This is a genomic window from Flexivirga oryzae, from assembly GCF_014190805.1.
Lineage (GTDB): Bacteria > Actinomycetota > Actinomycetes > Actinomycetales > Dermatophilaceae > Flexivirga > Flexivirga oryzae.
Genome location: NZ_JACHVQ010000001.1, coordinates 629,684 through 687,354, shown reverse-complemented (window position 1 = coordinate 687,354; position 57,671 = coordinate 629,684). Strand labels below are relative to the sequence as shown.

Here is a 57,671-nt window from a genome sequence, read left to right as displayed (position 1 = left end):
GCGTTGCCTCACTCGCCGGCGACACCGCCCCAGCGGAGACGCTCGGTGGGTCCTGGCACCACGAGGAGATCCGCCTACCACGGCACACCGGCTCGGAGCCTGGCTCTCGCACTGACCGCTCCGAGGTCCGCGCCGTGCCGTTCCGAGACGCCCGCAGCGACGAGGTGATACTCGACGGTGCGTTGGACCGACTCGATGACGCCGAGACGCGGGCTCAGGTGCGCATGAGACTCGAGGAACTAGTCGCTGCAGAAGGTCCCATCGAGGCGCAGCTGCTGGCGATGCTGGTCGGGCGGAGCTTCGGTCTCATGCGCGTGCGACAGGCACGCACTGATGAACTGCTCGCCATGGTTCCCGACAGTCGTCGTCACCGGGATGGTGACCACGAGTTCATCTGGCCGGACGGAGTTACTCCCGACGGCTACCAGCTTGTCCGTGTGAGCGAGGATGTGGCTCCTCGGTCCATCGATCAGATCTCGCGAGTCGAACTCCGCAACGCGGTCCGCCACGCGCTCGACGAACCACGAGGCATGCGACGGGACGAGTTGCGCCACGAGGTCATGGGCCTTTTCGGCTTCCGCCGCGAAGGTGGGCACATCCGCGCCAGGCTCGACGAGGCGATCGACACTCTTGCCGCCAACGGCGAGCTGCACGCGACCGGAGGCTTTGTCCTGCTCAACGACTAAGTCGACGCACTCGTGGAGCAAACTCGGGCCGTCGTCGCCACCCAGACAAACATCGCTCTCACCATGCTGTACCGGGAGATTGGGCGACTGATCGACATCGAAGTGCTCAAGCAGGAGCGAGCGGAGTACGCGCGAGAGATTGTGGGGTCACTGGCCCCACAATCGAGCTGGAACCTTCACCATCGCTTTTACCAGTGCGAACCCATAAGGTTCGATCCTTCTACATCGAGCAGGCCATTGCCGGACGTTTGAGCGCGAAGGCACTGCGGCAACTCATTGGCCGCCAGGGCTTTGAACGCAAGGAGGTCGCCAACGCGCAGCCATCGTCGAGAGCTGAGTTGCAAACGCGCATCCAGACCATCTACCGGGCGGCCGCGGAACGTATGGCGAGGCGTGAACTGCCTTCAGCTCACGACGTGTGAGGGTTCGCCAGCCTGCTTCTCGCAACGATCGGGTCAGCGTGTCAAGGGCGGATTCAGGGACTGCGCAGACCCGGCGGTGAAGAGTGCCGCCGGCCGACCACGGCCACGGCGCATCTCCCCCGTCGCCTCGACGAAGCCTGGGGTACCGGTGACCTTGCGGTGGAAGTTCGCGGCGTCGAGCCGCGCGCCCCAGACTGCCTCGTAGACCGCGCGCAGCTCCGATATGGTGAACTCACCGTCCAGGAAGCTCGTTGCGATCGTTGAGTATTCGAGCTTCGCTCGTGCGCGCTCCACGCCGTCGCGCAGGATCTGCGGGTGGTCGAACGCCAGCCGACGCTTCACCGCTTTGTCGACCGGCACCCACGAGGCCTCGCCGGCATCGGTGCCCGCGACCGTCTCCGGAAGATTCGCAGCAAGCGCCAGGTAGGCGACCGAGATGACTCGCCGCGAGTGCTCCGTGTCGCGCTTCGGCGCCGAGTAGGTGCCGAGCTGCTCCAAGCGGACCTCGGCCCGCCCGAGGCCGACCTCCTCCTCCAGCTCGCGTGCCGCAGCCACCTCCGCCGACTCCCCCTGCAGCAGAAATCCGCCCGGCAACGCCCACTGTCCCCTGGCAGCTGCGGCCTTGCGTTTCACCAACGCCACGTGCAGCGCGCCACCGCGCAACGTCAGTGCCACGATGTCCGCCGCCACCCAGGCAATCAGCCGGTCCGGAGTCGTCATACTCAGCATCTTACGGTCAAGTTGACAAATATCACCAGGAGACATATTATCGTCATATCGATGAAAACTATGGAGGTCGTCATGAAACTGAGCGCAGCCCAGAAGGATCGCTCGGCCGGAGTGCTGCTCGGGCAAGCCATCGGCGACGCACTCGGCGTGCCCTACGAGTTCAAGGAGCCGATCACCGCGGGCGATGCGTTCATGGCCGGCGGTGGCCTCGGCCCCTACTCCCCCGGCGAGTGGTCGGACGACACCCAGATGGCGGTCTGCATCGCCCAGGTCAGCGCGAGCGGTGCCGACCTGACCAACGGTGACGCGCTCGCCGACATCGCCAAAGCCTTCGACAAGTGGCGGTACAACGGCGCCTCCGACATCGGAAACCAGACGAGCGCCGTGATCGCACGGGCCGACTCCTACGTCATGGGCGCGGCGATGCGGGCTTCGATGAGCAAGCGGGAGCTCGACACTGAGTGGTTCTCGGCGTTCCAGGCCGCTGCCGCCGAGTACGCGGCCGACCACCCGCAGTCGGCCGGCAACGGCGCGCTGATGCGCAACGGCGTCGTGGGTCTGACCCGATTGACTGACCGCGACGCGACCGCAGCAGCGGCGCGTGCCGTCGCCGCGCTGACCCACGCCGATCCACTCGTCGCCGCCTCGTGCGTGCTGCACGGGGAAGCCGTCCGGGTGGCGGTCACCGAGGGGCGACTCGACATACGAGCCGGACTCGATCTGCTCAGCGATGACGAACGTGCTCAGTGGAGCGCCTGGATCGACGAGGCCGAGGCGGAGGATCCGAAGTCGTTCAGTAGCAACGGGTTCACCGTCACCGCCCTGCAGGCTGCATGGTCGGCGATCCATCACACGATGCCCGTGCGCCCGACACCTGACCACGTGAACGATGCCCTCCAGCTGGCGATCTCGATCGGGCACGACACCGACACGGTCGCCGCGATCGCGGGTGCGTTGCTCGGGGCTCGGTATGGCGTCAGCGGGCTGCGCCACGACTTGCGGCAGCGTGTGCACGGCTGGCCCGGCATGAACGGACGGGACCTCATCAAGCTGGCTCTGATGACCGCGACGGCCGAAGCTGAAGCAATCGTTGCCCGCCCGCTCCCGGGATCGTGCCCGACGAGGACAGAGGTCCTGGCGGTCGCGAGTCAGGGTTTGCGTCATACGAATGTCAGTGCACAGCGATAGAACTGCTGCCAGAGCGCGGAGGGCCGGGGTCTGATGGTCTCCTAGCCGTGGGACGACGCCCGCAGTTGCTTTGACCCTTTCCCGGACACCGGGTGCGGCAGTCCCAGACCCGCGGCGGTCGAGCTGGCCGTCTCCGACCGGCGCTACATCCGGTCACGCCGGGTCTTTCGGCGCGGCGCGCAAGAGATCTGCCTGCCGCCCCTTGCGTTCTCGGCGGCAGCGTTCGATGAGCTGGTGCGAACGTTCGCGGCAGGCCCGTCACCTGCCTCGACCGGCTGACAAGGCAGAGTCAGCGCGCAGCAGTCGTGCTTCTGGGTCACGGGAATGATTGCGTTCATTTGATGGTGCGCGGGGCACGGGGCCGTATCTCAAACCGTTATAGTCACGCCGGAACTCGGCACGACACCCCCGCCGTCCAATCTCATATTCTCGCAGACAAGGGGCGACAGGTGATAGAGCGTCTCAGGAGCCACCCAACGATCGGCTGGCTCATCGCCGCAGGCCTGTCGATCATCGTGTTCCTCAATAATGTCGGCGGTGCCGTCGGTGGTATCCAGACATTGCTGAACGGCTACAACAAGGTCCAATCAGCGCTGCATCCGAAGAAGCCGGGAACGGTCCATGTTGCCGCCATCCCAGATACGAACACGGCGAGTAATGCGCGGGCCAAACCAAAGTCGACAACTGCTTCCGGGCCGTCCTCTCTGCAGGTCGTCGAATGGCCGGGAGGTTGGGGCCCGGAGCGAAAGACCTACACGTTAGAAAAGCCAGCAGGCAAGCCGGTGTTGAACTCGATTGACGCGACAAAGCAAAATGGGCTGGACGAGCGCCACTTCGTCTACGGCAAACGGTCGAACCAAGGCAACGACTCGATGACGTACAACCTGCAGGCCTGCCCCGGAGACAAGGTCGATTTATGGGCAGCCGTTGCCAACGACGCTGCTTCCAACATCAAGGCGGGCGACGTGGAAGGCCTTACCGCACGAATCGTAACCGGGACAGCAGGTAACAAGCCAGGTCTGAACGTTGGGGTCGTCTTGTCGTCCTACAACGCGGGATCGGTCTGGTCCAGCATGTCAGTCGACTGCGGCAAGACTCCCCTGAAGGCGAGCCTTCTCGCTGGGACGGCGCACCTGGTCACGAAAGACACCCCCAAGGGTGGCTTGCCGATCGCTCTGAGCAACAAGGTCGACACCGCGCTTCTCGGCTCCGGGCTGGTGGCTAACGGACAGTTCTCCAACTCCGACTCCCAGTGGTATGGCACGCTCCGACTTACGCTTGAAATCCAGCGCCGATGATCGATCTGTGAGGTACCCGCTGATGGCCTCTGCTCCGCACATGACGCCCAGATCGCGGGGACGATGTCGTCACGAGGCATGCGTCAGGACGCAGGGGCGGCGGGCACGACGTAGTGCGTGCCGAGCGCGGTGTTGATGTCATCGAGGATCGGCTGCGTCTGCTCACGCGCCGACAAGTAGCTCGCGTGCGCATCCGCCGCATCGGTCGGCGCGGAAGCCGCGGCGTCCGATGCCAGACCGATCATCGCTTCCAGCCCACCGAGGTAGGCGTTGCCGTCCGCGCCCCGTGGGAGACCCGCCTGCTCGAGGAAGCCGTAGGCGTTGCTGAGGTTGGTGTAGTCCTGCCCGAGCGCACCGTCCTGCGGGGCGAGGCCGTCGATCGTCTTGAGGTCGCCGAGGACCATCGACACGGCCTGTTTCGCCCACGCTGCGTCGAACTCACCACCTGGAGTCGGCGTCGGCCCGTGAGGTGTGGACGGCGTGGCGACCGAGGACTGCGACGGTGCAGTGCTCGACGGAGTCGGGGCAATGCTCGTCGAATGCTGAATCGGTGCAACAGGTTCCGACGATGTGGCCGGCGTCGTGGGCGCACCGGTTGCCGACGGGGCCACCGTGACCATCACCGTCTTCGTGCGTCGATGGGCACTCGGCTGACTCGATGACGAGCACGCCGACACCCCGGCCACCAGAAGCGCTGACAGCACAACCACCCCCAATTGCGGGGCCCGAGACCTTCACCATCAAGTTGCACCTTTCGGCAGACGTCAGTGCAGCCTAGCGACGACGCTGTTCACTCCTTCGACGCGTCCCGCTACCAAGCGAACAGCCCATGAGCCGCCTCCCCCCGAGCCGAGCAATCGTCCAGGCGAGAGCAGAATCCATCCTGATATCATCTGCCCAGAGTGATATCAATGGAAGTGAGGCGTCATGTCTGCCATAACGATCCGAAACCTGTCCGGGGAAACTCACCGAGCCCTGAAAGCACGAGCCGCAGCGCATGGCCGAAGCACCGAGGCGGAAGTGCGCGCGATCCTCGACGAAGCCACCGCCGGGGGCGAGCGGCTCGGAACGCTACTCGCCTCGATCGGCGCTGAGAGCGGCGGAGTGGACTTCCCGGTCGAACGGGACAGGACACCACGCGAGCCGCTGGACCTGACGTGATCATTCTCGACACCAACGTTCTGTCTGAGCCGTTGCGTCGAGAGCCGTCGCCATCGGTGGTGGCCTGGCTCGACGCCCAGGCGATCGAAACCCTGTACCTGACCACGATCTGCCTGGCCGAAATCCGCTGCGGCATCGCTGCATTGCCGGCGGGGAGGCGGAGATCGACCCTGGCGCGCAGGTTCGACCGCGAAGTCCTCCCGCGGTTCCGCGACCGCGTGCTGGCCTTCGACGAGCCAGCAGCATCCGCCTACGGGATGCTCCGCGCGAAGGCGCGAGCCGATGGCCGCGCGATCGGCGATTTCGACGCACTCGTCGCAGCCATTGCCGATTGGCGAAAGTTCACCGTCGCCACCCGTGACGTCAGCCCGTTCGAAGCTGCCGGCATCACCGTCATCAATCCGTTCGACCTGGAGCCTCATGCCCACAACCCCACGTAATCTGTTGGTTCGACTCCTCGCCGGAGCGCACGACACGCCCACAGACAGCGCCCTGGCCCGTTTGCGCAGCGACGCACTCCGTGTGGACGTCGGCGAGGTCGGCGAACTCACCTTCCCGATCCGCGCTGCGCAGGCCAAGAAGTTGATCGCTGTCGCACGGCCGGCGGCGTTCGGCCAGGGCGAGGAAACGCTGCACGACAGCGCGATCCGCGACACCTGGGAGTTGACGCCCGATCAGGTGCGCCTCGGCGGAGACCAGTGGGAACGCCAGCTCGGGCGGGTCCTCGACGTCTTCCGTGACGAGCTCGGCCTGACGCCGGGCGCTCAGCTGCGCGCCGAACTCCACTCGATGCTCGTCTACGGCAAGGGCCAGTTCTTCCTGCCGCACCAGGACTCCGAGAAGCACGACGAGATGGTCGCGACCCTCGTCGTGTCGCTCCCCTCCATCCACACCGGCGGAGAGCTGGTTGTCGACGACCGCGGCAAGGAGCGGATCTACCGGTCATCCCGCGACGAGTTGACCCTGGTCGCTTTCTACGCCGACCGCCGGCACGAAGTGCGGCGAGTGCGGTCCGGCCACCGCATCAGCCTCACCTTCAACCTGCTTGCGACGCTGCCCACCGAACCCTCATCGAGCGAGCCGGTCTCGCGAGCCGCGAATCTGCTCACCGACCACTTCACCACCCCGGTCCGCCGCCCGTACGACGACCGCGACCTCGGCACGCCCACCAGGCTGGCGTTCCTGCTCGACCACGAGTACACCCAGCGAGGTCTGGCCGCCGGCCGCTTCAAGGGCGCCGACGCGGAGCAGGTGAAGTTGTTGCGCGCAGCCGCGTCCCAGGCTGGATGCGAGTGCCTGTTCGCGCAGGCGGATGTTCACGAGACGCGCGATGCCGTCCCGGACACTGGATGGCAAAGCAATTGGTACGACGGGGAATTCGACGAAGACGGGGAGGATGAGGGTGCGGACGTTACCGTCGGCGACGTCATCGACGAAGAGGTCTTCCTCGGCTGGTGGATCACACCCGGTGCGTCCCGCGGAGAGAAGATCCAGCTCGCCCTGTACGGTGACCAGGTCTGCGCGGCAACACCGTCGGCCGCGCTGACGCCATACGAGTCCGAGTACGAGGGCTACATGGGCAATTACGGCAACACCGTCGACCGCTGGTATCACCGCGCAGCCGTTGTCGTCTGGCCGAAGGACAAGGCGTTCGCCAACCGCGCAGAGGCAGACCCGACGTGGGCGCTGCGCGCCGTGCAACGCAAGATCAAGACCGGCGATCTCGTCGGCGCTCGCGCCGATGCTTTGTCGATGGAGCACTTCTGGTCCCGGGCCGGCCTCGCGGATCTGCGAGCGGCGCTGAAGTTGGCGTCCCAGATCCGCGACCCGGGCGCGGCAACCGTGATCCTCGCGTCGTATGAGCTGGAAGCTCTCTCCGAGAGAGATGTAGAACTGCTCACGTCCGTCGTCACGCAGTATGGCGAGACGTGGTGGGCAGCGCTGCTCGACCGCTGGGATCCTCCGTCCTCCTATGGTGGCCGCGACCGCCTGGAGTGGATCACCGGCGACTTCACGCCAGTCTGCCGGGCGCTCACCGACGCCAGTGCAGCGCCGATCGCAGAGCAACTCGCCGAGCGCATGTGGCAGTGGCTCTGGCAGCGCATCCCACCCACGATGGGGCAACGACACCCTGGACAGCGGGGCAGCGCACTCGCCGGCCTCGGCCCGTCGGTGGCATGCACGCTCGAAGTATTTCCGGCACAGGAAGTGAGCTACATCCTCGATCTCCTACGCGGGCTCGACGAACGTGCCGATCCGTTGCTGCTGACGGCGATTCGCTCTTGTGCGGACACTCCATCGGCGGTGACCGATGCCCTTGCGAAGGAGTGCTGGGAGCGCACCGTGCGACGCCTGGCACAGCCGACGCGAGCAGCGGACGACTGGTCGATCGCGTGGTCCGGATGTGGCTGCGCCGACTGTGCGGACTTCGCGAAATTCTTGGGATCACGCACGGATCGCGCCCTGAGATGGCCGATGGCAGAACGGCGTCGGCAGCACATCGAGTCGCACATCACCAGCCTTGGCCTACCGGTCTCGCACACCACCGAACGGACGGGCCGGCCCTACAGCCTGCTGCTGACCAAGACCGAAGAGTTGTTCACCCATGAAGCACGCGAGCGGCACGACGCCGAGACCGACCTGCGCTGGCTGGTCGCGACGTTCGGCTGACTTCTCTCTGCAGTCTGGCCAGCGCCAAGTACTCGGCGTCGTAGATCGAGTCCCAACCCTGCTCCTGCGCGATGGACCACGCAGTTGCGCGTGAGACCACACGTATCACGGCGACCAGTCGCTTCCTCCTTCTGTTCATCGCCCGAAACGAGCCTTGGAGGCAGCGATGGCCGGACCGGACACCCGACTGCAGGCGACCAACCTCGCAGGCGTGCACGCGCTCGTCGCGACGCAGGCCCATCTCACCCAACACGACCACGCGACAACGATTTTGGATCAGCTGGCGCTGCCGACCGACACACCGGCCGCGCGCGCACTGCGCGAGCGCATCACGACAACACGATGGCCGGCCGACGCACTGATCGTTCCCCACCTCTCCCCGCAGCCCGGCCTCACGCACCTGCTGACGCCGACCGTCGAACGTGCGGACATGGCATACACCTCGAACAACTGGGCCGGCAGCACCATCTCGGGCACCTGGGCCGACGCCGTCGGCATCTGGCGGGTGCCGACGGTGAGCATCCCCGAAACCCCGGCAGGCACCGACGGCGGCTGGGACTCCTCCTCATGGGTCGGCATCGACGGCACCTACGGCTCGAACGACGTGCTCCAGGCCGGCGTGCAACAGTCCGTGGCTCGGAACGGATCCACCACGTACGTCGCGTGGTACGAGTGGTACGCACCGAAGGTGCAAGGATCGCCCGGATACATCTACCAGACGAACATCGACAACATGGAGGTTCAGCCCGGCGACGAGGTGTTCGCCGGCGCCCACTACCGGGACGGCAAGGGCTTCATCATGTTCGGCAACGTCACCCGTGGGCACTACTTCAACATCACGCTCGATCCCCCACCCGGAGCGACCATGTCCGGCAACAGCGTCGAGTGGATCATGGAAGCCCCCAACTCCGGCGAGCCCGACACCTCGCTGCCCGCCTTCACCCCAGTCGACTTCTCCAGCGCCATCGCAAGCCCCACGAATCCCGGTGGCCCCGCTGGTGATCCGGCGAAAGGCGACACCACCGACATCTGGGTGGACGGCCGCAGCCTCACCAGCGTCGACCTCGAGACCTACTCGGTGACCATCACCCGCAACGCACCACCGTGGCGGGGCTTCGCCCTCTCCCCGGCCGGCAGCGCGGCCGCGCACGGCATCGCCGCCGTGTCCCGGATCCCGGGCAGCATGGAGCTGTGGTGGGTCGCCCCGAACGGCTCGATACAGGACCGGTATTGGTACGACAACGCCACCTGGCAGGGGTTCGAACTCGCGCCCGCCGGGAGCGCGGCGACCACCAGCCGGATCGCCGCCGTCTCCCGCATCCCCGGCAGCATGGAGCTGTGGTGGGTCGCCCCGAACGGGTCCGTACAGGGCGCCTATTGGTATGACGGCGCCACGTGGGGTCGCTACGAACTCGCGCCGCCCGGCTCCGCGGCCACGTCCGGGGGCATCGCGGCGGTGTCCCGCATTCCCGGCAGCATGGAGGTCTGGTACGTCGGCGCCAACGGGTCGATCCAAGACCGGTATTGGTACGACACCGGCACCTGGCAGGGCTTCGAACTCGCGCCGGGCGGCAGCGCCTCACTGACCGGCGGCATCACCGCCGTCTCCCGCATTCCCGGCAGCATGGAGGTCTGGTACGTCGGCGCCAACGGGTCGATCCAAGACCGGTATTGGTACGACACCGGCACCTGGCAGGGCTTCGAACTCGCGCCGGGCGGCAGCGCCTCACTGACCGGCGGCATCACCGCTGTCTCCCGCATCCCCGGCAGCATGGAGGTCTGGTACGTCGGCGCCAACGGGTCGATACAAGACCGGTACTGGTACGACACCGGCACCTGGCAGGGCTTCGAACTCGCGCCGGGCGGGAGCGCGTCCCTCTCCACCGGTGTGGCTGCGACGTCACGGATCGACGGCAGCATGGAGCTCTGGTACGTCGCACCGAACGGCGCTGTGCGGGACCACTTCTGGTACGACACCGCGACCTGGCAGAGCTTCGAGCTCGCGCCCGCGGGGAGCGCGTCACCGGGCAGTGGTGTCGCTGCGGTCTCACGAATCCCGACCAGCATGGAGGTGTGGTTCACCGGTGGTGACGGGTCCGTGCAGGATCGCTACTGGTACGGGTGAGGGGCGCTCGGGTTTCGATACGGTCTCCTCCGCTGCGCTCCCCCGACCTACTCAACCATCGCGGGGGGAGGCGCGCGGGTTTCGATACGGTCTCCTCCGCTGCGCTCCCCCGACCTACTCAACCATCGCGGGGGGAGTGCGCTCCCCCGACCTACTCAACCATCGCGGGGGGAGTGCGCTCCCCCGACCTACTCAACCATCGCGCGGGGAATGCGCTCCCCCGACCTACTCAACCACCGCGGGGGAAGTTCGCTCGCCCGACCTACTCAACCATCGCGGGGGGTGTGCGCTCGCCCGACCTACTACTCAACCATCGCGGGGGGTGTGCGCTCCCCCGACCTACTCAACCATCGCGTGGGCTACTTGATGAAGCCTTCCTTCTTCAGCCAGTCGTAGGCGACGTCGGCGGGCTCCTTGCCGTCGACGTCGACCGCGGCGTTCAGCTTCAGCAGCACAGGGTTGGTGAGCTTCTTGCTCACGGGCGCAAAGAGTTTCGCGATCTGCGGGTACTTCTTCATCATGCTGTCCTGCACGACGAACGACACGTTGTACTTCGGGAAGAAGTTCCGGTCGTCGGCCAGCACCTTCAGGTGCAGCGCCACGATGCGGCCGTCGGTGGTGAACACCTCACCGAAGTTACACTTGCCGTGCGCGGTCGCGTCGTAGATCGCACCCGTCTGGTAGACCCGCAGGTTGCTGCGCGGGACCCCGCTGCCCAGCGGCACGTCATACTTCTTCAACATGCCCTTCAGCCCGTCCGGCCGGTTGATCAGCTCGGACTCGACGCAGAAGGTGCGCTGCGACTTCGGCACTTTCGACAGCTGGGACAGCTTGGTGATGTTGAACTTCTTCGCGACCTTCTGGGTGATCGCGAAGCCGTAGGTGTTGTTCATCGGCGCCGGCGGCAGCCAGACGAGGTGGTTCTTCTTCTCGTCCTCGTCGCGGACGGCGACATACTGCTTGTGCGAGTTGGGGATCGGGTTCTCGTGCCCGAGGTAGGTGATCCAGCCGGTGCCGGTGTATTCCCACATCGCGTCGATCTGCCCGTCCAGCATCGCCTGCCGCGCGGACGCCGAGCCGGGGATGTTGGTCAGGTCCTTCACCTTCGCGCCATCGGACTTCAGCAGGATGATCGCCATCTTGCCGAGCAGGATGTTCTCGGTGAAGTTCTTCGAACCGATCGAGATCGACGCACCATCAAGGGGTTTCGTCTGGGACAGGGCACCGGCCAACTCGGCGGACGGCACGTACCCACCCGCGGTGCCCAACCCCAGGCACCCGGTCGTGGTGAACGCGACCGCGGCAGCACCAGCGAGCGCCACGAGCGCGCGGCGTCGCCGGGGCCGTGTCGTGCTACGTGTGACCTCGTGGAGCTCGGCCACCTCTGCGGTATGACGGGAGGCGAGTCGCATCAGATTCCCTTCGGACGGACCAGCAGCTCCAGGACGCGGCCGACCCACTCCACGAGCAGGGCGAGCAGCGCGATCAGCACGGCGCCGGCCACCATCACCGGGTAGCGGTAGAGCGTGATCCCGGCGGTGAGCATGCCGCCCATGCCGCCGGCGTTGATGAACGTGGCCAGGGCCGCCGTGCCGACGACCAGCACCAGAGAGGTGCGCACGCCGGCCATGATCACCGGCAGCGCCAGCGGCAGCTCGACCCGCAGCAGGACCGTGGCGTTGGACCAGCCGAGCCCGCGGCCGGCCTCCACCAGCGTCGGGTCGACGCCCTGGATGCCGGTGATGGTGTTGCGCAGCACCGGCAGGATCCCGTAGAGCGCGAGCGCGAGGATCGCCACCCAGAAACCGGACCAGCCGGACAGCCACATGAACAGCAGCACGATCAACCCGATCGACGGCGCGGCCTGCCCGGCGTTGGCGACACCCACCACGGCCGGTGCCAGCACCTTGATCCGCGGGCGGGTCAGCGCGATGCCGAGCGGCACCGCGATCAGCACCACGATCACCGACGCGACGACGGTGAGTTTGATGTGCTGCCAGACCTCCAGGCGCACCTCGGTCCAGTTCAGCGAGCTGGCCTCGATCGAGTCGAGCGTGGCGGTCTGCCGCCACCACACGTAGAGCAGGAAGCCGACGATCACCAGCACCGGGATGCCGAACAGCTCGATCGCGCTGCTGCCGCTCAGCCGGCCGCGCTTCTTGCCGGTCGCCTCCTTGGCTGCCAGTTGTTCGGTCAGCCCGGGATCGACATCAAGACTCATGACTCTCTCCTCCTCCGTCGGATCGCGTCCTTCCCCTGAGCCCTTTGTCGCTCGCTGCGCTCACTCATGACTCGCTCGCCTTCTCGAGCTCCTCGTCGGTCGGCGCGATCGAGATCCGCGCCGCCGGATTCTCATCGCTGTCCGCCGAGGGTGCCGAGGAGGTCTCGGCCTCCGCCTCCCGCTGCATCTCCTCGATGAAGTCGGTGACGGTCTTGAAGTCCACCACGCCGAGGTAGGCGTCGCGGTCACCGGTGACGACGGCGCCGCCGTGGCCGCTGACCAGCATCGTGTCGAGCGCGTCGTTGAGGGTCGCGCGCGAGTCGAGGTTGACCAGGTCCTGCTGCGGGTCGACGATCGTCGAACCCTTCAGCTGGCGCAGCCACGGCCAGCCCAGCGGACGCTTCCGCTCGTCGAGCACGATCACCGAACGGTCCTTGTTCGCCTCCGCACGCTTCTTCACCTCGGCGGCGTCCTCGCCGAGCACCGCCGTGGTCGCCGACTTCAGCTCGAGGTCGCCGATCCGCGCCAGGCTCAGCCGTTTCAGCGACGACCCGGCACCGACGAAGTCCTGCGCGAACTCGTTCGCCGGGCTGCTCAGCACCACCTCCGGGGTGTCGTACTGCGCGACGTGTGCACCCTCCTGCAGGATCAGCACCCGGTCGCCCATCTTGATGGCCTCGTCGATGTCGTGCGTGACGCAGACGATCGTCTTGCGCAGCTCGCGCTGGATCGACAGCATCTCGTCCTGCAACCGCTGCCGGGTGATCGGGTCGACCGCACCGAACGGCTCGTCCATCAGGATCACCGGCGGGTCCGCCGCCAGCCCGCGCGCGACGCCGACACGCTGCTGCTGCCCACCGGACAGCTCCCGCGGGTAGCGACTGCGGTACTTCGCCGGGTCGAGCCCGACCAGGTCGAGCAGCTCGTCGACGCGGTCCTTGATCCGCGAGGAGTCCCAGCCGAGCAGCTTGGGCACGATCGAGATGTTCTTCGCGACCGACATGTGCGGGAAAAGACTGCCGCCCTGTATGACGTAACCGATCGTCCGGCGCAGCTCGTCCACCTTCTTGCCCCGGATGTCCTCGCCGCCGATGCTGATCGTGCCCGACGAGGGCTCGATCAACCGGTTGATCATCTTCAGCGTGGTCGTCTTGCCACACCCGGACGGCCCGACGAACATCACGATCTCACCGGCCGGCACCGTCAGGCTGATGTTGTCGACCGCCGGGGCCTTCTGCCCCGGGTAGACCTTGCTGACACCGTCCAAGCAGATCTCGGCACCGCTGACGGACTCGTCGCTCTTGGCCGCGGACTCCAAAGTTGTCATCAGACACGCACTCCCTTTGAGGTGGTCAGCCGCCCGAGCAGGAGCAGCAAGAGGTCGAGGATGAGCGCCAGCACGACGATGCCGATCGTCGCAGTGAGCGCGTAGTTGACGGCGTTCTTGCCACCGACCTGGGCCAGCCCCTGGAAGATCCAGGCACCGAGACCGGGTCCGAGCACGTATGCCGCGATCGCCGCGATCCCCATCGACATCTGCAGCGACACCCGTATGCCGCTGAGGATGACCGGCCAGGCCAACGGGACCTTGATCCGGATGAGCGTCATCGGCTCGCTCATGCCCATGCCGCGCGCCGACTCGATCAGGGTGGCGTCGACGCCCTGCAACCCCACGATCGCGTTACGCAGGATCGGCAGCACCGCATAGAAGGTGACGGCGACCAGCGCGGTCACGTCACCGAGGCCGGTCAGCGGCAGCAGCAGCCCGATCAGCGCGAACGACGGGATGGTCAACCCGATCGCGCTCACCGCGTTGGCCAGCGGCTCCAGCTTCGGCAATCGCGTCACGATCACCGCCAGCACGACGGCGATCACGGTCGCGAAGATCACCGCGAGGATCACCAGGTAGGCGTGATTCCAGCCGTTGATCAGCAGCTGATCACGGCGGTCGACAATGAAGTCCCACACTGGGTGCCTCCCGAGACGGCCTTGACGGGTGTGTGTTGCTCAGTCCGGACCAACAACACCCAAGCACACAGCTCAGCGATGTCCGTGTGATGAAAGTCGTTCCGGGTGAACTCTTTTCGCATCCACGACATTACCCTCAATCGCAGGTGTTGACACAAATCGAGTTGAAAACGTTGCCGCACAACGCTTTTCGATCACTTCGCATCGAAACTCTTTGAAACAGAATCTCACCCGTGAAACCCGTGACTGGACTGCGCGTGTCGCCCATGTAATGATCGGGACGTGGGCCACCGTGGGTCGACGCCGGGTCGGCCCTACCCGATCGCCCGTCGAGCGGTCGCTCAGGCGGTGCCGACCTCGTACGTCGCGAGGTCCTCCCCGACGCTCACCGGCCCGTCATACTCCGACGCGACCCGCGCACACCATTGCTCCGGCGTGACCTCGCCCGGATCCCCCGGCAACAGGTGGCTGAGCACCACCGACCGCGCCCCCGACGCCGCGACCCGGCCGACTCCCTCGGGTGTCGTGTGCGACCGGCGCATGAAATCGATCACCGACGCTGACCCGCCCGAGGTGCGCGCGTAGTGGTCCACGTCGACCACCTCGTGCACCAGCAGGTCGGTGCCACGCGCCAGCTCGACGAGGTTGGCGCTCTCCCCCGTGTCACCGGAGAAGGTCACCGACCCACCCGGGGTGTCGAACCGGAACGCGAATGACGGGAAGACCGGCGCGTGCGCGACGAGGGTGGCGCTGACCGTCACCTCCTCGTCATCCAGAACCACGAACGGCGACATCCGCGGAGCAGGATTCGTGGGGCTCGCACGGCAGGCCGGAGGCACCCGGATCTCGCGCACGTCGAACAGCGCCGGATAGTCCACTGCTGTCGGCGACTGCTCGACGTTGCGCACGTTGATGTCGTAGCGGAACGCCTGCTGCTGCAACTCCAGGAACTCCGCGATCCCCGGCGCGGGCCGCTCCCGGTTGATGATCGGCACCCGTTTGCCGTCATACGTTGTAGGAAGCTCCTCCGACGGTCCCGGCCCGAAAATCGGCACGGGCGTGGTGAATTCACCCATCGTCCCTCCCGGATTGCTCAGCAGGAACATCGCGAACAGGTCGGCGATGTGATCGGAGTGCGCATGGGTCACGAAGACACCGGCGAGCCGGTCCACCGATACCCCGGCCTGCCCGAGGCGGCGCACGGTGCCCGGGCCGGCGTCGACCAGGAAGGTTCGCTTCCCGACCGTGACCAGGCTCGCCGGTCCGCTGCGGCCGGGGACGTACCGTGCTCCGGCGGACAGCGGACCGCCGCCGGTGCCGAGCAGGACCAGCGTGGTGCCTGCGCGCTCAGCCGACGGCACCGTTGACCTCGGCCTTCGTGACGGCGCCGCTGGTCAGGCCGTACTTGGCCAGGATGCGCCGGTAGGTGCCGTTGTCGATGATCGCCTGCAGGCCGGCCCGGAACGCCGAGCTCAGCCCGGTGGCGTCCTTGGGGAAGGCGATCCCGCTCGGCTCGGCCTCCGTGCCGTCCGACACCGACACGAACTGCCCGTTGCTCTTCTCGGCCTGGGTAGCGGCGGAGACGCTGTCGGTCCACACGTACCCGATCCGCTGCGCGCTCAGTCCCAGGACGGCCGCGGACACCGACGGGTAGTTCTTCAGCTCGATCGCCTGCTTGCCGTCCGCCTGGCACTGCGCCGACGCCTTCTTGCTCAACGTCGCGATGATCGTGCCCACGCCGACCGCGACCTTCCGGCCGCACAGCGTCTGGGTCATCGGTTGTTTCGCGGCCGGGTCCCCTTGGCCATCAGGATGCCGCCGCCGACCAGGAAGTAGTCCACGAACTGCACCTGCTTCTCCCGTTGCGTCGTGTCGGTCATGCCGGACATCGCCATGTCGTAGCGTCCCGCCTGCAGCCCGGGGATGATCGAGTCGAACCCGGCCTGCTGGAACTTCGCCGTGATGCCCAGCTGGTGCGCAATCGCCTGCAGGATATCTGGATCCAGCCCGACGATGGTGTGCTGATCCGAGCTCAGCGTCTCGAACGGCGGGTAGCCCGGGTTGGTCGCCACCGTCACGTAGCCCTTCTTCCGGATCGCTGCCGGCAACCGGTGGGCGAGCGGCGCCGATGCGTCCTGCACCGCTACCGCATTCGTCGCGGCCGACGCGGGGCCTGCTGCCGCGGACGAGTCGCCCGGTCGCGAGATCGCTCCGCACGCCGTGCAGCTCGTGGCGAGAACCGCTGCACTGGTTGCGATCAGGGCTGTTCGGATCGAGTGTTTACGGAGGTTCATCTGCTGGCCTTTCCCGAAGTGTGTGAGGTGTGCATGAGGCGGTGACGCTGCGCCGGGTCCTGTGCCAGGCGCGCGCCGACGAGTGCGAGGCCGCGTGCCCCGTCGAGCACCGCCCGGTCCGCCGACGCAGAGACGCCGTGCTGCGCGAACTGCGGTGTGTGATGTATGGCGCCGGCCACGTCATACCCGATCATCGGCTGGATGCTCGGGACCACGTGCGACACGTTGCCCATGTCGGTGGACGCGCATGGCTTACCGGCGAGATCGACTGGGGTCCGGCCGAGTTCGGACATCGCCTCGGCATACAGCCGGGTCATCGCGGTGTCCTGACGCGGCTCGGCGAAGTCGTTGCCGCGCGGCGTGAGTTGCAGCTGTGCGCCGGTCGCCATCGCGCCCGCGTCCAGGCAGTGCCGCACCGCTTCCTGCAGCTCGCGTAGCTCCACCACGGTGCGTGCCCGCAACTCGACCGTTGCCCGGGCCGAGGCCGGGATCACGTTCGGCGCCCGCCCAGCCTCGTGAATCACGAAGGACACCAACTGGTCACAGCGAAGCTGCTGTCGCAGCAGCCCGACCGCCTGATAGGCGAGCGTCACCGCGTCCGCGGCGTTCACCCCGTGCCAGGGCGCCACCGCGGCGTGCGCGGGCTGCCCGGCATACTCCACGTCCCAGACACCGAGCGCGTATGACGACCCGGCGATCTCGTCGGCGGCACTGGCGTGCACCATCATCGCCGCGTGGACCCCGTCGAAGACGCCCGCGTCGAGCAGTTGCACCTTGCCGCCGATCGTCTCCTCCGCGGGTGTGCCGATCAGCAGGACGGTGAGGTCGAGTTCATCGGCCACCGCGGCGAGTCCGAGCGCCGCACCGACACTCGCGGCGCCGTTCACGTTGTGCCCGCAGGCGTGGCCGATGCCCGGTAGGGCGTCATACTCCGCACAGAGCGCGATCACCAGTTCGCCGCTGCCGAAGCTGCCGACCAGGGCAGTCTCCAGGCCACCCACCGGGCTCTGCACCGCGAACCCGGCGGACCGCAACAACCGGGAAACCTTGTCCCGAGAGCGGAATTCGGCCAGACCGAGCTCCGGCTCCCGGTGTAGGCCGTGGCTCAGCCCGACGACCTCGGCGCCCCACCGGTCGACCTCGGCGAGCAGCTGCGCCTCCGCCGTGCCGGTGACCGGCAACGCGGCGCTCACAGCACCTGGGCCAGGAAGGCCCGGGTCCGCGGGTGCTGCGGGTCCGCGATCATCGCGCGCGGGTCGCCGGCCTCGACGATGACCCCGCCGTCCATGAACGCCAACGTGTCGCCCACTTCACGGGCGAAGCCGATCTCGTGGGTCACCACCACCATGGTCATCCCGCTGCGCGCGAGGGACTTCATCACGTCGAGCACCTCGCCGACCAGCTCGGGGTCGAGTGCCGACGTCGGCTCGTCGAAGAGCATCAGTGAGGGCTGCATCGCGAGCGCCCGGGCGATGGCGACGCGCTGTTGCTGTCCGCCCGACAAGGAGCCGGGGTAGGCGTTCCGTTTGTCCGCGAGTCCCACTGTGCGCAGCAGGTTCTCGGCCCGGGAGACGGCCTCGGGGCGGGAGCATCGGCCCAGCAGCACGGGTGCTTCGATGAGGTTCTCCAGCACGGACATGTGCGGGAAGAGGTTGAAGTGCTGGAAGACCATGCCGATGTCGGACCGCTGCGCCAGGATCTCCTTCTCACGCAGCTCGTGCAGCTTGCCGTGGTGCTCGCGGTAGCCCATCAGCTGGCCGCGCACCCAGATGCGGCCGCCGTCGATCGTCTCCAGGTGGTTGATGCACCGCAGCAGGGTGGACTTGCCCGATCCGGACGGACCGATCAGACAGGTCACCTCACCCGGCGCGACCTCCAGCGACACGCCCTTGAGGACGCGGTTGGCGCCGAACGACTTGACCACCGACTCCATCCGCACGACGGGTTCCGACGAGGCTGCCGGCATACTCCCTCGTGGGTGCGCTGTCTGCGTCATGAGTTCGCCTTTCGCAGCGGGTTGAGGTTGGTTCGCAGCAACTGCAGCCACGGGGTGTGCCGCGTCGCTGCCACCCCGTGGGAGTAGCGGCGCTCGATCACGCTCTGCCCGAACGTGAGCACGGTGGTGACCACGAAGTACCAGATGCTGACCACGATGAGCAGCGGAATCGTCTGGTACGTCTGGGTATAGATCGCCTGCGCGGAGTAGAGCAGCTCGGACAGTGCGATCACCGAGACGATCGAGGTCATCTTCAGCATTCCGACGGTCTGATTCCCGGTGCGCGGGATGATCACCCGCATCGCCTGCGGGAGCACGATCCGTCGCATCGTCTGACGCCGGCTCAGGCCGAGCGCGGACGACGCCTCACGCTGCCCGTCGGAGACCGACAGGATCCCGGAGCGCACGATCTCGGCCATGTAGGCGCCCTCGTTCAGACCGAGCCCGAGGACCGCGGCGACGAAGGGTGTGATCAGCGCGTTGATGTTGACCAACAGCAGTGGCGGGCCGAACGGCACCCCGAGGGTCACGTGCGGGAAGAGCGCCGACAGGTTGAACCAGAAGATCAGCTGCACCAGGACGGGCGTGCCACGGAAGACGCTGATGTAAAGCCATGCGACGCTCCGGCTGACCGGGTTGTCCGACATACGCATCACGGCCAGCAGCACCCCGAGCGTGATGCCGATCAGCATCGACAGGGCGGTGAGTTCGAGGGTGACCAGCAGGCCGTGCAGGATCGGGCCGGCGGTGGGCGTCACCCCGGCGACGGCGGCGCGCCGGTGGAAGTCGCTGCAGGACCGGCGCCTGGCCTGGATCGGCGTAACCGTCGGGCAGCGGCGCGGACAGGAGATCACCTCGGGCTTCGTGCTGGTCACCTGCAGCGGCGACCCCGCCGAGGTTGCGGCCCGGCTGGCGCAGGAGCCGGAGGTCGCGACCATCGCCCGCACCATGGGCCGGCACCAGCTGCTGCTGGACGTGCTGGTCCGCGACCTGGAGGAGCTGCGCAGCTACCTCGCCGACCGGCTCGGTGGCATTCCCGGGATCGCGATGACCGTGCCGCTGCCGATCACGACCATCTACACCGAGGGATCCCGCTGGCAGGTGCGTGCGTTGGACGCACAGCAGGTGCGTCACCTGGGCGGCGGGGTCCCACATGGCAGCCGCACACAGCGCACCGTCCGGCTGGACGACCTCGACCGCGCGCTGATCGCCACGATGGTGGTCGACGCCCGCATCGGGTGGGCCGAACTCGCGGCGCACTGCGAGACCAGTGCCCCGACCGCGCGGCGACGGATCCAGCGGCTCCTCGACGACGGCGTGATCGAATTGCGTTGCGAGCTGGCGACACCCATCGTCGGGCCCGCCGTGCAGGTCACCTACCTGCTGCGGGTGCCCGTCACCGCGATCCACGACGCCGGCACCACTTTGGCCGGGATGTCCACCTGCCGGCTCGCGGCCGCCGTGGTCGACCGCACCAACCTGGTGGCGACCATGTGGTTCGCCGGACCGTCCGATGCCGAGTCCTTCGAGCGCAGCCTGGTGGGTGCGATCCCGCAGGTGGAGGTGTGCGAGCGCATCGTGCACATCCGCTCGGTCAAGCGGATCGGGCACCTGCTCGACGCGCACGACCGGGCGACGGGCGAGGTGGTACCGCTCGCCGCCTGGTGACTGCGTCGGTATGGCGTCCTCGGCGTCACCCGGCCGACGTCAGCCGAGCGACCGCGGCTTCGAGGGCCACGACGCGTTCCTCCAGCTCCTGGCAGCGGCACTGCCCGCAGCCGGCGCAGGGGCCGCGCTTGGGCTGCGAGGTGGGACGGATCGTCCGGCTCGCCTCCCGCAGCCCGTCCTGCAGGGTGCGGCCGCGGACCGACTCCAGCACCGTCTCGAGCGCGGCGCGTGCGGGAGCCATCGACGCGGGCAGGTCGATCGCCTTCTCCCGCAAGGCTTTCAGGCCCTCGTCGACCGCGGCGGGCTCGATCGGTTCACCGGCTTCGGCCGACCGGGCGGCGCGCTCCAGCAGCCCGCGCACCCGCTCCCGGAAGCCGCTGTCGCGGGCGGTGAGCAGCACCGACAGATCTGCGGCGTGCTTGTCGAGCAGCTCCACCAGCCACTGCCCCGCGGGGTGCGGTGCGACCTGCTGGTCGCGCACCCGGCGCAGCGGTTCCAGCTTCTCGGCGTTGTTCGCGAACAGGTCGTTCAGCGAGCAGTCCACCGGCTGCTGCAGGATCTGGGTCACCGTGCTGCCCGGCGCGCCCGAGATGTCCGAATACGTCATGTTGGACGTCTCGGCGGTCCACCCGCCGACCTCACCGCAGGCCGCACCGGCTCCGCCACTCTGCACCGCAAGCTGACCGGAGGAGATGGTGTAGTAGATGATGCCGCGCGAATTCAGCAGTCCCTGAGTGAAATTCGAGCCCGTCCCGCCACCCGGGCCGACCAGGTTCAACGTGCACGCGTCGATCGGGTGGACGGCCGGCAGGTCGTTCTCGGTCGAGTGCACAGCGCCGTCCGGGTCGGTATAGGTGAACGTGGCCTTGGTGACTCCGCCATACCTGTTGGTGGTCAGGGCGATCTGCAGCTGCGACTGACGCGGCAGCGTGTCCCCGTCGATGCTCGCGAACGAGCCGGACAGGTAGTAGTCGTTCGGCCAGCACGGCAGCCACGGGCTGGTCCCTTGCACCGGCGTGTAGCCGGTGGGCCAGGTGGACGCTCCGATCGCCCAGTACTGGATCTCGTAACGCAACTGGCCGTCCATCACATAGACGATGTATTGCATCCAGTTGACGTTGCTGGTCTGGCAGTACTCACCCGGAGGTGGGTAGCAGTTGAGCTGGAAACTCCAGCCTCCGTTGTCGGTCGTCGCGACGTCCTCGGTCACCTCGAGCAGGACGCTGAGGTTCTCCAGATACTCGCAGTTGTTGATCAGAAACGCATTGTTGTTCGATGCATACACGAGGCTCACCTCGAACTCTCGCAGGGCATCGCGGACGGGAATTGTCCTCGACGTTCAAGCGTCCGCCTGCCGAAATCGCGGCGTCAAGAACCGCTCGTTCAGTAGGTCGCCCGGCCATCGCGAGGGCGTTGTCGTCCGGTCCGCTGCCCGGGTCGGCCGGTGCCGCGCTCGCGACCGTGGTGTCGACCGCACGCCCCAGGAACGGCATATTCATGCCAGTGTCACTTTTACGCCACATCGGTGATCGCCAGGCCGCTACCATCGCTGCGGCGATCGAACTGCCGGCCACCGGAACGGGGCACTGATGACCGACGCGTCGCCCGAGGCCGACACGCTGTCGGACGAACTCGTCCGCCTCGGGGTGAGCCCGCTCGCAGCGAAGCTCTATTGCACGCTGCTGGACGACGGACCGCGCTGCCCCGACGATCTCGCGCAACGCACCGGCTCCCCGATCACCGAGATCGCCCGGTCGGCAACCGAGTTGGCACTCTTCGATCTGGTGGAGACGAGCGAGGACGTGCTCGTCCCGCTCGATCCCGCGCGGGGCATCGACGCGCTCGTGGCCAGCATGAACGCCCGGCTGAGCCATGCCGCACGGGAAGCCACCACCCGCTTCCGGCGCTACGAACGCACCAAACCGACCACGGGACCGGAGGCACGGGTCGAGGTACTCCGCGACGACGAGGTCATCAGCGTGGTCGCCCGCATCGAGGCGGGCGCCCGCCGGCAGGTCAAGGTCTTCGACACCCCGCCGTACCGTGACACGTCCTTCGACAATCCGATGGAGATGCGCAGCCTTGCCGCCGGCGTGACCTATCGCGTCGTCTACGCGCGCGACGCACTCACCGCGCCCGGCCGCTACGAGGGCAACGTCATCCCGTGCATCGCCGCCGGCGAGGACGCCCGGGTGATGGCCAACGTGCCCGCCAAGATGCTGGTGGTCGACGACGAGACCGCCGTCGTCTCCCTCACCGCGCGCGACGTCGACGACCACCACACGGCGCTCCTGATCAGACACCAGAGCCTGATCCGGTTCCTGCTGTCCACGTTCGAGATCTGCTGGTCGATCGCCCGGCCGATCGAGGTGCCGGCCGACCCGGCGGACCGCGAGATCGGGCCCTTCGAGTGGTCGATCCTGCAGTACCTGTCGGTCGGCTCGACCGACGACGCGATCGCCCGCAACCTGGGCGTCAGCCGGCGCACCGTCATCCGGCACGTGTCCCGCATGATGGAGGCCACCGGCGCGCAATCCAGATTTCAATTGGCGCTCTAAGCAAATGCGCGCGGATGGTTCAATCTGCACACCACCGATTAATCGTCGGTTCCGGCCCGAATTCGCCATTCTTCGGCGACAATGTGCCAGGTGTCACATGTGCTCCATCCTCGGATGGATTCGTCATACCACCGGTTCTCGCAGTTCGTTTCCGACCTCCTCGGAAATGGATGAAACATACTGAAAAAACTCATGTTTCCATGCATCGTGGACCTGTCTAAGAAATCTGTATGTCGCATTTGCGCACCTGACACATAAGCGAATAGTGACGCCATTTACCAACGCCTCTAACGTAAGTTAATGTTCTTGTCACCGTCAAATTTCGACAAAGACCATTGTCGATTCCGTTTGTGAGCTCAATGCTTATCGGCGCCGGATGGCACAACCGCCCGGCATCCCGAATTCACCGATGCCAGAAGGGTCCACCCCGTGCACAAAACAACAGTTGCACTCGCACTCTCCACGGTTACCGCACTGAGCGTGTTCAGCGCCCCGGGCGGTGCACATGCGTCGGTGCCCACCCAGCACCAGCACATCTCCAGCTCCTCGCACCACGGGTACGGCTTCGACGTGGCGGCCGCGAAGGCCTACGAGAAGTCCGTCGCCCACCGCGGTGTGCGGACCGTCGGCCGGCCCAAGGTGCTGCGTGCGATGCAGCAGGCGCCGGCGTCATACAGCCTCAAGCAGTACGCCCTGCAACCCGGGGACCAGGGCCAGGTCGGCTCCTGCGTGGCGTGGGCGACCGGATACACCGCCTACGGCGTCCTGATGAACGAGCAGGGCATCAGCGGCAGCCCGATGGCCCCGATGTGCATCTACTCGCAGATCGCACAGGGCCACGACAACGGCACCTGGGCGTCGGTCGCGCTGCCCATGGAGCAGGCGCAGGGCATCGACACCCAGTCGGACTACTGGCAGGGCAACTACGACTACACCACCCAGCCGACCTGGAACGAGCGCCAGAACGCCTCGGGCTACAGGCTTTCCGGCTACACCGACCTGACGAACTCCAGCAACCGGCGGGAGGCCGTCGAGGAGTCCATCGCCTCCGGGCTGCCCGTCGCCATCGGCTTCACCGTGCGCAGCAGCTTCGAGGACCTCGACGCCGGCAACTACAACTACGACCCGTCACCGGGCGAGTCGAACCTGGGCGGCCACGAGGTGACGATCGTGGGCTACAACCAGAACGGCGTCGAGATCGAGAACAGCTGGGGCAGCAACTGGGGCAACCAGGGCTACTTCACCGCACCGTGGTCGTGGCTCGAGGGCTCCGACGTGAACGAGATCAACTCCGTCGGGAAGCTCGTCCCCACGAGCTGACCCGCCCAGATCCCCGGATTGGTGTCACCGCCGCCCCGCGGTGGCACCAATCCGGACCTCGACAAGCTCGGCCAGCGCGATAGGTCGCTCGGCCGACGCGGGGACCTCGACGAGCTCGGCCAACGCGATAGGTCGCTCGGCCGACGCCGGCACCTCGACAAGCTCGGCCAGCGGTAGGTTGCTCGGCCGACGCGGTAGGTTGCTCGGCCGACGCGATAGGTGGCTCGGCCGGCGCGGGGACCTCGACAAGCTCGGCCAACGCGACAGGTCGCTCGGCCGACGCCGGGACCTCGACAAGCTCGGCCGGCGCGGGCTGCTAACCGGAGTTGCGCAGGGCGGTGGCCAGGCCGTTCATGGTGAGCAGGATACCGCGCTGCACCTGGGGGTCCTCGTCGCCGTTGCGGTAGCGCTGCAGGAACTCGACCTGCAGGTGGTTGAGCGGCTCCAGGTAGGGGAAACGGTTGAAAACAGAGCGTTTCAGGTTGTCGTTGTCCCACAGCAGGTCGTCGCGGCCGGTCACCCGGGCGAACATCTGCAGCGTCCGCCGGTGCTCCTCGACGAGCTTGGAGAACACCCGCTCCCGGAGGGACTCGTCCTCGACCAGCCGCGAATAGCGCTCCGCGATCCCCAGATCCGACTTCGCCATCACCTGCGCGAGGTTCGACATGACCGTCTGGAAGAACGGCCACCGCTCGTAGTAGTCACGCAGTCGCTTCAGGCGCGCCTCGTCGTCCCCGACCCATTGCTGCAATGCACTGCCGGTGCCGTACCAGCCGGGCAGCATCACCCGCGACAGCGACCAGGACATCACCCACGGGATCGCCCGCAGGTCACTGATCTTCGTGGTGGCGCGGCGCGACGACGGACGGGAGCCGATGTTCAGGGCACCGATCTCCCCCACCGGCGTCGACGTGGTGAAGTACTCCACGAAGCCGTCCGTCCGGTGCACCAGGTCCGAGTAGGATTCCCTTGCCAATGCAGCGATCTCGTCCATCGCGGCGTACGCCTCGTCGGTGTCGTCACCGAGCCCTTCGACGTCCAGCAGGGACGCCTCGAGCGTCGCGGCGAGCAGCGTCTCCAGGTTGCGTGTCGCGAGCGGCGCCTCGGCATACTTCGCCGCGATGATCTCGCCCTGCTCGGTGAGCCGCAGCGAGCCGCGCACCGCGCCCGGGGGCTGCGCGAGGATGGCCTCGTAGCTCGGGCCGCCGCCACGACCGACGGTGCCGCCGCGACCGTGGAACAGCCGCAACCGGATCCCGGTCTCGCGGGCCACTTCGACCAGGTCCAGCTCCGCCCGGTACAGCGCCCAGTTGGCCGCCATGTAGCCGCCGTCCTTGTTGGAGTCGCTGTAGCCGAGCATCACCTCCTGCAGCCCGTCCTTGCTGTCCACCAGCTGCCGGTACGCCGGCACCGCGAGCGCCGCACGCATCGTCGTGGCCGAAACCTGCAGATCCTCAATGGTTTCGAAGAGCGGCACGATGTTGACCGAGCAGGTGGCACCCGACCCGCCCACACCCGGATCGAGCAGGCCCGCCTCTTTCAGCAGCACCGCGGTCTCCAGCATGTCCGACACCGAGGTGCACATGCTGATCACGTGGTTCGGGATCGCCTCCGGACCGAACGTGCGCACCGACCGCGCCGCGGCTGCGGTGATCGCCAGCTCCTTGGTCGTCTGCTCGCTGAACTCCGCACCGTAGCCGACCAGCGGGCGCCGGTTCGCCAGCTCCGCGGTCAGCAATTCGACGCGCGCGTCCTCGTCCAGCGACGCGTAGTCCGGATGCACCCCCGCCCACGCGAACACCTCGGCGATCGTCTCCTCGTTGATGCCGGAGTCCTGCCGCAGGTCGAGCCCGTAGAGGTGGAAGCCGAAAGTCCGCACCGCTTCACGCAACCCGAGCAGCCGGTCGTCCGCGATCAGCGCACCGGAGCCGCCGCGCAGCGCCGCGTCCATCACGTCCAGGTCCGCGAGCAGCTCGTCCGGGGTGGTGTATGCCGTCGCGCCGGGCACCTCGACCGCGGCTTCGAACCAGTCACCGAAGAACTCACTGTGCGTCGCCGACAGCCGGCCGCGGATCCACCGGATCACCTGCCGGTAGGGCTCGTCCGACCGGTCGTCGGTGGTGTTCTGCGCGGCGAGCTCGAGCAGCTGCGCCGACGACGGCGACATACGCACCGAGAAAGAGAACTCGTCCTCCAGCGCCTCCAGCTCGCGCAGGTAGTGCTGCAACGCCGTTTGCGCGGCGCGGCCGCTCGCGGTCGCGACGACCTGCGGTGTGACGTTCGGGTTGCCGTCCCGGTCGCCACCGATCCACGAACCGGCCCGCAGCACCGGCTCCTGCGCAACACCGGCGGACGGGTACCGCGACCCGAGCTCGTCCCGCACCCGCGCGTTGAGCAGCGGCATCACCTCGAACAGCGACGCGTCGAACCAGCGCAGCCCGAGTTCGATCTCGTCGGTGATGTCGACCCGCCGCTTGCGGATCAGTGCGGTCTGCCAGAGGGTCTGGATCTGCAGGTGGATCACCCGCTCCACCTGTGCGGTCTGGGCATCGGTGAGCGTGCCGCGGTCACGGCGGCGCATCGCCTCCTTGATCCGCGACTGGGTCTGGAAGACCGTCCGGCGTCGCGTCTCGGTCGGGTGTGCCGTGATGACCGGCACCACCGTCGCCTCGCCCAGCGCGGCGCGGACCGTGGCGTCGTCCAGCTTCGCGGCGTCCAGCTTGCGGAACGTAGCGGCCAGCGAACCGTCGATCGGCGGTTCGCCCGCATCGACGTGCATCGCACGACGCCGCTCACGGTGCAGGTCCTCGGCCAGGTTCGCCAACAGGGCGAACAGGCTGAAGGCACGCACGACCTTCATCGCCTTGTCCGTCGGCAGGCCGTCGAAGATCGCGGCGAATTCCTCGCGGTCCTCCTCCTGGCGGCGCACCGCGAAGGCGCGGGTGCGCGCCTCCTCGACCAGGTCGAGGACGTCCTGGCCCTCCTGGTCACGGATCACCGCGCCGAGGATCCCGCCCAGCAGTCGGATGTCTTCGCGCAACGGCTCGCTGGCGGCGCGCCCCTTCGGGGTGACGTCGAAGGCCATCATGTGATCGAGCATGGCCAACAGCATGACCCCAAAGCGCCCATCATGTGGGCTTGCGTCTCGCAAAGTGAGCAAAGTCGCACATGATCGATCAGCGTGCCGGCGCCTTCTCCCGGGCCGGCAGCGCGAAGCTCGCGAGCGACGCGAGGACCGCCAGCGCGGTGAACACCCAGAATGCCGTGTGGAACCCGCCGATCAGCCCGTGCCCCGCGAGCGCCTGCAGCAGCACCGCCCCGATCGCGACACCGAACGCTCCGCCGAGTTGTTGCAGCGCCCGCGTCTGCATCGAGGCATGTGCGACGTGCGTGGGTTCGAGTCCGACATACGCACTGGAGATGATCGGCACCATCACCGCGCCCAACCCGAGACCGCGCACGAACAGCACCGCACCCAGCCACCAGGTGCTGGTGGTCGTGTCGGCGAAGGCGAACGGTGCGGTGGCCACCGCGGCGAGCAGGAACGACGCGCACGAGACGATCGGTGCGCCGAAGCGCTCGACCAGTCGCGCGACCAGGACCCGGCTGAGCAACGAGCCGACACCCTGCGGCATGAGGAGTATGGCGGCACCCAGCGCACTCTCGCCACGCGCCTGCTGCCAGTAGAGCGGGAGCAGGAACATGCTGCCGTACAGGGTCATGCCGACCAGGAACATCATCACCGACGCGGATCCGACCGACCGGCGGGCGAACAGCGCGACCCGGATGAGTGCGGCGTCACCCCGACGCAGCGCCCAGCCGACGAAGATCGCGACCAGCCCGAGGCCCGCCGCCACGAGTACGGCGGTCAGACCGTCGCCTCCTGGCGCGCCGCTGTCGCCGCAGCGTGACAGCCCGTAGACGGTGAGGGCGAGGCCGGGCGCGAGCAGGCCGAGGCCGACGGCGTCGAGGGTCGGGCGCGCCGTGTCGCGGGTGGGCGCATCGTCCGGCAGCACGCGCAGTGCCGCGACGATGCCGGCCAGACAGAGCGGCAGGTTGATCAGGAAGATCCACCGCCAGCCCGCCCAGTCCAGCAGGGTGCCGCCGAGGACGGGGCCGACGATCGGGCCGACGGCCATCGGCAGGCTCATCGCCGCGGTCACCCGGGCCATCGCCTTGCCACGCACGGCACGCATCGCGAGCGTCATCATCAGGGTCATCAGCACTCCGGCGCCGAGGCCCTGCAGGACTCGGAACGCGATGAGACTCACCGGGTTCCAGGCGAGCGCGCAGAGCGTCGATCCGACGAGGAACGTCGTCAGGGCCGCCACCCACAGCCGCTTGCCACCCAGGCGAGCCTCGGCCCAGCCGACCGCAGGGATCACCGCGGTGAGCGCCAGCAGGTAGGCCGTCGTCACCCACTGCACCGTCGTGACGGTGGTCTGCAGGTCGATGACCAGGTCATGCAGGGCGATCGTCACGACGGTCGTGTCGAGGATCGCCGCGATGCCGCCGAGCACGAGCACCGCGAGGGTCAGCCTGGTCTGCCGGTCGAGGTGGTCGGCGGTGTTCTCGGCGGTCACCGCCGACGCATTGGATACAGTCACGTATCTAATATGCGCCTTCGCGATAAGATGCGCAAGTGAGTCTTAGCGAGAAGGAGACACCGGTCCGTCGCCGGGGTGCCGCCCTGGAGGAGGCGATCCTGGACGCCGCGTGGGAGCAGCTGCTGGACAGCGGTACGTCCGACTTCACGTACGAGGCGGTCGCCGCGCGCGCCGGGACGAGCCGCCCGGTGCTCTACCGACGCTGGCCGCAGCGGGAGCAGCTGCTGAAGGCCGCGATCCGGCATGGCGGCACCAAGGTCCGCCGCACGATCCCCGACACCGGCTCCCTGCGCGACGACATGGTCCGCATGCTGCTGGACATGAACCGCACCGTCGTGCAGTTCCTCGCCCTGCTCGGCGGGCACCTGGCGATCATGCATTCGGCCGAGCGGATGACCCCCGAGGAGATCCGCAACCTCTACGTCGCCGGGCGCCCACAACGCATGCGCGTCGTCATCGACCGGGCCATCGCACGCGGTGAGGTCGACCCCGACCGCCTCAGCGACCTGGTGCTCGCGGTCCCCGCCGACCTGGTGCGACAACGCATCATCCTCACCCAGCGCAAGGTGTCCCGCGCCTATGTGGAGGAGATCGTCGACCAGGTGTTCCTGCCGCTGGTCAGCCCTCTCGACGGTCCGCGCTGAGCCGGGCGCGGCTTTCGTCGCCGTTGACGCTCGAAATGGCCGTTGACGGCGCAATTGCGGGGTCAACGGCGGGTTCAGCCGTCAACGGCGGGTTCAGCCGTCAACGGCGGGTTCAACCGTCAACGGGCGCGCTGAGCCGGGCCCGCACCCGCTCGATGGCCGCGGTGTCGGCGTCGACCCCGACGGCGCGCAGCGCGCCCGCGAAATCCTCGACCGTGTGCAGCGGTGTCTCCGTCGTGGCGTTGCTCCCGTCCACCGCCCGGGAGCGAGTCACCGCGCCCGCAATGGTGATCCGGCGCCCCTCCGGCGCGAGCGCCGCCGCGAACCGCCGCACGAACGGCGAGACCGGTGCGGTCGCGATGTACCAGTTGAGCGCCTCGATGTCCCGCAGCACCACCGGGCCGAGGTCGAGCCCGTAGAGGTTGATCCACTGTGTGTCGCCGCCGCGGTCCATCCGAGTCTGCAGCATCACGTCCAGGTCCGGCGCCGCCGTCACGTCGACGCCCGCTGCCGCCATCGGCACCACCCGGTAGGTGCCGTGCGAGGTCTGCTGCGGTGTCCCGGTCGGGGACAGGTCGAGCGACGCGGTGGGCGTCATACCTCCGAAGCCGGGGTCGACGAGCAGCTCCCGCTCCCCCAACCGCACCACCGTGGCGTTGTGCGTCTTCGGGCCGGGTGCCAGTGCGGGGTCGACGTACACACGACCGAGGGCGGTGCGGGCGTCGAAGCCGTATGCCGGCAGCACCAGCCGCAGCAGCGCCGCGTGCTCGAAGCAGTAGCCGCCGCGGCGCGGCCCACCGTCGGCGGCGCCGAGCAGCTTGCCGGCGAGCTGCTCGGTCGCCAACGCCACACCGAGCCGGCCGTCCGCGGGCGCGTAGCTGTCGACGTTCTCGAACGGGATGGTCGCGACGTGCCGTCCCAGCAGCTCGTCGAGCAGGTCGCGGTCGGGGTGGATGCTGCCGGTGAGGCCGACGCGGGCGAGGTACTTCTCGCCATACATCGCCGTGTCTGTGCGCATGGCCCAAGTTAACCTCAGTCCATGACCGTGCTCATCGATCCGCCGCAGTGGCCGGCCCACGGCACGTTGTGGTCGCACGTGGTGAGCGACGCGTCGTATGACGAACTGCACGAGTTCGCAACGGTTCTCGGCATACCGTCGCGGCTGTTCGATCACGACCACTACGACCTGCCGCAGGAGCGGTACGCCGACGCGGTCGCGGCGGGAGCGACGGAGGTGCCGGGCGGCATCCTCATCCGGCGGCTGATCGCCAGCGGGCTGCGGGTACGGGAGCGCGACCGGCATTGAACCGACGGCTTGGTAAGTTGCGTCGCAACACCCTCGGACGGCAAGGACCCCCACGTGCCCAACAACCTTGAAGTTTCGATCGAGATCGGCGCTCCCCCGGCCGAGGTATGGCGGGTCGTGTCCGACCTGTCCCGGATGCCGGAGTGGAGCCCGCAGACACGCAAGACGATCATCCGCGGCGGACCGGCCCGCCAGGGCAGCCTGATGGTCAACGTCAACCGCAAAGGCGTGCGCGTCTGGGCGACCCGCAGCAAGGTCGTCGCGTTCGAGCCGGACAAGCGCGTCGCGTGGAAGATCAAGGAGAACCACGCGATCTGGAGCTTCGACCTGGAGCCGATCGGTGACGGCACCCGCACCAAGCTGATCGAGCGCCGCGACGTGTCCGGTGACACCACCAAGGTGTCGAAGTTCCTGGTCGAGAAGTTCATGGGCGGCGAGGAAGACTTCGAGCAGGAGCTGACCACCGGCATGCGCCAGACGTTGCAGCGCATCCGTCTCGCCGTCGAATCGCACTCGTAGCAGGATGTTTCGGGCATGAGTGACTGCGTGTTCTGCGCGATAGCCACCGGCGATGCGGACGGCCACGAGGTCGCGCGCACGGAGCACACCGTCGCGTTCCTGGACAACCGGCCGGTCTTCAAGGGGCACGTGCTGGTCGTCCCGACACGACACGTCGTCACGCTGCCCGAGCTACCGGACGACCTGCTCGCGCCGTTCTTCGGCGAGGTGCGACGCGTCGCGGCCGTCATACCCGAGGCACTGGGGGCGCAGGGCACGTTCGTGGCGATGAACAACAAGGTCAGCCAGAGCGTCGCGCACCTGCACTGCCACGTGGTGCCGCGAACCAAGGGCGACGGGCTGCGCGGCTTCTTCTGGCCACGCGTGAAGTATGCTGCCGGTGAGCAGGCCGACTACGCCGCCCGACTGCGCACCGCGCTCGCCCGGAGTTGAGCCGCAGACCCTCCCACGGCACTCAGATCGTTATCAGCGTTCGTCCAGCAGGAGTGCTTAACTTGAAGGAGGCGGGGGCGCTCCCCGCGACGACGGCCGCCCCAAACCGGCTACCGCCGCCAAGGTCGACTCGGAGGTCACCATGGAAGGCTCAGTCCAACCCGGAAGCGTTGTCGTGGGCGTCGACACTTCTACGTCGTCGATGACCGCACTCGACTGGGCGATCACGTTCGCCCGGGAGACGCATTCGCCCATGCATCTCATCCACGGTTTCAGTCACGACCATCCCGATCTCTTCTTCAACATGGGCACCGGCCCCGAGAAGCTGCGCGCCGGCGGCGAGCGAGTGCTCACTCACGCCAAGAACCGGACCGAGGTGCGGGACAGCGAGATTCGCGTGACCACCTCGCACGTCGACGGTTACCCGGCCGCCGCGCTCGTCCGAGCCAGCCGGCACGCGAGCATCGTCGTGGTCGGCGCACACGGTGACAGCATGCTGCGCCTGTCGTCCCTCGGGGAGACCGCCCACCAGGTCGCCGCACACAGCAAGGCACCCGTCGCCGTCATCCGCCCCGACTCCGACAGCGAGTACGGCCGGATCAGCGTCGGCGTCGACCGCTCCGACCACAGCCGCAAGGCCCTGGCGTGGGCGTTCACCCGCGCCGAGCAGACCGGGCGCGAGTTGTTCGTGCTGCACGCCTGGCAACCCAACGACGCGAAGGACCCCAACCTCGGTGTCGCCGACTGGGAGACCTACACCGCGCAGGCGCGCGCGGAGATCGAGGAGTCGGTCGCCGGGCAGAAGGCGCTGCACCCGTCGGTCAAGGTGCTCACCGAGATCGACGAGGGCAACCCGATCCGCCGGCTCATCGAGCAGTCGAACAGCAGCGACCTGATCGTCATCGGCGCACGCGGCCGCGGCGGATTCGAGGGCCTCAACCTCGGCCGGGTCGCGGGTGAGGTTCTCGCGCACGCGAATTCGCCTGTCGTCGTCATGCACTGAGGGGCACTCGAGCTCGAGGTCGCCCAGCCTGTCGAGGCCGCCGAGCCTGTCGAGGCCGCCGAGCCTGTCGAGGTCGCCGAGCCTGTCGAGGTGCCCACGGGACCTCGATACGGCCTCGCCTAGCGGCTCGCCCTACTCGGCCACCTCATGAGCGCCGAGCCTGTCGAGGTGCCCACGGGACCTCGATACGGCCTCGCCTAGCGGCTCGCCCTACTCGGCCACCTCATGAGCGCCGAGCCTGTCGAGGTGCCTTCGCGACCTCGATACGGCCTCGCCTAGCGGCTCGCCCTACTCGGCCACCGCATGACCGCCGACCCTACTCGGCCACCTCATGACCGCCGAGCCGGTCGAGCAGGAACGCCAGCTCGAACGCCACCTGCCGCCAGCCGTCGTAGCGGCCGCTGCGGCCGCCGTGACCGGCGGCGATCTCGGTCTTGAGCAGGATCGGGCGATCTGGATCAGTGTCGACGGTGGTGCGCAATTGCTGCACCCACTTGGCGGGCTCGACGTAGAAGACGCGCGTGTCGTTGAGGCTGGTGGTGGCCAGGATCGCCGGGTAACGCGTGGCGCGGATGTTCTCGTACGGCGTGTAGGACTTCATGTAGGCGTAGACCTCTGGGTCCTCGATGGGGTTGCCCCACTCCTGCCACTCGCCCGCGGTCAGCGGGAGCGACGGGTCCAGGATCGTGGTGAGCGCGTCGACGAACGGCACGTCGGCGTGCACGGCGACATACAGCTCGGGTGCCAGGTTGAGGATGGCACCCATCAGCAGGCCACCGGCCGAAGCACCTTCTGCCACAAGGCGATCCGGGTGCACCCAGCCCAGGTCGACGAGTGCGCGGGACACGGCGACGAAGTCGGTGAACGTGTTGCGTTTGGCCAGCAGCTTGCCGTCCTCGTACCAGCGTCGGCCCAACTCGCCGCCACCGCGCACGTGCGCGACGGCGTAGACGACACCACGGTCCAGCACCGACAGCCGGGACGCCGAGAAGTACGGGTCGAACGACATCTCGTAGGAGCCGTAGCCGTAGACGAACCCGGGGTTGGACCCGTCGGCCGCCACGTCGCTCCGGTGGATCAACGACACCGGGATCCGCGCGCCGTCCTCGGCGGCCACCCAGAGCCGCTCCTCGACATACCGCGTGCGGTCGTAGCCGGGTACCTCACGCTGCTTGAGCAGGGTCAGCTCACCCGTCGCCGGCGTGTAGTCGTAGACACTGCTCGGAGTCAACCACGAGGTGAGCGCCAGTTGCACTGTGTCCACGTCGTATTCGGGATTGGCGCCGAGTCCGAGGGTGTGCAGCTCCGGCTCGACTGGTATGGCGCGCGGCTCGCCCAGCGTGCCGTCGACACCCTTGTCGAGGATCCGCAGGGTGCGCAGGCCGGCGTGCCGCATCGTCACCACGACGAAACCGGCGAAGGCGTCGACGCCGAGGATCCGGTCGCCGTCCTCGCCGGTCATCACCGGCTGCCAGTGCTGCCGCCCGGGAGTGGCCAGGGGTGCCTGCGCCAGGTCGAAGTCGACCCGGGATCCGTTGTGCACCACCAGGATCCGGTCACCATCGACCTCGATGTCGTAGTCCAGGCCGGCGATCCGCGGCTGCACGACGCGCAGCTCGCCGGTCGGCTCGGCCAGGTCCAGCAGGTGCGCCTCGGTCGTCGTGCTCGACCCGATCATCACCACCAGCCAGCGCTCGTCCCGGGACTCGCCGATGCCGAGCGCGAACTCCTCGTCGTCCTCCCGGATCACCAGGACGTCCCGGCCGGCCGGTGTGCCGAGCTCGTGGCGCCATACCTCGTTCGGGCGCCACGCCTCGTCGCGGCGCGTGTAGAACAGGTAGCGGCCGTCCGCCGACCACACCGCTCCGGTGCCGACGCGGCGCACCGCGTCGTCGACGACGTTCCCGGTGGCGGCCTCGCGGACCGACAGGTCGTAGATCTCGTCACCGGCGAGGTCGAGCGAGATCGCGACCAGGGTGCCGTCGTGGCTGACCGTCAGGTCGCCGAGGTCGAAGAAGTCGTGGCCCTGCGACTCGGCGTTGCCGTCCAGCAGGACCTGCTCACCCGGGAGCGGCTCGCCCGGCTGCGGATCGGGGCGCGCTCCCCCGTCCTGGTAGGGGGAACGCGCGTGGACGGCATACTGCTCGCCCTCGATGGTGCGGGTGAAGTACCACCAGTCCCCCATGCGCACCGGCACCGACAGGTCGGTCTCCTTGGTGTGTGCCTTGATCTCGCCGAAGATCTTGTCCGCCAACGGTTTGAGCTGCTGCGTCATCGCGTCGGTGTAGGCGTTCTCGGCCTCCAGGTGGGCGATGACTTCCGGCGACTCCTTGTCGCGCAACCACTCGTAGTCGTCGACGAACGTGTCGCCGTGGAAGGTGCGCTCGGTCGGCTCGCGGCGGGCCCGCGGCGGCTGTGGTGATGTCACCGGTCCAGCCTATGAGGCGCTACCTGCCGACAGGACACGAACCATGCCGAGCGGGGCGAATGGGGTTCGGCGAACGGGTTACTCGTTGATGCCGGTCTGCTCGACGCCGGCCACGATCCAGCGCTGCAGGAACAGGAACATCAGCAACAGCGGCACCATCGAGACCAGGGCCGCGGTGAACATGCCGGACAGGTCCACCGACTGGGCGGTGATGTAGGTCGACAGCGAGACCTGCACCGTCCACGCCGACTGGTCCTGGCCGATCACCAGGGGCCAGAGGAAGGCGTTCCAGCTGCCGATGAAGGTGATGGTCGCGATCGCGGCGGTGAACCCCCACGAGTTGGGCACCACGATCGCCAGGAACGTGCGCATCGGGCCCGCGCCGTCGATCCGCGCGGCCTCCTCGAGCTCCTTGGGGAAGCCGAGGAAGTACTGCCGGAAGAGGAACGTCGCGAGCGACTGGAAGAGCCCCGGGATGATCAGCCCGCGCAGCGTCGACACCCAGCCGAGCGACGACACCATCACGAACGACGGCACGAACGTCACCGCGGCCGGGATCAGCAGCGTCGCCACGATCAGGTAGAACACCGCGTTGGCGTAGCGCACGGTGGAGCGCGCGAGGCCGTATCCCGCCATACCGGAGATGACCAGCACCAGGACCGTCTGGGTCACCGCGATGACCAGCGAGTTGAGCATGCTGCGCCCGAGCGGCACCGTCGAATTGTGAAAGGTGTCACCGAGGTTCGACCACTGCGGGTGGGTCGGGAACCAGGTCCAGTGGTCGATGCCGACCAGCTGCTGCTCGGTCGACAGCGCACCACGCAGCAGCAGGTAGAACGGCACTAGGAAGAGCACCGCGGCGACGCCGAGCACGAGGTAGCGGGCCGAGCGGCCGCCGCGAGAGGCGATCATGCGGTGTCCCTCCTCCCGATGCCGGTCAGGCGCCCCTGCAGCAACGCGAAGATCGCGATGATGAGGGTGAGTATGACGGCGCCCGCGCTGCCGTCACCGAAGTCCTGGCCGTTGCCGAGCGCGATGTTGAACAGGTAGACCAGCGGCGGCCGGGCGTACGGCGGGTAGCCGCCGGTCGTCGACAGCACGTTGTAGAACTCGTCGAACGCCTGGAAGGCGTTGACCAGCAACAGCATCAGCACCGCGGTCGAGGTCGCCCGCAGCTGCGGGAAGGTGATGTAGCGGAACGCCTTCCACCCGGTCGCACCGTCCAGCGCGGCCGCCTCGTAGAGCTGCTGCGGCACCCGTTGCAGGGCAGCCAGGAACAGCACCATGAAGAAGCCGACCTGCAGCCACAGCCGCACGGTGACCAGCACCAGCCAGTACCAGGGCGGGTGGACCACCGACAGCCACGCGATCGGTGCCGCGCCCAGCCAGCCCATGACGGTGTTGACCATCCCGGCGGCGGTCCCGCCGAAGAGCGAGTGCCGCCAGATCATCGCCGCGACGACGTAACTGCAGGCCGTCGGCAGGAAGAAGACCGACCGGAAGAACGCCTTGCCCCGCTTGACGCCGTTGACCAGCACCGCCAGCCCCAGCGAGAGCACGAACGTCGTCGGCACGATGAAGGCCGCGAAGAGCACGAACGTGACCAGGCTGGACCGGAACGCGGAGTCCCCCAGCATCCGCGAGTAGTTCTCGAACCCGACGAAATGCGTTGGGGTGACTGTGTTCCGGGCGTCGTAGAAGCTCAGCCACACGCTCCACAGGATGGGTATGACGATGAAGACCAGCAGTCCGGCGACGAACGGGCCGACGAACACCCAGAACCACAGGTGCGGACTGTCGGTCCACTTGCGCCGCGGACTCGCCGGCCGCGCCGCCGACGGGCCAACCGTCGACGGCACCGCGCCCGTGACGGCCGGCTCAGCCACCGATCCGCTTCAGCTCCGCCTTCACGGTCTTCTCGACCCCGGCGAGGCTGGACGTCGGGTCGGCACCGGACCGCACGATCTTGTCGACCGCGTCGGTCATCGCCGTCGCGGACTTCGGCGACCACAGCAACGGGGTCTGCGGGTGCCCGTAGGTCTTCAGGTAGTCCGCGGCCGTCTTCGCCTCTCCCGACTTGAGTTTCGTCGCCTTCGGGATCAGGCTGGCCCGGGCCGGCACGTGGAAGCCGTAGCTCTGCGCGAAGTCGAGCTGGTCGGCGGTCTGGTCGACCCACAGCCACTTCGCGAACGCCTTCGCGGCGTCGACGTCCTTCGCCTTCGCGCTCACGCAGGACGCGTAGGCGCCCACCGGCACCGACGGCTTGCCCGACCCGCCGATCGCCGGGAACGGCAGCACACCGAAGTCGTCACCGAGTTTGTCCTGCAGCATCGGGAAGTTCCACAGGCCGGTCCACTGGATCGCGGTGAGGCCGCTGCTGATCGCACCCGGGTCGGACCAGTCGGTCGGCGCACCCAGCAGCAGGTGGCCGGAGCCGAACAGGTCGTGGAACTTCCCGAGCGCCGACGCGACATCGGGGTTGGCGAAGTCGGGCTGGTTGTCGGAGCTGAGGTAGTCGTGCCCGCTGCTCCACAGCACCGGGCCGGCCAGGATGCCGGCGCCGCCGTCGTTGCCGAGGAAGAGGCCCTTCACCTTGCCGGTGGTGAGCTTCGCCGCCGCGGCGATCAGGTCGTCGAGCGTCTCCGGCGGCTTCACCCCCGCCTGCTGGAGCATCGACTTGCGGTAGACGAACAACTGCATGTCCACGACCTGCGGGATGCCGTAGATCTTGCCCTTCCAGGTCATCCGGTCCAGCAGCGACGCGGTGAAGTCGGACTTGGCAGCGCCATACAGATCGGTCAGGTCGACGACCTGCTTGCCGGTGATCATGTCGATGGTCGGGCCGTTGCCGTATTCGAACACGTCCGGACCCGAACTGGTCAGCAGCGCCGCCGCCGACTTCTGGTCGTAGTTGCCGGGGATCCACTGCACCTCGACGGTGGCCTTCTTGTATGCCGCGGCGTAGCGCTTGACCGCCTGCTCGGTCCCGGTCTCGCCGTACTGGTGGTACCACTGCGAGATCGTCCCGCCCCCGCCCGAGCCGCCGCTCGCACCACCGGTGCCGCCCCCGGTGCCGCCCCCGCCGGACGAACGGCCGGTGTTGCCCCCGCACGCGGCGAGCGCGCCCGCGGCGAGGATCCCGCCACCGGCGGCCAGCAGCTGACGCCGGGACGGCGTACTCACAGTCGCATAACGTCTCATGATCGAAAACATAGCGGGCCGAACGGACATCCGGCCGGATTGACGCCCGCCGGGCGGGCAGGTCATCCGACCAGGCAGGCCGGGCCCAGCAGCGCCTTCAGGTCACCGAAGAGCGCCGGGGAGGCGGTGACCCGCAACCCGTCGTCCAGCTTGACGGTGACCGACCGACCCGGCTGGGTGAGCTTCAGGTGCACCTCGGTGGCGCCCGGGTGCTCGCCGAGCACGCCCTTGAGCCGGTGCGCGAGGCCGTTGTTGGCCCGCACCAGCGGCATCGTCAGCACCACCGGACCGCGCACGTCGCCCTTCAGCTCCGGCAGCGTCATCTCCTGCGCGGACAGCGACCTGGTGTCGTCGCGCTCCAGCACCCGGCCCTTGACGACGCACACCGTGTCGGGGCTGAGCATGGTCGAGACGGTCATGTAGGTCTTGGCGAAGAACAGCACCTCGATGCTGCCCTCCAGGTCCTCCACGGTCGCGATCGCCCACAGCTCGCCGCGCTTGTTGCGTTTGAGCTGCAACCCGGTGATCAGTCCGGCGATGGTGACCATCGAGCCCTCCTTGGGCGCGTCGTCACCTTGCAGCCGGGCGATCGAGGTGTCCGCGTGCTGGGCGAGCACGTGCTCGATGCCGAACAGCGGGTGGTCGGAGACGTAGAGCCCGAGCATGTCCCGCTCGAACGCCAGCTTGGTCTGCTTGTCCCACTCGATCTCGGGGATCACCGGCAACGCGGCAAGGTCGATCGCCGGCTCGTCACCGAAGCCGCCGAACAGCGACTCCTGGCCCTGCTCGCGCTTCTTGGCCTCCTCGGACATGGCGTCGACGTAGGGCTCGTGCACCTGCACCAGACCCTGCCGCGGGTGCCCCAGCTCGTCGAACGCCCCTGCCTTGATGAGGGATTCGATGGTGCGCTTGTTGCAGACGGCGGAGCCGCACTTGCGCAGGAAGTCCTCGAAGGAGACGAACTTGCCCTTCTCCTCGCGGGCTCGCACGATGTCGTCGACGACGTTGGAACCGACGTTGCGGATCGCGGTCAGCCCGAAGCGGATGTCCTCCCCGACGGCGGTGAACTCCGCCTCCGACTCGTTGACGTCCGGCGGCAGCACCCGGACACCCAGCTTGCGGGTGTCGGCGAGGTAGATCGCCATCTTGTCCTTGGAGTCCTGCACCGAGGTGAGCAGCGCCGCGGCATACTCCGCCGGGTAGTTGGCCTTGAGGTAGGCCGTCCACACCGACACCAGGCCGTAACCGGCCGTGTGCGACTTGTTGAAGGCGTACTGGCCGAAGGGGAGCATGGTCTCCCACATCTTGTCGGCCGCTTCGGAGGAGAAGCCGTTCTTCGCCATACCCTCCTTGAAGGCCGGCTCCAGCTCGTCCAGGATCTCCTTCTTCTTCTTACCCATCGCCTTGCGCAGGGTGTCCGCGCCGCCGAGGGTGAAGCCCGCCAGCTGGCGGGCGATCGCCATCGTCTGCTCCTGGTAGACCAGCAGGTGGTAGGTCTCGCCGAGGATCGGGTCGAGGGCTTCCTTCAGCTCCGGGTGGATCGCGGTGATCGGCTGCCGGCCGTTCTTGCGCTCGGCGTAGTCGGTGTGCGCGTTGGCGGCCATCGGCCCCGGCCGGTAGAGCGCCAGGACCGCCGCGACGTCCTCGAACCGGGTCGGGCGCATCAGCTTCAGCAGGTTGCGCATGGCACCGCCGTCGAGCTGGAACACCCCCAGGGTGTCGCCGCGCGCCATCAGCTCGTAGGTCTTCGGGTCGTCCAGCGGGATTGTCTCGGTCGAGATGTCGATGCCGCGGTTGGCCTTGATGATCTTGATCGCGTGATCGAGGATGCCCAGGTTGCGCAACCCGAGGAAGTCCATCTTGATCAGGCCCATCGCCTCGCACTGCGGGTAGGCGAAGCCGGCGATGATCATGCCGTCCTTGTCGCGACGGTGCATCGGCAGCACGTCGAGCAGCGGCTCGGACGACAGGATGAACGCGCACGCGTGCACGCCCGTGCCGCGGATCAGGCCCTCCAGGCCGAGACCGGTGTCCAGGACCTTCTTGACGTCGGGGTCCTGCTCGTAGAGCGTCCGGATGTCGGCGCCCTCGTTGTAACGGTCGTGCTCGGGGTTGAACAGCTCCTTCAGCGGGACACCCTTGCCCTGCACGTCCGGCGGCATCGTCTTGCTGATCTTGTCGCCCAGGCTGAACGGGTAGCCGAGGATGCGGTTGGCGTCCTTGACGGCCGCCTTGGCCTTGATCGTGCCGAACGTGTTGACCTGCGAGGTGTAGGCCTCACCGTATTTGTCGGTGACGTAGTCGATGATCTTGTCGCGCTGGCGGTCGTCGAAGTCGAGGTCGATGTCGGGCGGGCTGATCCGCTCGGGGTTGAGGAACCGCTCGAACAGCAGCTTGTGCTCGATCGGGTCGAGCTCGGTGATGCGCGTCAGATAGGCCACGATCGACCCGGTCGCCGACCCACGACCGGGGCCGACCGACACACCGACGTCGCGTGCGTGCTGGCAGATGTCGGCGACGACCAGGAAGTAGGACGAGAAGCCCATCGGCTCGATGACCGCCATCTCGGTCTCGATGCGGTCCAGGACCTCCTGGCCCGGCTCGCCGCCGTAGCGCAGCTGGATGCCCTCCTGGATCTTCGTGCGCAGGAAGGTCTCCGGCGTGTGCCCGTCGGGCACCTCGAACTTGGGCATCCGGTCGACCTCGGCGAAGACCTCGCCGTAGTCGCCGACCATCTCCGCCACGGCCAGCGTGTTGTCGCACGCCTGCGGCAGCTCGCGGAACAGCTCGCGCATCTCCTGCGCCGACTTCAGGTAGTAGCCGTCGCCGTTGAACTTGAACCGGCCCGGGTCGTCCTTGTTCTTGCCGACCCCGACGCACAGCAGGTCGTCGTGACTGTCGGCCTGGTCGGCGGTCACGTAGTGGCTGTCGTTGGTGGCCAGCAGCGGTATGTCGAGCCGCTTGGCGATGTCCAGCAGACCCGACCGCACCGACCGCTCGATGTCCAGGCCGTGGTCCATCAGCTCCAGGAAGTAGCTGTCCTTGCCGAAGATGTCCTGGTATGCCGCGGCGGCCGCCAACGCCTCGTCGAACTGCCCGAGCCGCAACCGGGTCTGCACCTCACCGGACGGGCACCCGGTGGTCGCGATAATGCCGGTCGAGTGCTGCGAGATCAGCTCCCGGTCCATGCGGGGCTTCATGTAGTAGCCCTCGAAGCTGGCCAGCGAGCTGAGCCGGAACAGGTTGCGCAACCCGGCCGCGTCCTTGGCCCACATCGTCATATGGGTGTAGCGGCCGCCACCGGAGACGTCCTTGCCGCCCTCACCGTCGACGTTGGCGTCGCGCTTGCCGCCCGGCGCCCAGAACTCCTGCTTGCGCGAGAAGCGGGAACTCGGCGCGACGTAGGCCTCGATGCCGATGATCGGCTTGACATCGGAACCCTTTGTGGCACCGAAGAATTCGTAAGCACCGAACATGTTGCCGTGGTCGCTCATGGCGATCGCCGGCATCCCCAGGCGCTCCACCTCGGCGATCATCGGCTTGACTTTCGCCGCCCCGTCGAGCATGGAGTATTCGGTGTGCACATGCAGGTGCACGAAGTTGGCGGAGGCGGCAGGATCGGACATCGCGACGAGTCTAGGACCGGGGTCGGACAGCCCGTGCAGGGCACGCGCGGATGTGACGAATGAGGCTGGTGGTATGGCGGGGCGCCTTTCGTCATACCCGGCCCGTCCCCAACCACCGACCGTCGGCACTTCGGGACGCCTTCGCGCGCCAAACCCGTCCCCAACCACCGACCGTCGGCACTTCGGGACGCCGCATCGCCCCAAACCCGTCCCCAACCACCGACCGTCGGCACTTCGGGACGCCGCATCGCCCCAAACCCGTCCCCAACCACCGACCGTCGGCACTTCGGGACGCCGCGAGCCGCTCGCCGCAGAGCGCCCGCTCAGCCCTCCCGGGCGATCTCCAGTGCCCGCGCGAGGTCGGCGGGGTACGGGCTCTCGAAGGTCACCCACTCGCCCGACCCGGGGTGCGTGAAGCCGAGCGCCTTCGCGTGCAACCACTGCCGCGCCAGCCCGAGCCGCTTGGCGACGGTCGGGTCGGAGCCGTAGAGCGGGTCACCCACCAGCGGGTGGTGCAACGCCGCGAAGTGCACCCGGATCTGGTGGGTGCGGCCGGTCTCCAGGTGCACGGTCAGCAGGCTCATCGACCGGAACGCCTCGAGCAGCTCGTAGTGGGTCACGCTGTGCCGCCCGGACTGCATGACCGCGAACTTGTAGTCGTGCCCCGGATGCCGTCCGATCGGCGCCTCGATGGTGCCGACGACGGGGTCCGGCAGGCCCTGCACCAGCGCGTGGTAGGTCTTGTCGACCACCCGGTCCCGGAACGCCTGCTTGAGCACCGTGTAGGCGCGTTCGCTCTTGGCGACGACCATCAGGCCGCTGGTGCCGACGTCGAGCCGCTGCACGATGCCCTGCCGTTCGGCGGCGCCGGAGGTGGAGATGCGGTAACCCGCGGCCGCGAGCCCGCTGACCACGTCGGGGCCGTCCCAGCCGACGCTCGGGTGGGCGGCGACCCCGGCGGGCTTGTCGACCACGACGATCTCGGTGTCGTCATACACGATCCGCAGGCCCTCGACGAGTTGCGGTTTCACCTCGGCGACGCGCGGCCCGACCCGGTCGGGCATCTGCACCTCGAGCCACTGCCCGGCGCTCACCCGCTCGGACTTGCCGACCACCTTGCCGTCGACGGTCACCTCGCCGTCGGCGGCCAGTTGAGCCGCCTGGGTGCGGGAGAAGCCGAGCAGCCGCGCGATGGCACTGTCGACCCGCTCACCCTCCAGACCGTCCGGTATGCCGAGAGCCTTGACCTCAGCCACGGTCGTCCGTCTCCGCGGCGCCGTCCGGCTGCCCACCGTCGTCGTCCCGGCCCATCCGGCGCCCGTCGATGCCGATGCCGAGGAACGCCAGCAGCGCGATCAGGCACGCGGCCGTGACCACGCAGCAGTCGGCGACGTTGAAGATCGGCCAGTGCGGCAACTCCAGGAAGTCGACCACGTGTCCGCGGCCACCACCCGGGTCACGCACGAAGCGGTCGGTCAGGTTGCCCAGGGCGCCGCCGATCAGCAGCCCGAGCGCACACGCCCAGGGCCTGCTGCGCAGCCGCCGTGCGAAGAAGATCGTCGCGACGATCACCGCTGCGGCGATGATCGTCAGCAGCCACGTCGCGTTGGTGGCGATCGAGAACGCCGCGCCGGGGTTGTTGGTCAGGTGCAGTTGCAGCAGCGAACCGACGACCTGCTTGGGCCGCAGCGGATCCAGGGCGGACGACGCCCACGCCTTGGTGCTCTGGTCGAGGGCGTAGGCGACGACCGCGACGCCGACCAGCAGTGCGATCAGCGGGCCCGAGGGGCGCTTCTGCTGCGGTGTCGGGGGCTGCTGGTCGACCGGGTCCTCGGGGGTCAGCGCCGCTCCTGCTGAGCCTTGCAGTTCAGGCACAGCGTCGCCCGCGGGAATGCCTGCAGCCGGAGTTTGCCGATCGCGTTGCCACAGTTCTCACAAACTCCGTAGGTGCCGTCGTCAATGCGTTGAAGCGCATGCACCGATTGTTCCAGCAGATCCCGGGAGTTCTGCGCGAGGGACGCCTCGTGCTCGCGCTCGAAGGTCTTGGCGCCGGTGTCGGCCTGGTCGTCGCCGGCCCCGTCGCCGCTGTCCTTGATCAGTCCGGCGATGTCGTCCTCGAACCCGCTCAGTTCGTGGGTGAGCCGCTCCACGTCACCCTCGAGTTCGGCCCGCACGGCCGCGAGTTCTTTCGCGGTCCAAGGGGATTCGTCGTCCCGCACCCGGAGTTTGCCGACGGTCGCCTTCTTCGCGGGAGCCTTCTTCGCCGGAGCAGCCGGCGCTGCCGTCTTCTTCGCCACAGCCTTCTTCGCAGTCGTCGGTTCGGCCGCGGCCTTCGTGGTCGCGGCGGTGGTCTTCTTCGCAGGAGCCTTCGTCGCCTTGGCGGCGGGGGCCTTCGTGGCCGCGGTCTTCTTCGCCGGGGCCTTGGTCGCCTTCTTCGCCGGGGTCTTCTTGGCCGGCGTGGCCTTCGCGGCGCTGGTCTTCTTCGCGGCGGTCGTCTTCCGGGCGGTGCTCTTGGCGGGGGTGGTCTTCTTCGCCGTGGTCTTCTTCGCCGCCGCCTTGGTGGTGGCTGCCTTGGCCGCGGAGGCCTTCTTGGCGGCCGTCTTCTTCGCGGCGGAGGTCTTCTCGGCCGCCGCCTTCTTCACCGTGGTCTTCTTCGCAGGGGCCTTGGACGTGGCCGCGCGGGTGCCGGCCGGCGTCTCCGTCGCCTTCTTAGCGGTCGCCTTCTTGGCAGCCGTCTTCGCGGCGGTCTTCTTCGTCGCGCTGCCGTTGCCGGCGGATGTCGAGCCACGTCCGGTCGCCCTGGCCACCACCCCGGTAGCTTTCCGCAGGGCCGTGGTCACGCGGGAGCGTCCCGGCTTGGAGGTGCCGGTGACCGTCTTCTTGGCTGGCATCGGATCCCTTCCTCTCGCAGCGGTCCGAGCGCCTGGTGTGCACCCGGACTGACTGCCCCCGATGTGGCTGCGGGCAGGATAAGCGACTCGCTGTCGACATACAACGACAATTCCGACGGCGCCGGTCGACGGGTATGACGACACGTGCCCGACGACCGAAACCGCCGGGCAGGAGCGCCTCACCATAACGGATCGGCGCCCCCACCCGGCGGCTTATTGACTGGGCGTGTCAGCCCGTGGTCATTCCTTGGGGTTCGGCTTGTCGTCGGTCGCCGTCTGGTCCAACCGGGTCAGGTGATCCTCGATGTAACCGCGCAACTTGGTGCGGTAGTCACCCTCGAAGGACCGCAGCTGTTCGATGTGACCGCTGACCTTCTCCCGCTCGGTGTTCAGCTCGCCCAGGATCGTGTTCTTGCGCTCCTCGGCCTCGCGCACCATCTTCTCCGACTTCTCGGTGCCGGTGCGGACCAGCTCGTCGTGCTTGCTCTGCCCGGTCGACAGCAGCTCGTCGTGCCGGCTCTGCGCCGTGGAGATGAGCTCGTCGTGCCGGCTCTGCGCCGCGCTGATCAGCTCGTCGTGCTTCAGGTGGGCGGACCCGACCAGCTCGTCCCGCTTGGCGTTGGCCTCGCGGATGACCTTCTCGTGGTGCGCCTGCGCCTCACTGATCAGCTTGTCGCGCTTGGTCTCACCCTCGCGGACGTGCTCGTCGTGCACCCGCTGCGCCAACGCGATGACACCGGCGGCGCCCTCGGTCGACGCGACCGCGGCCACGTCGTTGGGCTGGCCGGCCGTCTTGGTGTTCTGGTCCACCGGAGTCCCGTTGGGGCTGGCCGGAGCGGCCGTGGGCTGCTCCTTCTTCGCCGCCGCGAGAGCCGTCTGGGCCTGGTCCAACTCGGCCTTGGTGCGCGTCAACTGCTCCTGCGCGGTCTTCAGCTGGTCCTGGGTGGACTTCAGCTGACCCTGCGCGGTCTTCAGCTCGCCCTGGGTCCGCTCCAGCTCGGTCTTGGCAGCCTTGGCGGCCTCCACGTCCTTCATGCTGGGAACGGCCTGCGTCTTGTCCGCATCGTCGCCGTTGACCGGCGTCAGTGCAGGCACCGCCGCAGCGGCGGACGGCGCGCCGGCCGCCTTCTCCGTGTCGGCTTCGCTACGACCGGGAACACCCTTCGAACGCCGGCAATCCTCGAGCTTGCCGGTCAGGTCTTCGTTCTCGGCGTTCAGCCGGCGCAGCTCGACCACGATCTCGTCGAGGAAGTCATCCACCTGGATCTCGTCGTAACCGCTACGACCGAAGCCCTTCGGCTTGGTGAACTCCTTCTTCACCACGTCTTCTGGCGTCAACGCCATCTGTTCACCTCGGTAAGAAGTTGGCAGGGGTCCGCACGCTGTCACGCGCGCAAGCACCCGCTGCTATCAATCGGATAAATTTCGCGTGCTCACTGTAGGATACCGAGCAGCAAAGAGACAGCCACGATCAGGATGAGGAACGCCAGGTCGAGGCTCACCTGCCCCAGCCGCAGCGGCGGCACCACCCGACGCAACGCCTTCAGCGGCGGATCCGTGGTGGTGTAGATCGTCTCCGCGACCACCAGCACCGGTCCCCGCGGGCGCCAGCTGCGGGCGAACACCTGCACCCAGTCCAGCACGAGTCGCCCGAGCAGCAGGATGAAAAAGACGTAGAGCAGCAGTGACACCACTGCGAGGACGACTGACATGCTTCCATTCTGCGACATCGGCGGGCCGGAACCGACCACCAGCCCGCCGGCCGCGTGCCGTCAGGGTGTGTGCGCTCAGCTCTGGTTGAACAGGCCCCGACCGGAGGGGCGCCCGGCCTCCGGGCCGCTGGTCGCGACCTCGATGCCGTGCGGCGACAGCAGGAACACCTTGCTGGTGACGCGCTCGATGGTGCCGTGCAGGCCGAACACCAGCCCGGCGGCGAAGTCGACCAGCCGCTTGGCGTCGGTGTCGTCCATGTCGGAGAGGTTCATGATGACCGGCACGCCGCTGCGGAAGCTCTCGCCGATCTCCTTGGCCTCGTTGTAGGTGCGGGGGTGGATCGTGTTGATGCGGCTCATCTCGCCGGCCTCCTGGTGCGGTGCCGGGACAGCCGGCGAGGTGTGCAGGTGCGTGACGGGCGCCGGCTCACGATGCGGCTGCTCCTCGACGGGGTAGCCGCTGTCCTGCGCCTCGTCGTACTGGTCCTCGGTCCACTCACCGGCGTAGTCGTCGTCACGGTAGTGCGGGTCGGCCTCGGCCAAACCGAGGTATTCCATTGTGGCGCGCAGCTTCCCAGCCATGAATTGCACTCCTTCTCACCTCAGGGATCAGGCAGTCCCGAGGTCGGTCGGTCGGTCGCGAACGACGCTACCGGGGGCCCGGCCGATATCCGAGGATTGCGCTGCCGACACGCAGGTGTGTCGCGCCCGCGGCGACCGCTTGCTCCAGGTCGCCGCTCATTCCGGCGGAGACCCAGTCGGCCTGCGGGTGGTCGGCTCGTATGGCGCCCGCGAGCTCTGCCAGCCGTTCGAACGCCGGGGCCGGGTCCGCGTTCAACGGCGCCACCGCCATCACCCCGCGCAGCCGCAGCGTGGCGCTGTCGGCGATCTGTGCGGCCAGCGCCCGGGCTGCCTCCGGGGCGATGCCACCGCGTCCCGTGGCGTCGGACAGGTCGATCTGGACGAGCACGTCGAGGGTGCGTTCCGCGCCGGCGGCGGCCCGGTCCAGGGCGGCCGCGATCTTGGGCCGGTCGACCGACTGCACGACGTCCGCGTAGCGCACCACGTGTGCCGCCTTGTTGGACTGCAGTTGCCCGATGAAGTGCACCGTCAGCCGCTCGCGGACGTCCGTGGGCAGGTCGGCGAACTTCGCGCCGGCCTCCTGGTCGCGGTTCTCCCCCACGTCGCGCACCCCGAGCGCCGCCAGGTGCTCCACGTCGGAGGCCGGGAAGAACTTGGTGACTGCGATCAACGTCACATCGCCGGGGTCACGGCCGGCGGCCGCGCAGGCGCGGTCGATGCGGTCGTGCACGGTGGCGAGGTTCGCGGCGAGCTCGTCGCGCCGGCCCGCGTCATACAGCTCGGTCATGAGGCCGCCCGCTGGACGATGACGCCGGCGAACCGGCCGGTGCGGTGGTCGCGCCGGTAGGAGAAGAGGCGGTCGTTCTCGCGGGTGCAGCCGCGCACCCAGGTGGTGGGTATGCCGCGCGCGTGCAGTTGGGCGACCACGCCGCCCGCGACATCGATCGCCGGGGTGCCGGTCCAGCTGACGGTGCGGCTCTCCGGGGTCACGGCAGCGGCCTCCTCCCGCAGCTCGAACGGCACTTCGTAACAGCGCCCGCACACCGAAGGGCCAATGATGGCAACGGGATCGGTCGCGCCGAGGCTCGTCATACGATCCAGGGCGTTGTCGACGATGCCGGCCATCATGCCGGGCCGGCCGGCGTGCACGGCGGCCACGACACCGGCGGCGGGGTCGGCGAGCAGCACCGGGGTGCAATCGGCGACGAGCACCGCGAGAGCGACGCCCGGCTGCGCCGTCACGACGCCGTCCCCGTCGAGGTCACGGGTGCCGTCCGACTCCAGGGCGAGCACCCGGTCGCTGTGGGTCTGGTGCATGAAGACCAGGTCATCCGGGGCGACCCCGACCGAGGCGGCGACCGCCGCGCGGTTGCGCGCGACGTTCGCCGGGTCGTCACCGACCGCGCCGCCGAGGTTCAGCGACGCGACCGGGCCGGTGCTCACGCCGTCACCGGTGTCGGTGAACCCCACGTCCACCCGCCGACCGTCCGGGCCGGTCAGGCTGTCACGCCACCACCACATCGCCGGCGGTCGCGGCTACTTCAGGAAATCGGGGACGTCGAGGTCCTGGCCGTCGTCGAAGCTGACCTCGCGCGGCGGGCGGTTGGACGCGGTCTGCTGGACGGCGCCCGGGTTGGCCGGGGCCTGCTGCTCGTCCGCCTGCTGGCCGTCGCCGCCGGGCTGCCCCTGCTGCGGCGCTTGCTGCTGCGCGGCCCCGGGTGCGGGCTGCGGAGCGCCCTGACCCGGCGCGGGAGCCGACTGCTGCTGGGCCTGCTGCGGCACGGCACCGGCCGCCGCGGCGGGCGGCTGCTGCCGCGGCGTCGGGGCGCCCTGGATCTGACCCAGCGCGCGCTCGTCGGTGCGCTTGTTGGGGGCACCGCCCTCGAAGCCGGCCGCGATGACGGTGACCCGCACCTCGTCGCCGAGGGCGTCGTCGATGACGGCACCGAAGATGATGTTGGCCTCGGGGTGTGCGGCCTCCTGCACCAGGCGGGCGGCCTCGTTGATCTCGAACAGACCCAGATCGCTGCCACCTTGCACGGACAACAGGACGCCCTGGGCGCCGTCGATGCTGGCCTCGAGCAGGGGCGAGGAGATCGCGAACTCGGCCGCCTGCACCGCGCGGTCCTCGCCGCGGGCGGAACCGATGCCCATCAGCGCCGACCCGGCACCCTGCATGACCGACTTGACGTCGGCGAAGTCGAGGTTGATCAGGCCCGGGGTGGTGATCAGGTCGGTGATGCCCTGGACACCGGACAGCAGCACCTGGTCGGCGCTGTGGAAGGCGTCGAGCATGGACACGTTGCGGTCGCTGATCGACAGCAGCCGGTCGTTCGGGATGACGATGAGGGTGTCGACCTCTTCGCGCAGCGCGTTGATGCCGAGGTCGGCCTGGTTGGCGCGACGGCGACCCTCGAAGGTGAACGGACGCGTCACGACGCCGATCGTCAGCGCGCCGAGGCTCTTGGCGATCTTGGCGACCACTGGAGCACCGCCGGTGCCGGTGCCGCCGCCCTCGCCGGCCGTCACGAACACCATGTCGGCGCCCTTGAGCACTTCCTCGATGTCCTCGGCGTGGTCCTCGGCGGCCTTCTTGCCGACCTCGGGGTCCGCGCCGGCGCCGAGACCGCGGGTCAGCTCCCGGCCGACCTCAAGCTTCACGTCAGCGTCACACATCAACAAGGCCTGGGCGTCGGTGTTGATGGCGATGAACTCCACGCCTTTCAGACCGACCTCGATCATCCGGTTGATGGCGTTCACGCCGCCGCCGCCGATGCCGACGACCTTGATGACGGCCAGGTAGTTCTGCGGAGTTGCCACGAGGGAAGGGCCTTTCCAGCGTTAGACGATGTAAGCAAGCAGTATGCCGACTGCGCTCACCACGTGTGCAACGTGGTTGCCACAGTCACCATGATGATGACGTTGATGGCGACGCTTCCCCTAACCGACACACCGTGCCGCGTCGAGTGGCGCCTCACACAAGCAGCAATGCCGTGCATGCTACGCGGCGGAATCCGGCGCGGCGAGTATGGACCTTAACTTGAAGGTGAGGCGCCTCCCGTGGCGACCACGCCCCCGGCATACCCCTCCCCTTCGCCGACAGGACACAAAAACGCCGACAGGACAAGAACGGAGGGCGTTCCAGGGCGGTCTGGGGCCCGTTTTTCGTGTCCTCTGGGGATTTTCGTGTCCTCTCGCGGAATGGGACCGGGTCGTCGTCGGCGGGTCAGCGGGAGAGCTCGGCCAGCAGGCGGGGGCCGAGCGTGGTGACGTCGCCGGCGCCGACGGTCAGCACCAGATCGCCCGACCGCGCCCGGTCCAGCACGGCCTGCAACGCCTCGTCCAGTGTCGGCGCGTACACGACCTCCGCACCGGTCACCGCGTCGGCGACGAGAGCGCCGGTCACACCCAGCACCGGAGCCTCGCGGGCCGGATAGACGTCGAGCACGATCGCGACGTCCGCGCGCGAGAGGGCCGCCGCCAGGCCAGCGGCCGCGTGCTGGGTGCGCGAGAACAGGTGCGGCTGGAAGACCGCGATCAGCCGTCCCCCGTCGCGCAGCCCGAGCCCGGCGCGGACGGCGGCGTCGAGCTTGTCCGGGTTGTGCGCGTAGTCGTCGATGACCCGCACTCCCCCGGCCTCGCCGCGCGGTTCGAGTCGCCGCGCGGACCCGGTGAACCCGCCGAGCCCGGTCACGGCCTGCTCCATCGACAGCCCGAAACCCTCGGTCAGGGCGAGCGCCACACCCGCGGCGTTCTGCAGGTTGTGCGCACCGGGCACCTTCAGCTGCAACGGGATCCGCCCTCCGGCAGCGGGCAGCAGCGTCGCGGACCAGGCGAACCCGGAGCCCGACTCGTCCGCCACCCGGAGGTCCGCGTCGGCGGTCCGGCCGTAGGTGACCACCCACCGGCCGAGCTCGCGGTGGCGCGCCGCCAGTGCGGAGGCTCCGGGGTCGTCCGCGCACGCCACCAGCAGCCCGCCGTCCCGGATCGTGTCGGCGAAGTCGGCATACGCCTGCTGCATCCGCTCGGAGGTGCCGTAGAAGTCCAGGTGGTCCTCGCGCACGCTCGTCACGATCGCGACCTGCGGGTGGTAGACGAGGAACGAACCATCGCTCTCGTCCGCCTCGACGATGAACGAATCACCTTGCCCGACACCGGAATTGGCGCCGATGCCGGCGATCGGCGCACCGATCGCGAATGACGAGTCGGCGCCCGCTGCGCGCAGCGCGACCGTCGCCATCGCACTCGTCGTCGTCTTCCCGCTCGTGCCGGCCACGGCCAGCGCGGCCCGGCCCGCCATGAGCACCCCGAGCGCCTGCGCCCGGTGCAGCACCTGCAACCCGCGGGCACGCACCCCGGCCAGCTCCGGGTTGTCCTCGGCGATCGCCGAGGACACCACGACAACGGCATCGTCCGGGACCCGCTGCGCGCCCTCGGCGGTCTGACCGATCCACACGTCGGCGCCGGCCGCCCGCAGGTCGTCGAGCACCGGGCTCTCGCTGCGGTCCGAGCCGCTGACCCGCACCCCCGCGGCGAGCAGCAGCCGCGCGACACCCGACATACCCGATCCGCCAATGGCGATCAGGTGGGCGGCTCGTAGGTCGCCCAGCGCCGGCAGCGGCGCCGTGAAGTCGAAGCGGCGGTTGACGCCGTCGGGTGCGTGGTCGGTCATCGCTGGTCCTTCGTGGTCGTGGTCGACGGGAGATCTCTCGCGGTTGACGCTCGAAACGGCCGGTGACGGCGCAATAGGGACGTCAGCGGCGATGTCGAGCGTCAATGGCGGGAAACACCGTCACTCACCGCCTGCTCGATCAGGTCGACGAGCCGCTCGTCCGCGTCGCCGTGCCCCTGGGCCCGGGCCGCCTCCGCCATCCGCGCCAGCCGTTCCGGGTCCGCGGCCAGCGGGATGACCTCGCTGCGGATGTAGTCGGGGGTGAAGTCGTCGTTGTCGACCAGCAGTGCACCCCCGGCGTTCACGACATCCGCGGCGTTGAGACGCTGCTCGCCGTTGCCCACCGGCAGCGGCACGAACACCGCGGGCAGGCCGACCGACGAGGTCTCGCAGACCATGTTCCCGCCCGAGCGGGTGACGACCAGGTCCGCCGCGGCATACGCCAGGTCCATCCGGTCGGCATACGGCAGGACGATGTACACGGGCTCCCCCGGTGGGACCTCGACCTCCTTGCCGACCCCCGTGACGTGCAGCACCTGCACGCCCGCATCCCGGAACGCCGCGGCGGACGCGGCGACCGGCTCGTTGACCCGCACCGCGCCGCTGGAGCCGCCGGTCACCAGGACGGTCGGCAGGTCCGGGTTCAGGCCGAACCGCTCGACCGCTTCCGGGCGCAGCGCGTCCCGGTCCAGGCGGGTGATCTCCCGGCGCAACGGCATCCCGATCGCCTGGGCGTGCGGGAGTTTGGTGACCGAGAACGCCGTGGCGACATACGGGCTGAAGCGGGATCCGAGCTTGGTGGCGAGGCCGGGCAGCGCGTTGCCCTCGTGCACCACGATCGGGACGCGGAGCTTGCGCGCCGCCAGGAACGCGGGCGGGCTGACGTAGCCGCCGAACCCGACGACGGCGTCCGCGGCCACCTCCTGCACCAGCGCCGCAGCGTCCCGGCGGGCACCCAGGAACTTCTGCGGGAAGCGCACCGCGGCAGCGTTGGGACGCCGCGGGAACGCGGCCTTGTCGATCAGCCGCAGGTCGTAGCCGCGCTCGGGCACCAGCGTCTCCTCGAGGCCGCCGTGCGACCCGAGCACGGTGATCCGCACGTCCGGGTGCCGGCGGCGCAGCGCGTCCGCGGTGGCGAGCAGCGGTGAGATGTGCCCGGCGGTGCCGCCTCCGGCGAGTAACACGGACTGCAATGCGGAAGACGACTGGCTCATGATCCTCGGACCTGAAGAAGTGACGACAGTAGCGAGTTACTCGCCGAAATCCGGCGGATCGGGCGAGTACGTGACGACAGTAGCGAGTTGTGCGCGGGCGCCATGCGCTGGGCGTATGCCGGGCTCAGCGTCGCGGGAGCGGCAGGACGGCGAGCGTGCGCTTGACCGCGCTCGGCCGGGCCGCCAGCGCCGCCTTGCAGGTCGGCTCGTTGCGGGCGAACGAGATCAGCATGCCGAGCGCGAAAAGCGTTGTCACCAGCGCCGACCCACCCGAGGAGACCAGCGGCAGCGGCACCCCGATGATCGGCAGCAGGCCGGTCACCGAGCCGATGTTGATCACCGCCTGCACCAGGATCCACGCCATCACCCCGGCCGTCACCAGCCGGACGAAGAAGTCCTTGCTGGTCACGATCATCCGGTAGCAGGCGTAGCCGAGTGCGACATACAGCGCGATGACGGCCAGGGTGCCGGGCAGGCCGAGCTCCTCGCCGATGATCGCGAAGATGAAGTCGTTGTGCGCCTCCGGCAGCCACGACCACTTCTCCCGGCTGGCACCGAGGCCGACGCCCCACCAGCCGCCGTCGGCCATTGCGTAGAGGCCGTGCACCTTCTGGTAGCAGCCGGCCGTCTGCGCGTTGAGGCAGGTGCCGAGCCAGGCGTCCAGCCGCCCGGTGCGGTTGGAGTTGGTGGCCACGAAGGCGAGCGCGACGGCCGCGGCGAGTCCACCGAAGAACGCGAAGACCCGCATCCGCACACCGGCCACGAACAGGATCGCCCCCACGATCGAGGCCAGCACCATGGTGGTGCCCAGGTCGTGCCCCAGCAGCACCAGTCCGAGCAGCAGCGCGGCCATCGGGATGAGCGGGATCACCACGTGCCGCCACTCCGAGAGCACCTTGCGCTTGCGGGTCAGGATCATCGCCGCCACCAGGATGATCGCGATCTTGCCGGCCTCCGAGGGCTGAATGGTGAAGCCGCCGAAGCCGATCCAGTTGCGGTTGCCCTGCACGGTGAGACCCAGCGGCGAGAACACGGCCATCTGCAGCAGCACGGCCAGCACGAACGCCGGCAGCGCGAGCCACTTCCACGCCCGCACCGAGACGCGGCTGGCGATGAGCGCGACGACGACACCGATGCCGGCGAACAGCGCCTGGTTCTTGAAGACCGTGTATGACGAGCCGCTGGCCTGGTATGACGTGACGCTCGACGCCGACAGCACCATCACCAGGCCGAACAGCAGCAGCATCGCGGTGGAGCCGAGCAGCAGGTAGTAGGGGGCGACCGGCGACTCCAGCCGGCGCATCAGCGCCTTGGGCTGCAACCGGGTCAGGTCGAAGGCGCCGGTCTCGCTGGGTGCGCTCATTGCGACAGGCCCCGCACGGCCGCCGCGAACGCGTCACCCCGCGCGCCGTAGTTGTCGAACATGTCCATCGACGCGGCCGCCGGCGCCAGCAGCACCACGTCGCCGGGCCGGGCGAGCGACTGCGCGGCACGGACGACTTCGGACATGGCCCCAGTGTCGGTGCTCGCGACGTCCACCACCGGGACATCCGGCGCGTGTCGGCCCAATGCGTCCGCCAGCTGCGCCCGGTCCTGGCCGAGCAGCACCACGCCGCGCAGGTGGGAGGCCGCGACCCGCACCAGGTCCTCGACATCGGCGCCCTTGAGCAGGCCACCGGCGATCCAGACGACGTGGTCGAACGCCGTGACCGAACCCGCCGCGGCGTCGGTGTTGGTGGCCTTGGAGTCGTCCACGTAGCGCACGCCGTCGACGGTGGCGACGTCCTGCACCCGGTGCGGCTGCGGCGTGTAGGACCGCAGCCCCGCCTGCACCGCCGCCGGCGCCACCCCGAACGAGCGCGCGAGGGCGGCCGCGGCCAGCGCGTCGGCGACGTAGTGCGGCGCAGGCCGGACGCCGCCGATCGACAGGTCGTCGACGGTCGCCAGCTCGGCCGCGCTGGTGCGCCGCTCGTCGATGAACGCCCGGTCGGCGAGCACGTCGTCGACGACGCCGACCATCGAGATGGCGGGCACGCCGGTGGTGAATCCGATGGCGCGGCAACCCTCCACGACGTCGGCCGCGATCAGCAGCTCCTCGGTGGCCGGGTCCTGCACGTTGTAGATCGCGGCCACCTGGGTCCGCTCGTAGACGCGGCCCTTGACGCGCCGGTACTCGTCGTACGAGCCGTGCCAGTCGACGTGGTCGGGTGCGACGTTGAGCAGGCAGGAGGAGTATGGCGAGACGCTGCGCGACCAATGGATCTGGAAACTGGACAGCTCCACGGCGAGCACGTCGTACGGCTCCGGGTGCAGCACCGCCTCGAGGATCGGCGTGCCGACGTTGCCGGCGGCGGTGGCGCGCAGCCCGCCCGCACGCAGGATCGACTCCAGCATGGTGACCGCGGTGGTCTTGCCGTTGGTGCCGGTGATCGTCAGCCACGGTGCGGCGCCCTCGGCGGGTCGCATCCGCCAGGCCAGCTCGACCTCACCCCAGACCGGGACGCCGGACGACTCCGCGGCCACCAGGAACGGGTTGGCCGGTGGCACCCCGGGGGAGGTCACGACCAGTTGGGTGCCGTCCGGCGGCACCGCGGGCACCTCGTCGGCGAACAGCACCGTCGCCCCGAGGATGTCGAGGATCCGGGCGCGCTCCTCCATCGCCGCCGTGCGGTCCCGGCTGACGACGGTCACGACGGCACCGCGCTCCAGCAGGGCGTCGGCGGCCGCGAAACCGGACAGCCCGAGCCCGACCACGACCACGCGCAGGCCGGACCAGTCGGCGTCCCGGTGGGTCAGCCCCCGTGCTCCGCCGTCCGGCTCGTAATCAGACAACCCCACCGACGACCCATTCGGCGTAGAAGATCCCCAGGCCGCCGGCGACGCACAGCCCGCAGATGATCCAGAACCGGATCGTCACCGTGATCTGCGCCCAGCCGAGCATCTCGAAGTGGTGATGGATCGGTGTCATCCGGAACAGCCGTTTGCCGACGCCGCCGTTGTTGCGCTTGGTCAGTTTGAAGTATCCGACCTGCAGGATCACCGTGACCGTCTCGAACACGAACAGGCCGCCCAGGATGACCACGAGCAACTCGGTGCGGGTGGTGATCGCCAGGCCGGCCAGTGCGCCGCCGAGGCCGAGCGAGCCGGTGTCACCCATGAAGATCCGGGCCGGTGAGGCGTTCCACCACAGGAAGCCGAAACACGCGCCCATCACGCACGCGGCGACCACCGCGAGGTCGAGCGGGTCGCGCACGTTGTAGCACTTGGACGACGTGACGAACTGGCAGTTCTGGTTGAACTGCCAGACGCTGATCAGCACGTAGGCGCCGAACACCATCACGCAGGCACCGGCGGCCTGCCCGTCGAGGCCGTCGGTGAGGTTCACCCCGTTGCTGGTGCCGGCGATCATCAGGTTGGCCCACAGGATGAACAGGATGACCCCGATGACCGAGCCGGCGAACGCGAGGTTGAACCAGGTGTCACGCACGAACGAGATGCGGTAGCTGGCCGGGCTGATGCCGTCCCGGGAGAACTTGGTGGCCAGGATCGCGAAGATCACCGCGACCAGGGTCTGCCCGGCGAGCTTCTGCACGGAGGTCAGGCCGAGCGAGCGCTCGTGGGAGATCTTGATCCAGTCGTCCAGCAGGCCGACGAACCCCAGCCCGACCATGAGGAACAGCACCAGCAGACCGGAGGCGGTCGGGCCGTCCCAGGTGAGCAGGTGGGCCAGTGCGTAGCCGACGACGGAGCCGGCGATGATCACCACGCCGCCCATCGTCGGGGTGCCGCGCTTGGTGTGGTGGCTGGTGGGGCCGTCGTCGCGCACGAACTGTCCGTAGCCCTTGCGGCGGGCCAGCGAGATGAAGTAACGGGTGCCGATCAGCCCGATGACGAGCGCGACCAGCGCTCCGATGAGTACGAGTTTCACCGGGAACTCTCCTGCGCGAGATCGGTCACCCGATGCGCCGCCGGCCCGTGCCTACGCATGCGTCGGTCCATGTTCTTGGAGGTACCCACCTTGTTCGACAGTGATCCGGTCGCCGAGAAACCGCAGCCCGGAGTCACGACTTGACTTGAAGAGTATGACGTCTGAGGGCGCCAGAAGTTGCATGACCACACGGTGCGCCTCGTCGACGTCCGCGGCGCGCTCCACCCGCACACCCGCGGCCTCGGCGGCGGCTGCGATCGGCTCGGCGCCCGCACCGACGGCCACGACGACCCCCGTCCCGAGCTCGGCGGCCGCCGCGCCCACCTGGTGGTGCGCCGCGGCGCTGAAATCGCCGAGTTCGCGCATCTCGCCGAGGACGGCGATGGTGCGGTGCCCGCGACCGATCCGCTGCAGCGCCCGCAGGGCGGCCTGCATCGAGTCCAGGTTGGCGTTGTAGGCGTCGTTGATCAGGGTGATCCCGGTCGGCAGCTGGTGCACCTCCATCCGCCAGCGGCTCACCGCCCGCGCCCCGGCCAGGCCGGTCGCGATCTGCTCGCCGGACGCCCCCAGCTCACGCGCGGCGACCGCGACCGCGAGCGCGT

Annotated in this window: 52 protein-coding genes (2 of these 52 running past the window's edge); 16 read left to right on the top strand and 36 right to left on the bottom strand. The window is 68.4% G+C overall.

Annotated features, from left to right (window positions below):
• Window positions 1-686 carry the 3' portion of a DUF4011 domain-containing protein gene (locus FHU39_RS03165; protein ID WP_183318912.1) on the top strand. Its footprint begins 5,833 nt before the window's first position, so only the last 686 of its 6,519 coding nucleotides appear in the window; its start codon lies beyond the left edge, outside the window; its stop codon occupies window positions 684-686.
• Between the two features lie 194 nt (window positions 687-880).
• Window positions 881-1,108, top strand: coding sequence for a DUF1016 N-terminal domain-containing protein (locus tag FHU39_RS03155; RefSeq protein ID WP_183321050.1), 228 nt, complete (start codon window positions 881-883; stop codon window positions 1,106-1,108).
• 33 nt (window positions 1,109-1,141) lie between these two features.
• Here FHU39_RS03155 and FHU39_RS03150 read toward each other — a convergent pair whose 3' ends face one another.
• Complete coding sequence (locus tag FHU39_RS03150; protein ID WP_183318908.1) at window positions 1,142-1,828, bottom strand: NUDIX hydrolase; 687 nt, start codon at window positions 1,826-1,828, stop codon at window positions 1,142-1,144.
• 81 nt (window positions 1,829-1,909) lie between these two features.
• Between FHU39_RS03150 and FHU39_RS03145 the strand changes: the two genes are divergently transcribed.
• Together FHU39_RS03145 and FHU39_RS03140 are read left to right on the top strand one after the other, a co-directional pair.
• A complete protein-coding gene (locus FHU39_RS03145) occupies window positions 1,910-3,025 on the top strand; it encodes an ADP-ribosylglycohydrolase family protein (RefSeq protein ID WP_183318906.1) in 1,116 nt (371 codons plus the stop codon).
• Between the two features lie 449 nt (window positions 3,026-3,474).
• The gene (locus tag FHU39_RS03140; RefSeq protein WP_183318904.1) at window positions 3,475-4,323 is read left to right on the top strand and encodes a hypothetical protein; all 849 of its coding nucleotides are present in this window, start codon (window positions 3,475-3,477) and stop codon (window positions 4,321-4,323) included.
• Between the two features lie 83 nt (window positions 4,324-4,406).
• Here the strand turns inward: FHU39_RS03140 and FHU39_RS03135 are convergent, their stop codons facing one another.
• Window positions 4,407-4,733, bottom strand: coding sequence for a hypothetical protein (locus FHU39_RS03135; RefSeq protein WP_183318903.1), 327 nt, complete (start codon window positions 4,731-4,733; stop codon window positions 4,407-4,409).
• A gap of 517 nt (window positions 4,734-5,250) precedes the next feature.
• On the opposite strand from FHU39_RS03135, the gene FHU39_RS25170 reads away from it, so the two are divergent.
• The 4 genes from FHU39_RS25170 (at window position 5,251) to FHU39_RS03115 (ending at window position 10,279) form a co-directional block, all read left to right on the top strand.
• Window positions 5,251-5,484, top strand: coding sequence for a FitA-like ribbon-helix-helix domain-containing protein (locus tag FHU39_RS25170; RefSeq protein ID WP_183318901.1), 234 nt, complete (start codon window positions 5,251-5,253; stop codon window positions 5,482-5,484).
• A complete protein-coding gene (locus tag FHU39_RS03125; RefSeq protein WP_183318899.1) occupies window positions 5,481-5,924 on the top strand; it encodes a PIN domain-containing protein in 444 nt (147 codons plus the stop codon). Before FHU39_RS25170 ends, FHU39_RS03125 begins: the two co-directional genes overlap by 4 nt.
• A complete protein-coding gene (locus FHU39_RS03120) occupies window positions 5,905-8,154 on the top strand; it encodes a 2OG-Fe(II) oxygenase (protein WP_183318897.1) in 2,250 nt (749 codons plus the stop codon). The genes FHU39_RS03125 and FHU39_RS03120 overlap by 20 nt, the downstream gene beginning before the upstream one ends.
• 166 nt (window positions 8,155-8,320) lie before the next feature.
• Window positions 8,321-10,279 carry a G1 family glutamic endopeptidase gene (locus tag FHU39_RS03115; RefSeq protein ID WP_183318895.1) on the top strand — a complete coding sequence of 653 codons (1,959 nt, stop codon included), beginning with the start codon at window positions 8,321-8,323 and terminating at the stop codon, window positions 10,277-10,279.
• Window positions 10,280-10,638: 359 nt separating this feature from the next.
• Here FHU39_RS03115 and FHU39_RS03110 read toward each other — a convergent pair whose 3' ends face one another.
• The 10 genes from FHU39_RS03110 to FHU39_RS03065 form a co-directional block, all read right to left on the bottom strand.
• Window positions 10,639-11,691, bottom strand: a complete 1,053-nt coding sequence (locus tag FHU39_RS03110) for a glycine betaine ABC transporter substrate-binding protein (protein ID WP_183318893.1) — start codon at window positions 11,689-11,691, stop codon at window positions 10,639-10,641.
• Window positions 11,691-12,500, bottom strand: coding sequence for an ABC transporter permease (locus FHU39_RS03105; RefSeq protein ID WP_183318890.1), 810 nt, complete (start codon window positions 12,498-12,500; stop codon window positions 11,691-11,693). The genes FHU39_RS03110 and FHU39_RS03105 overlap by 1 nt, the downstream gene beginning before the upstream one ends.
• Window positions 12,501-12,564: 64 nt before the next feature.
• On the bottom strand, window positions 12,565-13,827 hold the full coding sequence (locus FHU39_RS03100; protein ID WP_183318889.1) for an ABC transporter ATP-binding protein: 1,263 nt from the start codon (window positions 13,825-13,827) through the stop codon (window positions 12,565-12,567).
• On the bottom strand, window positions 13,827-14,468 hold the full coding sequence (locus FHU39_RS03095; RefSeq protein WP_183318887.1) for an ABC transporter permease subunit: 642 nt from the start codon (window positions 14,466-14,468) through the stop codon (window positions 13,827-13,829). Before FHU39_RS03095 ends, FHU39_RS03100 begins: the two co-directional genes overlap by 1 nt.
• 341 nt (window positions 14,469-14,809) lie before the next feature.
• Window positions 14,810-15,829, bottom strand: coding sequence for an MBL fold metallo-hydrolase (locus tag FHU39_RS03090; RefSeq protein WP_183318885.1), 1,020 nt, complete (start codon window positions 15,827-15,829; stop codon window positions 14,810-14,812).
• Complete coding sequence (locus FHU39_RS24605; RefSeq protein WP_183318883.1) at window positions 15,816-16,244, bottom strand: type 2 periplasmic-binding domain-containing protein; 429 nt, start codon at window positions 16,242-16,244, stop codon at window positions 15,816-15,818. The genes FHU39_RS03090 and FHU39_RS24605 overlap by 14 nt, the downstream gene beginning before the upstream one ends.
• Window positions 16,241-16,609 carry a transporter substrate-binding domain-containing protein gene (locus FHU39_RS24600; protein ID WP_183318882.1) on the bottom strand — a complete coding sequence of 123 codons (369 nt, stop codon included), beginning with the start codon at window positions 16,607-16,609 and terminating at the stop codon, window positions 16,241-16,243. The genes FHU39_RS24605 and FHU39_RS24600 overlap by 4 nt, the downstream gene beginning before the upstream one ends.
• 149 nt (window positions 16,610-16,758) lie before the next feature.
• A complete protein-coding gene (locus FHU39_RS03075; protein ID WP_221185105.1) occupies window positions 16,759-17,955 on the bottom strand; it encodes a M20 family metallopeptidase in 1,197 nt (398 codons plus the stop codon).
• Window positions 17,952-18,758, bottom strand: coding sequence for an amino acid ABC transporter ATP-binding protein (locus FHU39_RS03070; RefSeq protein ID WP_183318880.1), 807 nt, complete (start codon window positions 18,756-18,758; stop codon window positions 17,952-17,954). Before FHU39_RS03070 ends, FHU39_RS03075 begins: the two co-directional genes overlap by 4 nt.
• Window positions 18,755-19,516 carry an amino acid ABC transporter permease gene (locus tag FHU39_RS03065; RefSeq protein WP_343065718.1) on the bottom strand — a complete coding sequence of 254 codons (762 nt, stop codon included), beginning with the start codon at window positions 19,514-19,516 and terminating at the stop codon, window positions 18,755-18,757. Before FHU39_RS03065 ends, FHU39_RS03070 begins: the two co-directional genes overlap by 4 nt.
• Here FHU39_RS03065 and FHU39_RS03060 point away from each other — a divergent pair.
• Entirely contained in the window at window positions 19,506-20,426 is a 921-nt protein-coding gene (locus FHU39_RS03060) for an AsnC family transcriptional regulator (RefSeq protein ID WP_343065717.1), read from the top strand. The two genes, FHU39_RS03065 and FHU39_RS03060, sit on opposite strands and share 11 nt — an antisense overlap.
• A 25-nt stretch (window positions 20,427-20,451) precedes the next feature.
• On the opposite strand, the gene FHU39_RS03055 is transcribed toward FHU39_RS03060, so the two are convergent.
• Complete coding sequence (locus FHU39_RS03055) at window positions 20,452-21,711, bottom strand: hypothetical protein (RefSeq protein ID WP_183318872.1); 1,260 nt, start codon at window positions 21,709-21,711, stop codon at window positions 20,452-20,454.
• 304 nt (window positions 21,712-22,015) lie between these two features.
• On the opposite strand from FHU39_RS03055, the gene FHU39_RS03050 reads away from it, so the two are divergent.
• Both FHU39_RS03050 and FHU39_RS03045 read left to right on the top strand, forming a co-directional pair.
• Window positions 22,016-22,984: a helix-turn-helix domain-containing protein gene (locus FHU39_RS03050; RefSeq protein ID WP_183318870.1), complete on the top strand. Its 969-nt coding sequence runs from the start codon at window positions 22,016-22,018 to the stop codon at window positions 22,982-22,984.
• A gap of 429 nt (window positions 22,985-23,413) precedes the next feature.
• The gene (locus FHU39_RS03045) at window positions 23,414-24,304 is read left to right on the top strand and encodes a C1 family peptidase (protein WP_221185104.1); all 891 of its coding nucleotides are present in this window, start codon (window positions 23,414-23,416) and stop codon (window positions 24,302-24,304) included.
• A 316-nt stretch (window positions 24,305-24,620) separates the two neighbouring features.
• Here the strand turns inward: FHU39_RS03045 and ppc are convergent, their stop codons facing one another.
• Together ppc and FHU39_RS03035 are read right to left on the bottom strand one after the other, a co-directional pair.
• Entirely contained in the window at window positions 24,621-27,404 is a 2,784-nt protein-coding gene (gene ppc / locus FHU39_RS03040; protein WP_246336147.1) for a phosphoenolpyruvate carboxylase, read from the bottom strand.
• A gap of 76 nt (window positions 27,405-27,480) precedes the next feature.
• On the bottom strand, window positions 27,481-28,911 hold the full coding sequence (locus tag FHU39_RS03035; protein ID WP_343065716.1) for a DHA2 family efflux MFS transporter permease subunit: 1,431 nt from the start codon (window positions 28,909-28,911) through the stop codon (window positions 27,481-27,483).
• A gap of 35 nt (window positions 28,912-28,946) precedes the next feature.
• Between FHU39_RS03035 and FHU39_RS03030 the strand changes: the two genes are divergently transcribed.
• Complete coding sequence (locus FHU39_RS03030; protein WP_183318866.1) at window positions 28,947-29,555, top strand: TetR/AcrR family transcriptional regulator C-terminal ligand-binding domain-containing protein; 609 nt, start codon at window positions 28,947-28,949, stop codon at window positions 29,553-29,555.
• 112 nt (window positions 29,556-29,667) lie between these two features.
• Here FHU39_RS03030 and FHU39_RS03025 read toward each other — a convergent pair whose 3' ends face one another.
• Window positions 29,668-30,573 carry an arylamine N-acetyltransferase family protein gene (locus FHU39_RS03025; protein WP_183318864.1) on the bottom strand — a complete coding sequence of 302 codons (906 nt, stop codon included), beginning with the start codon at window positions 30,571-30,573 and terminating at the stop codon, window positions 29,668-29,670.
• 21 nt (window positions 30,574-30,594) lie between these two features.
• Here FHU39_RS03025 and FHU39_RS03020 point away from each other — a divergent pair, with 21 nt between their 5' ends.
• The 4 genes from FHU39_RS03020 (at window position 30,595) to FHU39_RS03005 (ending at window position 32,815) form a co-directional block, all read left to right on the top strand.
• Entirely contained in the window at window positions 30,595-30,861 is a 267-nt protein-coding gene (locus FHU39_RS03020) for a DUF4031 domain-containing protein (protein WP_183318862.1), read from the top strand.
• A 54-nt stretch (window positions 30,862-30,915) separates the two neighbouring features.
• Complete coding sequence (locus FHU39_RS03015) at window positions 30,916-31,380, top strand: SRPBCC family protein (RefSeq protein WP_183318860.1); 465 nt, start codon at window positions 30,916-30,918, stop codon at window positions 31,378-31,380.
• Window positions 31,381-31,395: 15 nt separating this feature from the next.
• Window positions 31,396-31,812 (top strand): HIT family protein, encoded by a 417-nt coding sequence (locus FHU39_RS03010; RefSeq protein WP_183318858.1) that lies wholly within the window; start codon window positions 31,396-31,398, stop codon window positions 31,810-31,812.
• Window positions 31,813-31,954: 142 nt separating this feature from the next.
• Complete coding sequence (locus FHU39_RS03005) at window positions 31,955-32,815, top strand: universal stress protein (RefSeq protein ID WP_183318856.1); 861 nt, start codon at window positions 31,955-31,957, stop codon at window positions 32,813-32,815.
• Window positions 32,816-33,131: 316 nt separating this feature from the next.
• Here FHU39_RS03005 and FHU39_RS03000 read toward each other — a convergent pair whose 3' ends face one another.
• The 20 genes from FHU39_RS03000 to FHU39_RS02905 all read right to left on the bottom strand — a co-directional run.
• Complete coding sequence (locus FHU39_RS03000) at window positions 33,132-35,243, bottom strand: prolyl oligopeptidase family serine peptidase (protein ID WP_183318854.1); 2,112 nt, start codon at window positions 35,241-35,243, stop codon at window positions 33,132-33,134.
• A 78-nt stretch (window positions 35,244-35,321) separates the two neighbouring features.
• Complete coding sequence (locus tag FHU39_RS02995; RefSeq protein WP_183318852.1) at window positions 35,322-36,155, bottom strand: carbohydrate ABC transporter permease; 834 nt, start codon at window positions 36,153-36,155, stop codon at window positions 35,322-35,324.
• Complete coding sequence (locus tag FHU39_RS02990) at window positions 36,152-37,129, bottom strand: carbohydrate ABC transporter permease (protein ID WP_343065715.1); 978 nt, start codon at window positions 37,127-37,129, stop codon at window positions 36,152-36,154. Before FHU39_RS02990 ends, FHU39_RS02995 begins: the two co-directional genes overlap by 4 nt.
• Window positions 37,122-38,444: an ABC transporter substrate-binding protein gene (locus FHU39_RS02985; RefSeq protein ID WP_246336146.1), complete on the bottom strand. Its 1,323-nt coding sequence runs from the start codon at window positions 38,442-38,444 to the stop codon at window positions 37,122-37,124. Before FHU39_RS02985 ends, FHU39_RS02990 begins: the two co-directional genes overlap by 8 nt.
• Window positions 38,445-38,506: 62 nt before the next feature.
• Entirely contained in the window at window positions 38,507-42,070 is a 3,564-nt protein-coding gene (dnaE, locus tag FHU39_RS02980; RefSeq protein ID WP_183318847.1) for a DNA polymerase III subunit alpha, read from the bottom strand.
• Between the two features lie 323 nt (window positions 42,071-42,393).
• Window positions 42,394-43,326, bottom strand: a complete 933-nt coding sequence (locus FHU39_RS02975; protein ID WP_183318845.1) for an RluA family pseudouridine synthase — start codon at window positions 43,324-43,326, stop codon at window positions 42,394-42,396.
• Window positions 43,319-43,945, bottom strand: coding sequence for a signal peptidase II (gene lspA, locus FHU39_RS02970; RefSeq protein ID WP_343065714.1), 627 nt, complete (start codon window positions 43,943-43,945; stop codon window positions 43,319-43,321). Before lspA ends, FHU39_RS02975 begins: the two co-directional genes overlap by 8 nt.
• On the bottom strand, window positions 43,909-44,961 hold the full coding sequence (locus FHU39_RS02965; RefSeq protein WP_183318843.1) for a TraR/DksA family transcriptional regulator: 1,053 nt from the start codon (window positions 44,959-44,961) through the stop codon (window positions 43,909-43,911). Before FHU39_RS02965 ends, lspA begins: the two co-directional genes overlap by 37 nt.
• 240 nt (window positions 44,962-45,201) lie before the next feature.
• Window positions 45,202-46,305: a DivIVA domain-containing protein gene (locus FHU39_RS24595; RefSeq protein WP_183318841.1), complete on the bottom strand. Its 1,104-nt coding sequence runs from the start codon at window positions 46,303-46,305 to the stop codon at window positions 45,202-45,204.
• A gap of 89 nt (window positions 46,306-46,394) precedes the next feature.
• Window positions 46,395-46,673 (bottom strand): YggT family protein, encoded by a 279-nt coding sequence (locus FHU39_RS02955; RefSeq protein WP_183318839.1) that lies wholly within the window; start codon window positions 46,671-46,673, stop codon window positions 46,395-46,397.
• A 75-nt stretch (window positions 46,674-46,748) separates the two neighbouring features.
• Window positions 46,749-47,255 carry a cell division protein SepF gene (locus FHU39_RS02950; protein ID WP_183318837.1) on the bottom strand — a complete coding sequence of 169 codons (507 nt, stop codon included), beginning with the start codon at window positions 47,253-47,255 and terminating at the stop codon, window positions 46,749-46,751.
• Window positions 47,256-47,322: 67 nt separating this feature from the next.
• The gene (locus FHU39_RS02945) at window positions 47,323-48,042 is read right to left on the bottom strand and encodes a YggS family pyridoxal phosphate-dependent enzyme (RefSeq protein ID WP_183318835.1); all 720 of its coding nucleotides are present in this window, start codon (window positions 48,040-48,042) and stop codon (window positions 47,323-47,325) included.
• A complete protein-coding gene (gene pgeF, locus FHU39_RS02940; RefSeq protein ID WP_343065713.1) occupies window positions 48,039-48,731 on the bottom strand; it encodes a peptidoglycan editing factor PgeF in 693 nt (230 codons plus the stop codon). The genes FHU39_RS02945 and pgeF overlap by 4 nt, the downstream gene beginning before the upstream one ends.
• A 60-nt stretch (window positions 48,732-48,791) precedes the next feature.
• A complete protein-coding gene (ftsZ, locus tag FHU39_RS02935; protein WP_183318832.1) occupies window positions 48,792-50,075 on the bottom strand; it encodes a cell division protein FtsZ in 1,284 nt (427 codons plus the stop codon).
• A gap of 406 nt (window positions 50,076-50,481) precedes the next feature.
• Window positions 50,482-51,927, bottom strand: a complete 1,446-nt coding sequence (gene murC / locus FHU39_RS02930) for a UDP-N-acetylmuramate--L-alanine ligase (RefSeq protein ID WP_183318829.1) — start codon at window positions 51,925-51,927, stop codon at window positions 50,482-50,484.
• Window positions 51,928-52,028: 101 nt separating this feature from the next.
• The gene (murG, locus tag FHU39_RS02925) at window positions 52,029-53,141 is read right to left on the bottom strand and encodes an undecaprenyldiphospho-muramoylpentapeptide beta-N-acetylglucosaminyltransferase (RefSeq protein WP_183318827.1); all 1,113 of its coding nucleotides are present in this window, start codon (window positions 53,139-53,141) and stop codon (window positions 52,029-52,031) included.
• Between the two features lie 124 nt (window positions 53,142-53,265).
• Window positions 53,266-54,504, bottom strand: coding sequence for a putative lipid II flippase FtsW (gene ftsW / locus FHU39_RS02920; protein WP_183318826.1), 1,239 nt, complete (start codon window positions 54,502-54,504; stop codon window positions 53,266-53,268).
• Window positions 54,501-55,979, bottom strand: a complete 1,479-nt coding sequence (murD, locus tag FHU39_RS02915; RefSeq protein ID WP_343065712.1) for a UDP-N-acetylmuramoyl-L-alanine--D-glutamate ligase — start codon at window positions 55,977-55,979, stop codon at window positions 54,501-54,503. The genes ftsW and murD overlap by 4 nt, the downstream gene beginning before the upstream one ends.
• A complete protein-coding gene (gene mraY / locus FHU39_RS02910) occupies window positions 55,966-57,069 on the bottom strand; it encodes a phospho-N-acetylmuramoyl-pentapeptide-transferase (protein WP_183318824.1) in 1,104 nt (367 codons plus the stop codon). The genes murD and mraY overlap by 14 nt, the downstream gene beginning before the upstream one ends.
• A 51-nt stretch (window positions 57,070-57,120) precedes the next feature.
• Window positions 57,121-57,671, bottom strand: partial view of a UDP-N-acetylmuramoyl-tripeptide--D-alanyl-D-alanine ligase gene (locus FHU39_RS02905; protein ID WP_183318822.1) — the final stretch only. The gene runs 859 nt beyond the window's last position; the window shows 551 of its 1,410 coding nt (coding positions 860-1,410); its start codon lies off the right edge, out of view; the stop codon is at window positions 57,121-57,123.

Excerpts from the sequence above, each read along its gene's own strand:
- FHU39_RS03150 (WP_183318908.1), bottom strand. The coding sequence starts at position 1,828 with ATGACGACTCCGGACCGGCTGATTGCCTGGGTGGCGGCGGACATCGTG.
- FHU39_RS03145 (WP_183318906.1), top strand. The coding sequence starts at position 1,910 with ATGAAACTGAGCGCAGCCCAGAAGGATCGCTCGGCCGGAGTGCTGCTC.
- FHU39_RS25170 (WP_183318901.1), top strand. The coding sequence starts at position 5,251 with ATGTCTGCCATAACGATCCGAAACCTGTCCGGGGAAACTCACCGAGCC.
- FHU39_RS03120 (WP_183318897.1), top strand. The coding sequence starts at position 5,905 with ATGCCCACAACCCCACGTAATCTGTTGGTTCGACTCCTCGCCGGAGCG.
- FHU39_RS03115 (WP_183318895.1), top strand. The coding sequence starts at position 8,321 with ATGGCCGGACCGGACACCCGACTGCAGGCGACCAACCTCGCAGGCGTG.
- FHU39_RS03110 (WP_183318893.1), bottom strand. The coding sequence starts at position 11,691 with ATGCGACTCGCCTCCCGTCATACCGCAGAGGTGGCCGAGCTCCACGAG.
- FHU39_RS03105 (WP_183318890.1), bottom strand. The coding sequence starts at position 12,500 with ATGAGTCTTGATGTCGATCCCGGGCTGACCGAACAACTGGCAGCCAAG.
- FHU39_RS03100 (WP_183318889.1), bottom strand. The coding sequence starts at position 13,827 with ATGACAACTTTGGAGTCCGCGGCCAAGAGCGACGAGTCCGTCAGCGGT.
- FHU39_RS24605 (WP_183318883.1), bottom strand. The coding sequence starts at position 16,244 with ATGACCCAGACGCTGTGCGGCCGGAAGGTCGCGGTCGGCGTGGGCACG.
- FHU39_RS03070 (WP_183318880.1), bottom strand. The coding sequence starts at position 18,758 with ATGACGCAGACAGCGCACCCACGAGGGAGTATGCCGGCAGCCTCGTCG.
- FHU39_RS03050 (WP_183318870.1), top strand. The coding sequence starts at position 22,016 with ATGACCGACGCGTCGCCCGAGGCCGACACGCTGTCGGACGAACTCGTC.
- ppc (WP_246336147.1), bottom strand. The coding sequence starts at position 27,404 with ATGCTCGATCACATGATGGCCTTCGACGTCACCCCGAAGGGGCGCGCC.
- FHU39_RS03025 (WP_183318864.1), bottom strand. The coding sequence starts at position 30,573 with ATGCGCACAGACACGGCGATGTATGGCGAGAAGTACCTCGCCCGCGTC.
- FHU39_RS03020 (WP_183318862.1), top strand. The coding sequence starts at position 30,595 with ATGACCGTGCTCATCGATCCGCCGCAGTGGCCGGCCCACGGCACGTTG.
- FHU39_RS03010 (WP_183318858.1), top strand. The coding sequence starts at position 31,396 with ATGAGTGACTGCGTGTTCTGCGCGATAGCCACCGGCGATGCGGACGGC.
- FHU39_RS03005 (WP_183318856.1), top strand. The coding sequence starts at position 31,955 with ATGGAAGGCTCAGTCCAACCCGGAAGCGTTGTCGTGGGCGTCGACACT.
- FHU39_RS02995 (WP_183318852.1), bottom strand. The coding sequence starts at position 36,155 with ATGATCGCCTCTCGCGGCGGCCGCTCGGCCCGCTACCTCGTGCTCGGC.
- FHU39_RS02985 (WP_246336146.1), bottom strand. The coding sequence starts at position 38,444 with ATGAGACGTTATGCGACTGTGAGTACGCCGTCCCGGCGTCAGCTGCTG.
- dnaE (WP_183318847.1), bottom strand. The coding sequence starts at position 42,070 with ATGTCCGATCCTGCCGCCTCCGCCAACTTCGTGCACCTGCATGTGCAC.
- FHU39_RS02965 (WP_183318843.1), bottom strand. The coding sequence starts at position 44,961 with ATGCCAGCCAAGAAGACGGTCACCGGCACCTCCAAGCCGGGACGCTCC.
- FHU39_RS24595 (WP_183318841.1), bottom strand. The coding sequence starts at position 46,305 with ATGGCGTTGACGCCAGAAGACGTGGTGAAGAAGGAGTTCACCAAGCCG.
- FHU39_RS02955 (WP_183318839.1), bottom strand. The coding sequence starts at position 46,673 with ATGTCAGTCGTCCTCGCAGTGGTGTCACTGCTGCTCTACGTCTTTTTC.
- FHU39_RS02950 (WP_183318837.1), bottom strand. The coding sequence starts at position 47,255 with ATGGCTGGGAAGCTGCGCGCCACAATGGAATACCTCGGTTTGGCCGAG.
- FHU39_RS02945 (WP_183318835.1), bottom strand. The coding sequence starts at position 48,042 with ATGACCGAGCTGTATGACGCGGGCCGGCGCGACGAGCTCGCCGCGAAC.
- murC (WP_183318829.1), bottom strand. The coding sequence starts at position 51,927 with ATGACCGACCACGCACCCGACGGCGTCAACCGCCGCTTCGACTTCACG.
- murG (WP_183318827.1), bottom strand. The coding sequence starts at position 53,141 with ATGAGCCAGTCGTCTTCCGCATTGCAGTCCGTGTTACTCGCCGGAGGC.
- ftsW (WP_183318826.1), bottom strand. The coding sequence starts at position 54,504 with ATGAGCGCACCCAGCGAGACCGGCGCCTTCGACCTGACCCGGTTGCAG.